A 52,746-nucleotide genomic window follows, 5' to 3' on the forward strand; every position below is an offset into this window, starting at 1 on the left:
GTTTCTCCTTTGGCACGGACTACGGCAAGACTTGCCGCATCTGGGCCGACCGCCTGACAGCGCAAAAGCGCAGGATCACCGAAATGGGGTATGGCGAGGCGTTTTTTCGCAATTGGCAGTATTATCTTGAAAGTTGCGCGGCGTCTTTTGCCATCGGGCATACCGATGTCGTTCAGGTCGAGTTGGCCCATGCTTAGGGGACTTTGTGTTTGCCTAGTGCTGTTGGTTCCTGCGCTGGGGCAGGCATCAACCATTGCAAATGCCTTACCTGATGCGGAGTTGCGAGGCGAGGCCGTGTTTCGGTTGTTCGGCTTCCCGCTCTACAAGGCACGGCTCTATACTCAAACCGGAGCGCCGCTGAACTGGGATCAGGAATTCGCGATTGAGTTGACATATATGCGCGATCTCAGCGGCAAAGACCTCTCTGAGAACACGATGCGCGAATTGGAACGCATCGGCGGCGCGATCCCGATAGGTGACCGGCTGGATCAGTGTTTTGCGGATGTGCGCCGCGGCGACCGGTTTGTTGCCGTGTCGCAGGGGCCGAACCGGATTGGGTTCTGGCTGAACGGCGCGCCGACCTGCACGTTGCGACATCCGCAGATCAAAACTCGTTTTATGGCGATTTTCCTGGGTGAGAATACACGGTCGCGCACATTTACCCGCAATCTGAAGGGCGAATGATGCTCTACCCGCGCGTCAGTCTTTATGCGCTGATGCTGGCCGCTGCCGGAATTCCGCTCTACATCCATCTTCCGCGCTTCGCATCGGTGAATCTGGGGATCGGGTTGGGTACGATCGGAACCATCCTGCTGCTGATCCGGCTGGTCGATCTGGTTCAGGATCCGTTGATCGGATGGGCCATCGATCGCTGGCCACGAGCGCAAACATTGTTTGCCGTGGCTGCAGCACTTGGGCTTGCCATCGGATTTCCCGCGCTTTTTACGCCACGCAGTGGACCGCATGTCATTGCTCAACTGGTCGGCATCCTGATCCTGCTGTTTTCTGCCTACAGCCTTGGGATGATCCTGCTCTATGGGCGCAGTGCAACCTTGGCCAAAGACCCCACACCGGATGGTTTGATGACGTTGGCCGCTTTTCGCGAGGGCGGTATGCTGGCGGGCGTCGTGATCGCGGCCATCGCGCCGACGGTGTTTTTGGCGTTGGGGGCAGAGGCGCAGGGGTACCCTGCTTTTGGCTTGTTCCTCGGTGCGCTTGCCTTGGTTACAGCCCTGGTCACGCTGCCGATCTGGCGCCGACCAGTGATTGTTGGTGATCGGCTTTCATTGTCTGGGCTAGGAGAGGCCGGGGCCCTGCGCCTCTTGCTGCTTGCCCTGATCAACAGCTTGCCAGTCGCCATTACTTCGACCCTTTTTCTGTTCTTTGTCGAAGACCGTCTGGGCCTGTCGGGAAGGGCCGGGCCGCTCTTGATCCTGTTCTTTCTCAGCGCCGGGTTAAGCGTGCCGTTCTGGACAAAGTGCAGCAAGAAGCTGGGTCCTCGGACCACCTTGATGATGGCCATGCCGCTGGCCATTCTTGGGTTCGTCGGCGCGGCATTTCTTGCGCCGGGGAATCTGGCGGGCTTTGCCGTTATCTGCGTGGTTTCGGGAGCCGCGTTGGGGGCAGATCTGGTGATCCTTCCCGCGATGTTCTCGGTGGCGCTGACCCGGGCGGGGCTGCGGGCTTCGCTAGCGTTTGGCATCTGGTCGTTCGCTGGAAAGCTTGGCCTCGCACTCGCGGCCTTTGCCGTGTTGCCGGTACTGCAGCGCAGTGGGTTCATTCCCGGTGCGCAAAACGATGCCGCCGCCTTGAGCGCGCTGAACATTTGCTATGCCGTCATACCCTGTTTCCTGAAACTCGGCGCATTTGGACTTGTTCTGGCGCTTCCGACAGAGGACCGAACTCCATGAAACTCATTCTTGCGCTGCTCCTGATTGTGCTTGCGGTTATGGTCGCCAAGACTATGCTGTTCAGCTTTCGCGCGCAGACGCCGTCTGACTATGCCAACACAGGTCCGCAGTTTGCGCTTAAGACCCACCTGTCAGGGCCGATCTTGTCTGAGGGTTTGATCTATGGGCCCAATGGCAAGGTCACCAGCCGCTTTGTCGCCCGGATGCATGGTGAATGGGATGGCGATACTGGTACCCTGTCTGAAGAGTTCACCTATTCCACTGGACGCAAGCAAAGCCGCAAGTGGTTTCTGACGCTGGGGCCGGGGGACACGTTCACCGCAACCGCAGATGACATCGTGGGTAAGGCACATGGTGTGATCTCTGGCGCGACGGTGCAAATGGAGTACAGGATCGTTTTGCCGCCAGAGGTCGGCGGGCACACGTTGACGGTAACAGACTGGCTCTACCTGAGTGAAAATGGCGTCATCATGAACCGTTCAGAGTTGCGAAAATTCGGGATCAAGGTTGCCGAACTGGTGGCGACCATGCGCCCGGATCCTGATCCCGGCTGATCCGTCGGGCAAACGGGTTGGTTTCAAGCGCGATCAAGCTTGGTTCACAGGCGATCAGTGACATCATTCTGCTCTGCAGAGCCGAGACGCATGGCGCGAATGAGGGATAGATTACCATAGGTTTCGGGCGCCCACGCGACCAGCTTTCCCGTCTTGACCCAGTTTTCCGCATAGTGATTGGGTATCGGCCCGACATGGGTGCCGGCGAGCATGAGATAGGTTGTCGACTCAATATTTCCTTGTGACATCTCGGCGTTTTCGTCGAGCAGATACAGATCAAGGCTTTCGTCGATCGGGTTGCTTAGCAAACTGTGGGAAAGATCCTTGGATCCTATCAGGCTCTGCAGAACGTTAATCTTGATATCCAGTCGGGAGAGTTCATCTGTCTGCTCGGCGGAACGGGCTGCGGCAAGATCACCTTGCTGCGCATCATTGACGGTCCCGACGGGCAGACAACTGGCACCCTGCTTCTGGATGCGGCGAATCTGAGCGGTATCGACTGCCACAATCGCAACATCGGCATAATGTTTCAGAGCCGGGCACTTTTTCCGCATCTGAACGTGGGTGAAAACATCGTTTAAGGGCTGGATATCCGCAAGGTTTCCAAGCCCGAGAGGCTGGCACGTGCAGAAGAGTTGCTAGAGGTTGTCGGGCTGTCCGGGTTTGGAGAACGGCCGGTTTCGGCATTGTCCGGTGGTCAGCGGCAACGCGATGCGATTGCCCACGTGCTGGCGATTGAGCCCGTGCAGTTCCTGATGGACGAGCCATTCAGCGCCTTGGATGCGGGCTTGCGCGAGCATTTGCAGATCGAGGTCAAGAAACTGCGACGCAGGCGCGGCGTCACCACGATTTTTGCTACCCATGACCAGAACGAGGCGATGTCGATTGCGGATCGCATCGTCATTCTGAACGAAGGCCCAATAGAGCAGGCAGGCACACCAACCGAGGTCTATGCCCGGCCAAAGGCGCAGTTTGTCGCCGAATTCGTGGGGACAAACAACATCATCACACTAGACTTCACCAAAGGTGGTGACGCGGTGCTGGACGGTATCACGCTGGGACGGCCCACGGGCGAGATGGCCAGTCTGCAAGGCCGCCACAAGGTTGCGATCCGGCCCGAATACCTGCGTCTCAAACGGGCGCTGGAGGATAGCAGTGGTTCGATCGGCACGGTCAACTTTGTGCGTCTGCTGGGGGCATCGATCGAGACTGAACTGACCGTCGAAGATGGCACCATCGTGCATACCATGGTCAGCGACCGTGCACCGGAATTCGAGGTCGGCGAGCGTGCGGAAATCAGCTTTGACCTTGATCGGGTCTGGGTGATTCCGTCATGAACTGCACCATTGTTCCATACCTCATCGGAGTGTTCCCGCTCGCCATGCTGTGGTTCTTCTTCCTCGGGCCTCTGGCCTTCATGGATGTTGTCAGCTTTTTTTGAGCGCGATCCTCTGGGCTTCTTCAACGTTGCCTTTGTCCGGGACAACTACGCCAAGTTTTACTCGTCGTTCTATTTCACCGTCTCGTTGCGCCCGCTCTGGTCGGGGTCGCTTGGGTCGCTGGTGGTTGTGCTGCTGGCCTTTCCGGCGATGTACATCATCGTCGATCTGCACCGCCGGGGGCAGCTGTTTTGAGTGATCCTGCTGTTGTCGTTGATGTGCTTGAGCGAGGTCATAATCTGCGAGAATGTGAGTGATGATGCTCGCGGCGAGCAGCTCGTCTGTGCGCTGTCGAACGTCATCCGCAACAACATTTCCGCCATCGATCAGGCGCTCGAAATTCACCGCGATCATTCCGGGTGCAATCAGCCGTGCGATGGAGATGGGCAAGGCGTGACGCGAGGCACGTGAAAATGGGCGCGATGTGGCCGATACGATTGCCGACAAGGGCAAAGCTCTGTCGTCTTCCGGGGCGCAGTGTCGGACTGCGATTGGGAAACTCGTGATGGATTTACCTTTGGTAAAGTACCCATTGACGGAACCGGGGAGCATAAAGGCAGCGACTATCGCATCTGGTTGAAGAACGAGAACATGGTGGGCTGGCTGAACAACGGGGTTCACGCCACGATCCCCGATCTGGTCTGCTTGATCGACACCGACAGTGGAGAACCTGTCACCAATCCGAATTATCGCCAAGGTCAGGCGGTTTCCGTCGTCGTCTTGCCCGCCCCGGAACCGTTCACGACCCCCAAGGGGCTCGCGGCGTTCGGTCCGCGCTATGCCGGATTGGATCAGGACTATCGCCCCGCCGTGGCCTGACACCACCGACAGCCAGCCGAAGATGCGTCATTCAATCCGTCAAGAGCCGCCCCTTGCGCTCTGCCAGCGCGGTGGTTCCGGCGATCTTGCCGATGATCTTGCCCGGCCACGCATAAGGTTGATCATGGCGGGCAAACAGGCACCCGTCGGTATGAGCCGCCACATCGACGCTGTCCCCCAACGGGTCGGTAATAGTGGCGATGACGTCACCGGCACGCACAGTGTCGCCCAGTTCCGCATTGTAGACGACGATACCGGCGACTGGCGCGATCACCTGCTGCATTCCGGTCAGTGGCGTGGCGTCGCACAAGAGCCTTGGCACCGCTCCGACCTGTCCTTCTACAAGGCCCCGTCGGATCAGAAACCGCATCAGGGCGGCGGTATCGTCACGAATGTCGGCGGCGCTGACGCTGTTGTTGGAGCGCAGTTCGACCGTCGCAGCCAGACAGGCAGGCGGAATGGATGCGTCGGGAAAACGGTCTGCAAGCGTCCACCACGGCGCGCTGCAGGCTTCGTCAAAAGGGTTGCCGCCGGAACAATCGGCCAACAGCACCGCGCGCGCGTCGATTTCGGCTGCAAGATCCTGTGCTTCGGGCCAAAGCGCAGTGCCGGTATAGAGATGTATCTGTGCTTCGTTGTCCGCATGCAGATCAAGTACGATATCCGCGTCATGGGCCAATTGCATCAGGGTATGGCGCAAAACGTCAACTTCAGAGACTGGTGTCATAGCGGCCAGCTCCTCCGCCATTGCGGTGCGGATCGTGGCGACATTGGCATCGGCGTCATCGCCGATCTTGCCCTTGATCCGATCAGCAACGCCGGGTGCCAAATCAGGGTAATCGCGGTTGAAATTGCTGGCTGCGCCGGTGTCGTACCGGCCCTGCATATATCCGAAACTGCGTTGCGCCAGACCAATCGGATTGGCAACCGGCACCACGATAATCTCGCCAAGGATGCGCCCCTGTTTGGCTTCGGTTTCCAATTGCTTAGCCAGTTCGCGCAGAACGACCATTCCCGGAAGCTCATCCGCATGCAGCCCGGCCTGAAAATAGGCCTTGGGCCGTGCGCCGGGGGTGCCAAAGCGTAGCGCGGTCACCGACCGTTGCGTTCCGGCTGCGACGCCGGGCAGGGGATAAGTCTCGCGGTTTGTGGCTGGCTTGGCAGAAGGCGGGGTTTCGGAATACGCTGTCATCAGGAACTCGGTTGGTTATGCAGGGAGGTGTTGGGTCCGGTCTGGTCACGCGAGACGATTTGGTCAAGCCCAGGATGTGGCGCTTTTTTGGGCGTTTGCACCGCATGGCGTAAACCGTCACGATGCTCGAAGCGAAATCGTCCTTTCCTATTCCAACGCGATCGCGTTACCAATTCGATCTCGGGACCCATCCAACCGCACCGGCGGACATCAATTTTGGAGCTATTTCATGCAAATCGTTGATACCTCTGTCTATGTCGGGCCGAACATCTATGCCAAGCAGCCGCTGATCCGTTTGACGGTCGACCTGCATCGCAGGGCGGGCAAACCGGTTTCCGATTATGCGGATGATTTGATTGACCCGCTGCTTACCTTTGTGCCGACGTTGGCGGATGCGGTGGCCGAGGATGGCACGCAGTTTCTCGAGCGTGCGCGCACTGAAGCGGATTGCACGCTTGGCGAACTGATGGCTCAGGTTGCATTGGCACTGCAAAACCACGCAGGTGCTCCGGCACAAACGGCTTTTTCGCGCCCTTCGTCGCATGAAGAAGAGGTCGAGGTTCTGTATGGCTATGAATCTCGGGATATCGGACTGGAAGCTGGCGACGTCGCCCGCGATCTGATTCTCGACCTGATCGCGCCGGACGATGAAACCTCGCAAGACAATATCGCCGAGATGCTCGAGGACTTCATGGATTATGTTGACCGTCGTGCCCTCGGCCCGTCGGCGCTGGCGTTGGTCAAGGCTGCCGAAGATCGGGATATCCCATGGGTGCGGCTGAATGATGCCAGCCTGATACAGGTTGGGCAGGGGCGGTTTCAAAAGCGGATCGAGGCGGCATTGTCGAGCCAGACCTCGCAGATCGCCACCGAGATCGCCTCGGACAAAGAGCTTTGTATGCGCCTTTTGGGTGATCTCGGCCTGCCGGTCCCCGATCAGCGCTATGCCCGTGATCGGGAAGATGCCGCGGACCTTGCTGACCGGATCGGGTTTCCGGTGGTTCTAAAGCCGGTGGATGGCAATCATGGTCGCGGCGTCGTGGTGAATGTTGAAACCCCCGAAGACGCGATGGCAGCCTATGATATCGCCGAAGCGGAAGGTTCCGGGGTCATCGTCGAAAGCATGATTCCGGGCGATGATCACCGGCTGCTGGTCGTTGATGGCAAGCTGGTGGCCGCCGCCAAGCGGATGCCCGGTCATGTTGTCGGTGACGGCAGCAGCACGGTTTCCGAACTGGTGGCAAAGATCAACGAGGACCCCCGTCGCGGCAAGGGCCATGAAAACATGCTGACCCTGCTTGAGCTTGACGATGCGGCGGACCGCTTGCTCGCGGAAAAAGGGTATGATCACGGATCGGTACCCGGTGATGGAGAAGTGGTTTACCTGCGCAAAACAGCCAACCTTTCGACCGGGGGCACCGCGATCGATGTGACCGACGTGATGCATCCGGACAACCGCACGATGGCCGAACGGGCCATCAGGGGCGTCGGCCTAGATATCGGTGGTGTTGATTTCCTCACGACGGATATCACCAAGAGTTACCGGGAAACCGGCGGTGCGATCTGCGAGGTCAATGCCGGCCCGGGGCTGCGCATGCACCTGTCACCGTCCGAGGGTACGTCACGGGATGTCGGTGGCGCGATCATGGATATGTTGTTTCCGGAAGGCAGCAACAGCCGCATCCCGGTGGCGGCGCTGACCGGCACCAACGGCAAGACGACGACAGCCCGCATGTTGGCGCATGTTCTGAAAATGGCCGGGCATACCGTCGGCAATACGTCGACTGACGCGGTCTATATCGATGGAACGATGACGGTGAAAGGCGACATGACAGGCCCGACGGCGGCGTCGATGGTACTGCGCGACCCGACAGTCGACATGGCGGTGCTGGAAACCGCGCGCGGCGGTATCGTGCGTGCGGGGCTGGGTTATGCGCATTGTGATGTTGGGGCGGTGTTGAACGTGACCTCTGATCACCTCGGGCTGGGCGGGGTCGAGACCGTGGATGAGTTGGCAGAGGTGAAACGGCTGGTTGTCGAGGTCGCCAAAAATGCTGCCGTGCTGAATGCCGACGATATCCAGACATTGAAGATGGCGGAACATACGCCAGCCAAACATATCTATTATGTCTCGGCGCAACCGGCGAATCCGCTCGTGCGCGAACATATCAAGCTGGGCAAACATGCGGTTGTGCTGGAGCAGGGGCTGAACGGCGATCAGATCGTGATCTATGACAACGGCCAGCAAATCCCGCTGATCTGGACGCATCTGATCCCGGCCACGCTTGAGGGCAAGGCGGTTCACAACGTTCAGAACGCCATGTTCACCACCGCGATGGCCTATGCGCTCGGGTTGACGCTGGATCAGATCCGCAATGGTTTGCGGACGTTCGACAACTCGTTTTATCAGTCGCCGGGCCGGATGAACGTCTTTGACGAACACGGGTTCCGGGTGATCCTCGACTATGGCCATAACGAAGCGGCGGTCGGCGCGATGGTGGACCTTGTTGAGCGGCTTGACCCGATGGGCAAGCGGATCGTGTGCCTGACCTGTCCGGGTGACCGGCGTGACGAGGATGTGCGTGCCATTGCCATGAAGGCGGCGGGCAAGTTCGATCACTATATCTGTCACAGTGACGACAATCCGCGCGGGCGCGAGATCGACGAGGTTCCTGAGATGCTCAAGGCAACGCTGATCGAGGCGGGCGTCAGCGAAGAACAGATTCAGGTCGTGCCGTCCGAAGAAAACTCGGTTCAGACCGGGTTGGAAATGGCGCGGCCCCATGATCTCTTGTTGATCTTCTGCGATGGCATCACCCGTTCGTGGAAACAGATCATTTACTTCCAACCCAAGGAATCCCCCAAGCCGATCCCGCCCGAGGATGTGGTTGCCGCTCAGGGGTTTGACGTGCCCGAGGGGTACAAGCTGTTCAGCGATGAACGCGGCGTTCGCATCGTTCGCGACGATTGAGGGTTCGGTGTCTGACGTGAAGCCGCCCTCAAGCACTGACGGCAAGCGGTTTGCCATAGTCGGCGGGCGGCTGGAGGATGACAACTCTGCCGTCTATGACGAAATGCACCGCATGACCGGTGGCCGTATTCTTGTGTTTCCGACGGCGTCATCCGAACCGGAGGCGGTTGGTGCCGAGACGGCCGAAGTGTTCCGCAGCCATGGCTTTGAGGTCGAAATCGCGGCGGTTTTTGGCGCGGATGCGAGCCTTGGGGCACAGGATGTCGCCATTGCCGATCAGGTCACGCGGATTGGGCACGTTTTCTTTACGGGCGGCGACCAGGCACAGATCCTTGCGGCGCTCGCACCGCAGTGCGCGGAGAGTGTGGTCTTGACCGCGATCCGCGAGGTTCATGCCGCGGGCGGCTTGCTGGCCGGATCCAGTGCCGGAGCGGCGATCATGTCGGACCCCATGCTGTTAGGAGGCACCTCGCTTGAGGCCGCTGTGCACGGGATTGCCGATGACCCGGCGGAACCCGGCCTCCTGGTCGGTCAGGGGCTTGGGTTCTTTCCCTTTGGTCTGATCGATCAGCATTTCATCAAGCGCGGTCGGCACGGGCGATTGATCGTGGCTCTTGCCGCGACAGGACAGCGTTTGGGCTTTGGCATTGACGAAAACACGGCACTGTTTGTCGAGGGCGCAACAGCCCGTGTCGTCGGTGAATATGGCGTTGTTCTGATCGACCTGGAGAATGCCGAGATCGATGACGCAGCCGGGCAGTATGACAATATCCGGGTCAGCTATCTGGACGACGGGGATACCGTTGATCTTGTATCGCGCGAGGTCAGCCCTGGATCGACAAAGCGCACAATCGCCGTCGAGGACGTCGCATATCGCGCCCCGATCCACACGCGACGTCATGTTTTTGGCGCCTATACACTTTATGATCTGACAGCCCGGTTGGTTCTGGGCGATCCAGCTACCTACACAGAGGATTGCGCCAGCGCCTTTGATCCGCGCAGTGGGACCGAGGTTTCTATCACGCTTGCCAGAACTGCCGATACGAGGCTGTGGATCGAAACATCGGACAGCGGGTTTCGCATGACCGCGCTCGGCCTCGGAATGTCGATGATTCGAAACGTTCTGAGCGCCGAAGACTGTGCCAGTCGACAACGCCTTCAGCCTCGCCGGTTCGGAGCCGAAGTGTCGCCCAAGGCGCAGATGGTGTTTCTTGGGTCTTCACCGACGCGATCCGCTCCGGAGATGTTGGCTGGTGCTTTGGAGCTTGTCGGCAAAGGGCCAGTCGGAGTGCTCGCGGCAGCCTCCGCCGAACCCAGGGATGTCGCGGAAGAACATATCAGTTTGCTCGCGTCGCAGGGCATCACGGCAACGGACCTTGGTGTCACCATCGACACCGTGGAATTTGCCGCCCAGAACACGGAATTGCTTGACCAGATCGGCAAGCTTACCGGCCTGTTGGTTTGCGGCGGGAACCAGATACGTCTGGTCGAAACACTGCTGCATCGTGGTGAGGAAAGTGCATTGTTGGGCGCAATTGCCTGTGCCCATGCACGGGGCATGCCCTTGATCGCGGCCAGCGGGGCCGCCTCGGCGATGTCCGGTTTGATGATTGCGGGTGGCTCAAGCTATGAGGCGTTGCGCTATGGTGTGGCGTCCGATGTCGGGCATCCGGGGTTGGTCATTCAGGAAGGTGTCGGGCTCTTTGGCGGCGGTATTGTCGATCAAAACCTGATTGGCGGCCAACGCCTTGGCCGATTGATCGTGGCCTGCGCCGAGGAAAGCGAACGCTATGGGATCGGCGTGTTCGAAGACAGCGCGGTAATTGCCAGTCACAATGGCGCGCGGCTGCGTGCGACGGGTCGGGATGGTTTTGTGCTGGTTGAAATCGACACGGTGGCGCTGGAACTTCAATCCGACAGTTTTGTCGCCAAGGGCATCCGGCTGACAGTGTTAAGTGCTGGCGACGAAGCCGATCTTGTCGACGGAACAATCAAGCGATGCGGACCTTCTGACAAGGCGCAGGCCATCCTTGCGCGGCTGATAGAGGATATTGCCGAAGATATCAGTGAGCTGGCTGATGGCCATGCGGTTATGCATGGTATCTCGCTACGGATGGGAGTAGCAGAGGCTGCCTCGGTCATGATTGATCTCGAATGCGCGCGCGACGAGTTTTCATAACACCATATGGTGCGTGGATCACGCCCCGCCAAACTGGGCAGACCTATAGGCAGAAATAGAAATTGCGCTCCGGCGCTGGGAGAAGCAGACTTGAACATGGCACTTCGGCTCAACAGCAGGTGGCGTTCAGAACAGCAACGCAAGGTCGGGCTCGGGCCATTGCTGATCATCGGCGGCCGGTTCGAGGATGACAACCATCGGCTGTTCAAAGCAGTTCACGATCATTCGCACGGCGATGTTCTGGTATTCGGTACTGCCTCAGGATTTCCCGAAGAGGTTGGCAACAGCATGGTTGCCGATCTTCAAAAGCGCGGAACCCGCGCGGCGTTTGCCGATCTGACGCTGGAAAACAGCCCGGCGATGGCGTTTGATTCCGGACTTGTTCAGGCAATTGGTCAGACTGGTGGAGTGTACTTTACCGGGGGTGATCAGTTGCGTATCTGGCACAGTCTTGTGCAGGACGGCGAGGATACCCCGGTGTTGCAGGCCCTTCGCGATCTTCGTGCGAGGGGTGGTCTGATCGCCGGTTCATCGGCCGGAGCGGCGATTCAATCTGACCCAATGCTGTTGGGAGGTTCATCGCTTGACTCGCTGACCATCGGGCTGGTGAATGATCCTGACACGCCGGGGCTTTCGCTCGGACCGGGGTTGGGATTCTTTGAACACGGTCTGGTCGATCAGCATTTCATCGAGCGCGCCCGCGTTGGCCGGTTGGTGGCGGGTCTTCGCCAGACCAGACAACGTTTCGGATTTGGGATAGACGAAAACACCGCAATGCTGGTGCGCGATGATCTGATCGACGTGATTGGCGAGACGGGTATGGTCGTCGCTGACATGGCCCATGCCCGGCATGACCCCGAAAGCGGCGAAACCAGCGATATCAGGCTGTCCTATCTGGATGATGGGGATCAGTTCGATCTGGTGAAAGGAAAGGCACTGCCCGGTCCGGGCAAGCGATTGTTGCGCCCCGGGCGTGCTAACGCGTTCCGCAGCCCAGCGGATATGCCCCGCGATGTTTTCGGCGCCAATGCGCTGCACGAACTGTGGCAGCGCCTCGCGCAAGGGAACCCGGCCTACTACGCCGTTGAAACGGCGCAGGTCGCTGATCCACGCAGCAGCGCGACGGTTCAGGTGTCTCTGCGGCGGCGACCTCGGGTGTCGCTGGTCTATCGGGACACGCATGGTCGGCTGTCGATGTTCAATTTCCTTTTGTCTCTGCGTGTCAGCGCCGCAGATATGGCACACGCAAAGCTTGAAATCCGACCGGAGCCGCGCTCGAAAATCCGTTCTGCAAGCGCTGGGGGTGGTACCGTCCTTGTCGGTGCCGAACCGCCAGCATCTGGGAATTCGGCAGAGGCAATATACAGACGCGGTGCGGATCCGGTGATCCGCAAGTTGTCGAATGGAAAGCCACATGAGCGGAGTCGGGCCCTGCACCTGTTAAAGCAGGCGGAAAACCTGCATCTGAGTGCGGACCTGCGCGACAGCATCACCCATCGGGTCACCCATCTTGGCCAAAGTGCTCCGGTTCGCGATGCTCTGCGTGCGCGGCTGCAGGGTGGCGCGGTGTTGTCGGCGAATGGCGAAGCCGCCGCCGCGCTTGGGCAAGAGGTTATCACCTACGGAGACGCCAATGCCGCGATCCGCTGGGGGGTGTCTTCTGATGCAGGCGGCGAGGGGCTCGTTATCGAACGCGGACTGGGTTTTGTCCCCGGAATTGTTGACCCGGAAATCGACAAGGGCACGGCCGGAATTGGCCGGTTGCTTGTAGCTTGCGCCCAGCGGGGACTTGATGGCTGGGGCTTGTATTGCGGTGCAATGCTGCGGTTTGATCTTGCGTCCGGCAACGTGACGCGATCTTCGGGCCCGCTTGCCGTCCATGTCTGGGCCGACCCGGACAAGGTGCGCTCTGCGCGGGAGCATCTCGACATCCGCGATATCCATATCGCCCCCGTCCTAGCACCAGAAGTGAATGACGACCCCGAAGCGTTGCAACGAGCCATGCTCGAACTGGCGGAAAACTTTGCCGCCGAGATAGGAGCCGAGCGCGAGAGAGGTCAAAGCGGTTTCTCGTGGATGGGTGACGAAATCCTTTTGCGGGCGCACTTGCGAGATGGCGGTGCAATCTCTCTGGACGTGTCCTGCAATCGCACCCGGCTGACCGCTGACATCCGTTAGGTTCTAGCGCAATTTATTTCTATCGGTTGGAAATATACTGACGCCTCTTAGGCTGGCCCGCTTCAACCGGCTCTTCTGGTCATCCGCGCGTGTGCGATTTTACTATAGCTTCCGTGGCCTAAGGGTCACGAAATTCCCGCACACGGTCCTTCAGGCATATCGATGCGTTAACGTATCCGCGCGATCACCGAGCCCGTTTGGAAACGGGTGTTTAATTCGCTTGGGTCGTTCACTTGTACCTTGAGGGCGGACTATTGCGCGCTTTATGTATGCATTATATTATGCAATAATACCGCAAGAATTCAAACGCGCAAGAAGCGTGGCCAAAGGGTGAGGTTCAGGAGCACGATGAAGCAGCATTTCGATATCGCAGTATTCGAAGGTGATGGGATCGGCCCTGAGATCATGAAGCCTACCTTGGAAACCCTTGCACACTTGTCGGATGCGGGGGCGTATCGTCTTGATTTCAATGTCGTTCCTGCCGGGGCCGCCCACCATGCGCAAACAGGTGAATCATTGCCCGCGGCGTCGATGACAACGGCGCGTGCGTCGGATGCGATTTTGTTGTCGGCCATGGGTTTGCCCACTGTGCGCTATGACGACGGGACAGAAATTTCACCCCAGATCGACCTGCGCAAGGCGCTAACGCTTTTCGCGGGCGTTAGGCCTGTACGTGTCCTTCCGGGGCAACTGACGCCGCTGAATATGCCGGATGACAAGGAGGTGGATTTTGTTCTGATCCGCGAGAGCACCGAGGGTTTGTTTCACACGCAGGGCCGGGGTGAAGTCACCAAAGACGAAGCGCGGGAGACTTTACTGATCACTCGTGACATATCAGAAAAGCTGTTCCGCTTTGCCTTTGGCATGGCAGACGATCGCAAGGCGCAGGGGCGCGGCAAAGGCCGTGTAACCTGTGTGGACAAGGCCAACGTCTTTCGAGCCTTTGCTTTCTTTCGCGAGATTTTTGATGCCGAAGCGGCGAAACACCCCGATCTGATCGCCGATCACGCATATGTGGATGCGACAGCCCTTTGGTTTGTGCTGAAACCCTGGGAATTTGACGTATTGGTGACGGAAAACATGTTCGGCGATATTCTGTCAGACCTTGGCGCAGGATTGATGGGCGGGTTGGGTGTTGCGCCGTCTGCCGATATCGGGCTGGATCACGCGGTGTTTCAGCCCTGCCACGGCTCTGCTCCCGATATCGCGGGACGCGGCATCGCAAACCCGATGGCCATGATACTGTCAGGCGCGATGATGCTGGACTGGTTGGGCCTGCGCCATGACGCACCGGCGTTGGTCGCGGACGGCATCCGATTGCGCGAGGCGGTCGAGACGGTGATTGCTAGAGGCGGGGCTCTCACCGCTGACCTGGGAGGGTCGGCGAGCACTCAGGATGCTGCGGATGCTGTCATGGCGCATCTGGAGATCGCATGACGGCGACTGCTCCTCTGCGCGTTGCCTGCCTTGGGGCGGGATACTTCAGCCAGTTTCAGTATGATGCATGGGCCCGTATCAAAGACGTCGCGCTTGTCGGGTCGGCAGACCTTGATCTGAGCGCCGCAGAGGCCACAGGGCTGGAAGCGTTCGATTCTCTTGACCGAATGATCGAACAGACCACACCTGATATTTTGGATATCATTCTTCCGCCAGATGGTCATGCCGCGTCAATCCGAACGGCAATTTCCGCAGGGATATCAACGGTCATTTGCCAGAAACCGTTCTGCCGTGATCTTGCCGAGGCCACCCAGATCACAGCCGAAGCGCAGACGGCAGGCGTTAATGTGATCGTGCACGAGAACTTTCGCTTCATGCCGTGGTATCGCGCAATCAAAGCTTGCATAGATGCGGGGGATATCGGCGCCGTGCTTCAGGCGACGTTCCGTCTGCGTCCTGGCGATGGACAGGGACCGCGTGCCTACCTGGATCGACAGCCCTACTTCCAATCCATGCCTCAGTTCCTGATCCACGAGACTGGGGTGCATTGGGTCGATACGTTCCGTTACCTGTTCGGGGACCCGGTCGCTGTCTATGCTGATCTGCGCCGCATCAATCCGGTGCTGGCCGGTGAAGACGCAGGCTTTGTGGTGTTTGATCACCCATCCGGTGTGCGTGCGCTGTTTGATGGCAATCGTCTGCTTGATCATAGATCGGACAACCACCGTCGCACGATGGGCGAAGCGTTGATTGAGGGCACTGAAGGTTCCCTGACGCTACTTGGTGATGGCAGTGTCGCTTTGCGTAAATTCGGTCATATGAACGCAACGCAGGTTTTGCCTCCGGATCACTGGCAGGGGTTTGGCGGTGATTGTGTTCATGCGCTACAGGCCCATGTGGTTTCCGCGTTGCTTGACGGCACAGCGCTAGAAAACACCTGTCAAGATTACCTCACTGTGATCCGTATTCGGGACGCGATATACCGATCTTCTGAAACCGGGACCAAGTTAGGGATTTGATCGCGAATGGATGGGTCTACAAAACCAATGTCAAATTCTCAAAGAGCGGTTCAGGAATTGCGTCGGTTGATTTTCTCGGGCGAGCTTGGCGCCGGCTCGGACCATCTTGAAAGCGAACTGGCCTTGCGACTGGGCATGTCCCGCACGCCGGTCCGCGAAGCGGCCCTGACACTCGCGGCGCAGGGTCTGGTCGAGATGCGCCCTCGTAAGGGGGTGCGTATATTGGCCCTGTCCCCAGATGACATGCGGGACATCTATGATGTGCTAACGGAACTCGAAAGCCTGTCCGCCGAGAACGCCGCACGTATGGGGTATTCCGAGGCAGAATTGTCGGAACTTGCGAAAGCGATCAACGACATGGATGGCGCGCTCGCGGGCGAAGACCTCGAAGCCTGGGCGATTGGCGATAATCAATTTCATTCCGAACTTGTTCGTCTCGGCAAAAACAGCCGGGTGCAAGCCATTGCTGCGATGATGGTGGATCAGGTGCGTCGTGCCCGTGCCATGACATTGCAATTTCGCCCATTGCCGCTGAAATCCAATGAAGACCACCGAGGCGTTCTCGAGGCAATTCGCGCAGGAGACGCCGACGAGGCGCGACGGATCCACTATGCGCACCGGACTCATGCCAAGGACATGTTGCTTGGCATACTAGAGAAATACCGCTTACTGCATTTGTAGCGCGCGGTACTGTTGCTTTCCGATTGAGCTAGTTTTCGCGCTGCCGCCCAACCTCGGCACGAAGGTGCTCGCTGGCAGTCAGCAGGATTTTTAAGGTGTTGCCCCGCTTGCGAAGAAACTTGCCAATCGCGTTGGGATGCGCGTCCGCCGACCGCAAGCGTATCGCAGATCGCAAAGGCAGCCAGGGCTACGATATCTGAGGTCTCCGCCCTGTCAGGCTTTGCTCCCGTCGCGCCCTTTGGTGAAATTTCTACTTTGCGGGCGGAGGGACATTTCAACTTGGTTGCAACATCTTGACGCCGCCATCCTGGGCGATGATCTCGAGACATAAAGCGGGATGTTATCCCAGCTTGCCCATAGCCGCCGTCTGGCGCGGCTTCCGCTCGATCTATCAGACAGATCGCAAGCGCCATTCGCGCCCTGCGGCCGGTGAGAGCTTCGAACGGAATGCGGACGCTCGACCGGTCAATCTTTCCTCAATGTGTGGCGGAAAAGACGCCCAAAGCGTATCTGGAAAAGTTGCTGACATGATCCATCCCCCCGATCAGGAGAAATCACAAGATCACACGCCTGGGAATCCACGCACCTCAGGCCTCCAAGGGACGATATGCGCCGCAACTCAAGAATACGCTGCAGACTGTAGCAGTGTCAGTGCATTCGCATTGGAAGACGCACCTATGCCGATCTCCGCAATCTGCGATCGAGCGAGGAACAGTTGTGCCAGCCGATCGATGTTCTCGGTGTTTGCAAACTGAGCGACTGTATCATCCCCAGTTATTGAACGGGTTTTCTCGCGGAGGACCTCTTGCTGTTGGTCAATGTCGATCTGTCCGAAGGATGTGGGTAGACCCAAGGCGGTTTCAAACATGGACCTCAGCGGTGGCAACCCCATTAGGGTAAACCACTTGGCTTCCTCGCTCATGTCCTCATCCGCGAGATTTGCCAGTTCGCGTTGTGCATAGAGTGCAATTCGCATGGTATCGTTCTGTTCGCCGACCGAGACTTCGAAAGATTGTACTTTGAAGTCTTCCACGATTTTTGCCATCTTCGGCGGGTTTGTTGTGGAACTTAATTCTCCGGGCCCAAACCCAAAGGCCTCACTCAATCGCTTGTAGCGATCATCTGTCAGTTTGTTGGCAAGGGCGTCATCGCTAGCTGTACCGTCTTCGAGGATCTTCTGGATGAAGTATCGATTATCCAAATCATCTTGAAGCCCAAAGGCCCCAAGGGCGACCGACAACAGCCGGCGATCCTTTATGAGGTCCTCAGCGGTTTCGATCGTGCCGATGGTCTCGGTAAAATACTCTATGTCGCGCGACAGTTGAGATGAGTTTGCGAAAGTATCGAATTGCGGTTCATAGGTTCGTTGCAGAAACTTCCAGCCCGCGATACCCGAACCAACGATGACAGGCTGAAAGCTCATGATGGGCGCGCCGCCATGAGCCGATCTTCGCGAGGCATGAGGCTTCTCAAGGCTTTTAGACAACGATAGTGCTGCTCGTCGATGAGTGCCTCTGTTGCCTCGGCCAGAGATGCCCTGCTGTCTGCATCCTTGAAGACCTGACTCAATTCTTCGATACGCCGCAAGAGTGCATGCCTTGCCGTTTCGGGATCGCTATCACCGGTCAGGATCAGTTGCGCGGCATAGCAAACCCGCCGAACGGGCGTCGTCGCTTCTTCGGGGTGGATTGCATCGCGCAGCCGCAGGATGTTGGCGTCCGGTGTCATGATGGACAGTCGGCTACGTCGGTCGCCGTTTTCAATGACGGCGCCGTTCACCAGCAAACGTTCCTTTGGCGCGAGTTTGAGAATGAGTCCGCTCATATTACTATGTTCCGCCGCGCAGGCCACGAAGGATGGCCGTGTTGATTTCTAGCAGTGGCTCGATCGACGCTTGCCGCGCAAGAACCTTGCTGGTGTGGTGATTGGTAAACTCCGCAAGATACAGGATCCGCGCCCTCAAATCCGCAGGCAAGGGGTTCCCCTTGTCTGCGACGTCGATGGCAAAAATGGTCCACAGTTTGCGATTGTCGCTGAGTGCCTCGACAAGTGCCGCGAATCCAGTTGCCCCCTTGGCCTCGGCAGAACGAATGCGTGTCGTGATACGGGCAATTGCCTCGTATTCCGTATTTCTTGTTGTGCGGGTTGGGGCCGATGCGGCGGAATAGGCGCGGTGCGCCTGGGACAGGGCATTCAAATCAGGACCTCACATGTCTGAGTACGTCAGAAAGGAAACCGGGGCGCGTAACGCCCCGGTCAGTTCCATGGTTCCGTTACCGGAACAGCGACAGGATGGACTGTGGTGCCTGGTTGGCAATCGACAAGGCCTGAACGCCCAACTGCTGTTGCGTCTGAAGGGCCTGCAGTCGCGCCGATGCGGCTTCCATGTCGGCATCAACAAGACTTCCGATTCCGGCCTTCATCGCGTCCATCACTTTGCCCACAAAGACATTCTGGTCAGAAATGCGCTTGGCAGAGGCACCAAGTGCCGCAGCGCCATCCACGGCAGTCTGGATATGTGCTTCAAGGGCCGTGATCGACGCGACGGCGTTGGTGGCGTCGGTTACGTCGATGTCGGACAAATCAAGGTTGGAAGTGAAATCGACCGCCGTTACCGTGATCTCGGAAACCGTGATCGCACCCGCATTGTCCCGGTCAATCGAGGACGTCACGGTCAGATCAACGCCATCGTCGTTCAGCAGGTTCATCCCATTGAATTGCGAGGCGTTGATGATCGAAGTCACCTGTGCAATCGACTCGTTTATGTCAGCGGTGAGCTTTGTGTAATCGACGTTTTCACCAGTTGCCGCGACCACCTTTTCCTTCATATCACTCAAAACATTGGTGATTTGCTCGGCACCCGCTGATGCGACGGCAACGGTTGATTCGCCCAACGACAGCGAGTCCGACACGGCCTGAAAGCCGCTTACGTCTGATTCCATCACCTTTGAGATCGCCCAGATGGCAGAGTTGTCCTTGGCCGATCCGACATCCTTGCCGGTGGAGATCTGATCCTGTGTTTTGGCCAGATCAGTATTGATGGATTTCAGGGTTTGCAGTGCAACCATCGCACTGTTGTTTGTCAGAATGCTCGACATAGCATTGTTCCTTTGGTCATTGGGCAACTTCTACCCGGTTTCATGCCACCCTTGCGGATGGCCCAAACGTCTTTCTGACTACTGCGAGGACCGTGCTTTCGGTTTCGCGCCACCTTTGTTTCAGATGCCTCATCAAGATGGGCGCTATGTCCTAAGGGAATCCTAAATCGCCAAGTGAAGATTGGTTGCATTTGCTTCAAATCGAAGTTCAGGCGCGCTTTTCGACTTTGCAGCTGGTCTTTGTGTCAAAGGTCTGCTTGTTGCCGCGTCGGTCATACGTCTCAAGGCCGGAACGCACCCGTCTCAGGTCGGCCATTCGAGTTGCTACGGCGCGTATTCCGTCAAGCGCGCTGTTCAGAAGCGCCTGATTGCGTGTCACCTTTTGATGAACCATTTTGAGAACTAGACGCTCTTCCGGGTCCAAGGCATTGATCTTGTCGATCAGCTTTTCTTTGGTCGACATCAATTCCGCGATTTGTTCCAGCTTTCCTTCGAGGAGCGCGTCACGTTCGCGATCAAGCAAGACGTCCAGTTCGTCGATCAGGTCTTGGTGGGTTTCATCCGTCATGATGCTTGTCCTTCAGTGCGTTAAAAAGCGATTCGGCCAATCCGATTCCGCCGGTTTTCGCGATTTGTTCGGCCTGAGCCCGCACCAGGAGCGAGGCATATTGGTCTTCGCCAGCACCGCCTCCCATTGTTTCGCGAGATTTTCCGAACCCGGCTGATTTCAACATCTCTGTAAGAAACGCGGCCTCCAGTTCGGTTGCTGCCTCTCGCAACGGAGAGTCGTGGACATTGGACGCCGAGTTTGCCGTCATTGGTATGGTCAGTTTCAGTGGGGTCATGGAATGCCTCGAATTGCGTGGATTTTGTTGAGAATGATGCCAAGCCAGTTAAAAAATCGGTAACTGGTTTGGTTGATGATCAGGTCATCAAGAAAGAATTCTGGTGACGCATGCAGATCAATTCCCTTCCTCTCCTGAGCTCTGGCGAAGTGCCTGATGCGCAAACTCCCACACAAGGCGGGGCGCTAAAGGTCACCACCACGGGGACCACGTTCGCATCGGCATTTGCACAGATGCTCGGAGATATTCCGGAAGATGCTGGACCGACAGAGCCAGAGGGTTCTGTAGTTGTTGCCGTAAGCGAAGAATCAGACTCGACCGAGGTTGCGGAGGGTTTTGACGAAGACGAGAATGATGCCGCACCATTGATTTTCGAAGCGAACACACCGGCTTCCAAGCCAGAAACAGAGGACAAAGAGCAAGTATTCATGTCGCTCGACCCCGCTGAACAACTTGGCGATAGCGCGCAGACAATGGATCGCTCAGACGAGCCGCAGGAGGGCGCTGTCGATGTGCATTACACTCCTCGTGGCGAGACGGCGACATCAGGGGCGCCAAAACGGGATGCGACCCTGATTGCGAGAGAGAGGGATCGGCACGCGGGCGAAGTTGGAGCAACGGCAGATTACGACGCGGTCCAAGTTCATGACGCCGTCGTTGAAACGCGCGACATATCCGGCACATCCAGCCTGCAAGGTGATGCGCTGTCATCCGGGCCTACGCAGCCCGCGACTGGGACGGATCGGACACCCGTCCTCGTTCAGGGCGCCGTCGCGGCGACGTCCTCTCTGCTGGCGGTCGGCGAAATGACATTAGCGCAAACGAACCTGACCGATCAGAATGGCGGACGTCCTCCCAATACCGAAGGCATCTTTGACGAGTTGAGTGGGGTAAGACCCGCGGCTGTTTCGGCCAAATCAATAGCGGAACAACTGACACAAGTTACGAAAGAATCGTTGCCGGGCGAGGGACGCAAAGCGGAACTGGAGGCCAAGACGCCTGCTATTACGGCATCTGAGGCCGAGTATCAGTTCGCTGCACGGGCAAGTGTCACGGCCCACTCGCACGGACCTCAACCTCAGGGGCAGACTGCCAATGTGCAAATGTCCAGTGCTACTGGTACGTCTTCAGTGTTTCGCGCGACCGAAACCCTAGATGTCGAGTCTTTCGCATCTGTAGAGGAGGCGCCCGTTTGGACCACATCCAGATCGGTCGGCACCACGGGCATTATGATGCCAGCCTCATTTGATGTTTCGATCGCGCGACCGGAAACGGTACGCAACGCTGCGGCCTATGCGGTCGAGGTTTTGACCCGTGAACCGGGAAAGGTGGTCGAAATCGCCCTGAACCCGGAAGAACTTGGCCGGGTGCGTATGGCATTATCGCAGAGCGATGCGGGGGTAACGGTCGTGATCACGTCCGAGCGGCCCGAAACTCTCGAATTGATGCGCCGCCATATCGAACAGCTTTCCCAGGAGTTCCTGAAGCTTGGTTACGAGCAAGCAAGTTTTGAGTTCGATAGCGAAGGATCGGGAGGAGATGACCGCTCGCCTAAAAGCGGTGGCGCAAGGACCGACACGACTGGCGACGCCAGCGAAACACATCACATAATGCCAGCCCGCCTGATTCAGACCGGGCTAGATCTGAGGCTCTAACAATGACCGACATAAATACATCCGTTGCAACGGCAACAGCCGCTGCGGCCCAAGGCTCCTCATCGGCAACGTCCACGGCTTCGGGAAGCGCCGGGCTGACCTCGGATTTTGAAACGTTTCTCAAGATGTTGACGGCTCAGGCCCGCTATCAGGACCCGTTGGAGCCTATCGATTCGACCGAATATGCAGCGCAGTTGGCGCAATTCTCGATGGTCGAACAACAGGTTCAGACGAATGATACGTTGACCGCGCTGTTTGCCCAGATGGATTCTTCCAACATGGCCTCTCTTGCCGGTTGGGTTGGGATGGAAATCAGGGCGGACACGCCGGTTCACTTTGACGGAAAGCCGGTTACCGTTTCTCCGGGCGTGGCACAGACGGCGGATGCGGCCTATCTGGTGGTTACCGCCGCGGATGGACGCGAAATTCAGCGTTCTGCAATCGACCTGACGGGTGATCCCGTGCAATGGGCAGGTGTCGACGAATCCGGAGCGCCGTTTGCAAACGGAGTCTATTCGTTTTCCGTAGACAGCTTCCGAAACGGTACTGAAATCACACCCGTCACAACCGAAGTCTATGGTCGGATTTCCGAGGCGCAGTTCAAGGACAATGCAGTTGTTCTAGTTCTGGAGGGTGGTCCATCTGTGGCTGCAAGTGAAGTATCGGCGCTGCGTCAGGGAGGATAGCGCGAGTGTTGGCAAAAAACCTCGGGTCAGACAAGGCGTCGACTTGTGTGACAGGGCCGTCAGTTCATATCGATTGCCGAGGTCTAATGACGCCATTGAACCCCGATGATCAGGCCGTCTATGGAATAAATTCGCGCCGACGGTCGCTCTTTGCCCGTTGCCTCGCGGTGCAGCCACGGGCATTAAGGCGCGGATGGCAAAGCAACTCGACTATCATACGATCCGCGAGATCTTTTCCCGCTTTCACGCGGCGGAACCCGAACCCAAGGGCGAGCTGGATCACGTGAATGTCTTTACGCTGGTGGTTGCCGTCGCCCTATCAGCACAGGCAACGGACGCCGGTGTGAACAAGGCCACGCGAAAACTCTTTGAGGTCGCGACCACGCCGCAGCAGATGTTGGACCTTGGTGAAGATCGCCTGATCGAGCACATCAAAACCATCGGCCTCTACCGCAACAAGGCCAAGAACGTGATGAAACTGTCGCGTATCCTAGTTGATGATTATGGTGGCGAAGTGCCAAATTCGCGTGCGGCCCTGCAATCGTTGCCCGGTGTCGGGCGTAAGACCGCGAATGTGGTGCTGAACATGTGGTGGCACTATCCGGCGCAGGCCGTTGATACCCACATCTTCCGTTTTGGCAATCGCAGCGGCGTTGCCCCGGGCAAGGATGTCGATGCGGTCGAGCGCGCAATTGAAGATAACATTCCGGTTGATTTTCAGCAGCACGCCCATCATTGGATGATCCTGCATGGGCGCTACCACTGCAAGGCGCGCAAACCACTGTGCCAGACCTGCCTGATCCGTGATCTATGCGAATACGAGGACAAGACAGTATGAGCAATTATGACCTTGTTGGCATCGGCAACGCCGTCGTCGATGTCATCACTCAATCGGACGATAGCTTTCTCGATCATATGGGTATCGAAAAAGGCATCATGCAGTTGATTGAACAGGATCGTGCCGAGATCCTTTATGGCGCCATGGACAGCCGGGTTCAGACACCGGGCGGATCGGTTGCGAATACCATTGCTGGTGCCGGCACACTGGGCCTGGAAGCTGCGTTTATCGGGCGTGTGCGTGACGATGCGCTGGGTCGGTTCTATGCGGATGCGATGAATGAAAACGGGATCGATTTCGTGAACCCGCCCGTGCCTGACGGGGAATTGCCAACCTCGCGGTCGATGATCTTTGTGTCCCCTGATGGGGAAAGATCGATGAATACCTATCTGGGCATATCCACCGGGTTGTCTTCGGTCGATGTGCCGCGCGATGTCACGGGCAATGCGCGGATCATGTTTCTCGAAGGTTACCTGTTTGACCACGACGCGGGCAAAACCGCGTTTCGCGAAGCGGCGCGTGCAACGCGTGCCGGAGGCGGCAAGACCGGCATTGCAATATCCGATCCGTTTTGCGTCGACCGTCACCGCGCCGATTTTCTGTCGCTGATACAGCACGATCTGGATTTCGTTATCGGGAACGAGGCGGAAATTCAGTCTCTCTTTGAAACGGATCACCTGAATGATGCGTTGATGATGACAGCAGCCATGTGTCCTCTGGTGGTCTGCACACGCTCGGGAGATGGCGTGACGGTCATGGAGGGCACGTCGCGGCTTGATATACCTGTCGAGCGTATCACTCCGGTTGATGCCACCGGCGCGGGCGATCAGTTTGCGGCCGGTTTCCTGTATGGCATGGCGACGGGTCGTGATCTGGAAACCTGTGCCCGGATCGGGTGCGTATGCGCGAGCGAAGTCATTTCGCATATTGGCCCGCGCCCCGAAGCCGACATGCCCGAATTGTTGCGCAACAAAGGCTTGTTGTGAAGCTTTGCTAAAGGACGGCTATCACGACATTCCCGCTGGCAAGATTGCCGCGATCGTCACGCATCTCGAAATGCGCGAACAGGTGATGATGCGGCCGCTCATCGCGCCGGAGGGGCTGACGCTTGAAACCGTGAAACAACCGGACTGTGAGTGGTATCGCGACTTGTTCATGCGCATCGGCGGGCAAGACTGGCTCTGGTTCTCGCGGTTGGAACTGGACGATGCCGCACTTGGCGCGATCCTGAATGATCCGGATGTAGAGCTGTATGCCCTGATGCAGGATGGTGTGGCGCAGGGCATGGTCGAACTCGATTTTCGTCAACCGGACGAATGTGAACTGGCGTTCTTTGGCCTTACGGCCCAAATGATCGGACAGGGTGCCGGGCGCCTCATGATGACCCATGCGATTGCGCGGGCTTGGGCCCGACCGATATCGCGCTTTCATCTGCACACCTGCACGCTGGATTCCCCGCAGGCACTTGGTTTCTATCAGCGCTTCGGCTTTGTGGCCTATCGCAGGCAAGTTGAGATCGCGGATGATCCCCGCCTTTCGGGTGGCTTGCCGCGCGATGCAGGCGCTCACGTGCCGATACTTTCGCAGGACTGACCAAAGGAACGGGCCGCGAGTCTGGACTTTGGTTTTTCCGGCTGTTTGTCTGGGCCAAGCGGTTAAGATCCGAGGAGTCAGCCAATGCAAGAGAGAACCCTAGGCAAAGATGGGCCTGTGGTGTCGGCCATCGGTATCGGCGCAATGTCGTTCGCCGATTTCTATGGCCCGACAAACGAGGCTGAATCACATGCGATCATGGATGCGGCGCTGGAGCTTGGGATTTCCCATCTGGACACGTCGAACATCTATGGCTTGGGCAAATCCGAAAACGCCATCGGCAGCTTTCTTGCGGCTCAGGGCAGCGCGATGCGCGATCGTTTCACCATCGCGACAAAGGCCGCTATCACCCGCGACAAGGACAGCGGAAAGTTGAAATTCGACAATTCCGCGGAACATCTGACGCAGGAACTGGAGGCCAGCCTGAAACGGTTGCGGACTGAGGCCGTTGATCTGTTCTATGTGCATCGCCGCGACCCCGGGATCGAGATCGAAGAAGTAACAGAAACTCTCGCCGGGCTGGTAAAGGCGGGAAAAACGCGCGCCATCGGGTTCTCCGAAATCGCGCCGTCATCGTTGCGTCGGGCAGCAGCGATCCATCCTGTCGCCGCAGTGCAATCGGAGTATTCTCTGTCTACGCGTTTTCCTGAACTGGGCCTTGTCCAGACCTGTGCCGAGTTGGGTACGACGCTGGTGGCATTCAGCCCGTTGGGGCGAGGACTGCTGACCGACAGGCCGCACAGTGCCGATGCCATTGCAGAAATATCGTTTCTCAAGACAAACCCGCGCTTTGTCGAGCCCAACCTGTCGGCAAATCTCGCCGCCACTGCTCCGTTTCGGGCGCTCGCTGCGGAAATGGGCACCTCTGCGGCCGCGCTGTCAATTGCATGGCTTCTGACGCGCGGTATGCATGTGCTGCCGATCCCCGGGACGCGCTCGGTCACACATCTCAGGGAACTGGCCGCGGGGGCCGAGCTTCAGCTGAGCGATGCCGACCTGGCCCGTATCGACGCCATATTGCCCGTTGGCTGGGCCCATGGCGACCGCTACGCTGATGCGCAGTGGGTCGGGCCGGAACGTTATTGCTGACGCGCGCTAGAGACTTGGAGTAAACGCCTTCAGGACCTGTTCATAGACCTTGCGCTTGAAGGGCACGATCGCGTCAACAAGCTGATCCACCGGCTGCCAGCGCCAGACCGTGAATTCCGGATGCTTGGTTTCGATGTTGATCTGATCATCGCGCCCGTGAAAACGCATGAGAAACCATTTCTGTTCCTGACCGCGATATCGCCCTTTCCAGATATTGGGGACAATGTCGTGCGGCAGATCATAGGGCAGCCAGTCGTCCGTCTCGGCGATGATCTGTACAAGATCGGCGGTGACTCCGGTTTCCTCCCACAGTTCCCGTAACGCGGCATCGCGGGGGCTTTCGCCTTTGTCGACGCCCCCTTGCGGCATTTGCCAGGCTTCGGCGTGGCGATCATTGCGCTGACCGACAAATACATCGCCACCGGCGTTGATCAGCATGATACCAACGCATTGGCGATAGGGAAGTTTGGCGATCTCGTCCGGGGTCATGTGCGGGCTCCTGCGATGTAATTCACTGTCTAGCGTGACGACATCCGGGCGCAAGTGTTTGACGCGGCGTTTTGCGTGACTTGCATGGCATCTGCGTTATTGCTGTACGCGAAAAGGGAGACACTCATGGCTGACTATCCGAACCTGCTGGCCCCGCTGGACCTGGGCTTTACCACTCTGAAGAACCGCGTTCTGATGGGCTCCATGCACACAGGTCTGGAGGAAACCCGCGACTGGAATCGCGTTGCAGAGTTTTATGCAGAGCGGGCGCGTGGCGATGTCGGGTTGATGGTCACCGGCGGGATCGGCCCGAACCTGGAAGGATCGGTCATGCCCGGCGCATCGATGATGACCACCCAGGACGACATCGACAACCATTCTGTCATCACCGAAAGGGTCCATGCGGCGGGCGGCAAAATCTGCATGCAGATCCTGCATGCGGGCCGCTATGCCTATGGCCCCAAATGCGTCGCGCCCAGCCCGGTCAAATCGCCGATCTCGCCGTTTCCCCCCGCTGAATTGGACGAAGAAGGGATCGAGAAACAGATCAGTGATATCGTCGAAGCCGCGCGCAAGGCCCGCGAGGCCGGATATGACGGGGTCGAAATCATGGGCTCCGAAGGGTATTTCATCAACCAGTTCCTCGTCACCCATACTAACAAGCGCACGGATCGCTGGGGCGGCTCCTATGAAAATCGGATGCGACTGGCGATCGAGATCGTACGCCGGACGCGCGAGGCCTGTGGCGCCGATTTCATCATTATCTACCGTCTTTCAATGATCGATCTCGTGCCTGATGGATCGACCTATGAAGAGGTCGTGCAACTGGCGCAGGAAATCGAAAAGGCCGGGGCGACCATCATCAATACCGGAATAGGTTGGCACGAGGCACGTATTCCGACGATTGCCACGTCCGTTCCGCGCGCGGCTTTTGCCTGGGTTACCAAGAAACTGATGGGCAAGGTCACGATCCCGGTCATCACCTCCAATCGCATCAATACCCCCGAAGTTGCCGAAGAGTTGCTGGCGACAGGCTGTGCCGACATGGTGTCGATGGCGCGCCCGATGCTGGCGGATGCGCATTTCGTGGCCAAGGCGGCGGCGGGCAGGAGCGACCAAATCGCGCCCTGCATCGCCTGCAACCAAGCCTGTCTCGATCACACATTCGGTGGCAAGCTGACCAGTTGTCTGGTCAACCCGCGTGCCTGTCACGAGACCGAGTTGGTGATTGCCAAGGCCGACGCAGTCAAATCGGTGGCCATTATCGGCGCCGGTCCGGCCGGGCTGTCCACAGCAATCACAGCTGCTGAGCGCGGCCACGACGTCACACTGTTTGATCGCGCCGACGAGGTTGGCGGACAATTGAACATGGCCAAACAGATCCCCGGCAAAGAGGAGTTCTGGGGGCTGGTTGATTGGTATCGCACGATGGTCGCTGACCTCGGGATCAAGACCGAACTGGGCCGCGAGGTAACCGCAGGCGATCTGGAGGGCTTTGACGAGATCATCATCGCTACCGGAGTTTCTCCACGCGATCCAGGCATTCCGGGGCAGGATGGGCCAAACGTGGTCAGCTATATCGACGTACTGCGCGGCAAGGTCGAGGTTGGTGGTCGTGTGGCGGTCATCGGCGCGGGGGGCATCGGGTTTGACGTATCTGAATACCTCGCGCACGAAGGCACCAGCCCAACCGAGAGCCTGCCAATATGGATGGAAGAATGGGGCGTCGCCGACCCGGCAGAGTATCGCAGCGGTCTGGCGCCTGAGGGACCAAAACCGCATCCTTCGGCGCGGCAAATCACCCTGCTTCAGCGCAAGGCCACCAAGCACGGCAAGGGATTGGGCAAGACGACCGGCTGGATTCATCGCGCAGCGCTCAAGATGAAAGGCGTGCAGTTTGTCGGGGGCGTGAATTACGAGGCGATCGATCCCGCCGGATTGCGTGTCTCCTTTGGCGAAGCGCGGGAAAACCCGACATTGATCGAGGCGGACACCATCGTGCTCTGCGCCGGGCAGTTGCCGGAACGGTCGCTGGCCGATGCGTTGATCGAACGCGGTGTCACGCCCCATGTGATCGGTGGTGCGGATGTTGCTGCAGAGCTCGACGCAAAACGCGCGATTGATCAGGGCACGCGTCTGGCCGCCGCGCTTTAGGTATCGTGCGCCACGATGCTGTCCTGTGGGGCCTCGTCGCGGTCAGTCATGCCATAGTCGCGGATGACGTGGGCCACGCGCAGGCGGTAGTCGGAGAAGACCCCGCCGCGCCCTTTGGCTTGCGCACGTCGATGCGCAGCTAGCCTGCGCCACTCCTGAACCGCTTCTTCGTCACGAAACAGCGACAGGGACAGCAACTTACCGGGGTTGGTAATGCTCTGGAACCGCTCGACCGAGATAAAGCCGTCGATCTGTTCCGCCAGCGGGCGCATTTCGGCGGCGATATCGAGATAGGTGTCTTGCATGCCGTCGGCGGGTTCGACTTCAAAGATGATTGCGATCATGTCTTGTCTCCGTGAGGGGCCGACGCCAAGGTCAGCCAAGTTCTGTCCTCACGCAACAAAAACCGCTCTTTTTGGGCAAATTCGTAATTCTCCCGCCCTAGCGGATCGGCCTTGAGGCGTTCGCGGTAGGCCTCGTATTCAGCAAGGCTAGGAATATTGTAGATACCATAGGCAAGTGTTGACGAGCCTTCGTGGGGCGCGAAATACCCTACGAGATCCGCGCCACAACGCGGGATTGCCTGCCCCCAATTGCGGGCATACTGGCGAAACTGATCGGTCTTGGTCGGGTCAATATGGTATTTGATGATGCATGTGAGCATGGATGCTTCCTCTTTCAACTGACCCTTGGATAGCCGATTGAATGCGTCATATGCTTCGACTAGTGTCGAACTATGAAAGAAGGCCCTGATTTCACCGCGATCGCGTCTCTGATTGGCGATCCTGCTCGCGCCAATATGCTGACGGCCCTGATGTCGGGCAAGGCGCTCACTGCCAGCGAACTTGCGACCGAGGCGGGTGTCAGTGCACAAACCGCCAGTTCGCATCTGCGCAAGCTGCAGGATGCCGGGTTGCTTACGCAGCTGAAACAGGGGCGGCATCGGTATTATTCGCTGTCTGGGGACAATGTCGCACAGGCGCTTGAAGGGCTGATGGGGCTTGCGGCGCGCCTGGGGCACCTGCGAACCCGAACAGGGCCGCGCGATCAGGCGCTGCGCACGGCGCGCGTCTGTTACAACCATCTTGCAGGTGAGATGGGCGTTCAGATGTTTTCCGCCATGCGTCACCAAGGACATTTCGAGTTCAGCGAAACAGGGCTGGATTTGTCCGAGGCAGGGCAGGCCTTTGTCACCACGCTTGGGATCAGCACGCAGGATATGCCGCGCAGCAAGGCGCCGATGTGCCGCGAATGTCTGGACTGGAGCGTGCGCCAGTCGCATCTTGCGGGCCGGTTAGGGCGGGCGATGCTTGCGCGGTTCGAAACGCTCGGTTGGGCGGAGCGGGTCCACGACACGCGAATAGTGCGGTTTTCGGATCGGGGATTGTCAGAGTTTAATGCGCTCTTTTGGTGATTGCCTAGTCTACCGTGATGGTGATCACGTCCGAGACAACCGGCTCGGCATGCGGAACATGCGACGCGTCCCCCAACACCAGCTGCAGTGTATGGGTGCCTGCAGGTAAATCCAGCGTGACCTCGGTCTGGCCCCCTCCAAAATGCCGGTGGTGTTCGTCCGAAGGTAGCGCGTAAATCAACTCGTCAACGCCATCTTCGCCTTGTCCCAAGGGCGGGCGGTCGATCAGCAGATGGTGATGCCCGGTCATGCCCGCCTTCGTTCCCGCCGGTGCAACCCCCATGCCCGACAGGCCAAAGATCACTGTAAAGGGCGAGGTAACCGTATCGCCATCCGAAACATTTGCGAAATAGACCTGAGCGTCAGGATTGGAATGGGTTTGTGCCTCAACCAGAACGGGCAAGGCGAGCAGTGCGACAATTGCCGTTATACGAGCGAGCTTCATGACATCACCGAATTGTTGAAAACTATCTCTAGTTGATAGCACGGTCTTGCCACAATTCCATATCAATCAGTAAGGGTTATTAAAAACAATGGCTTGGACATTTTTCTGGTGTCCGTTTTGTCCGATTTGGCCGTTTCCGCAACGAGAACGGTATGCAATGAAACCCCGATATTATCCCAAGGTCGCCGCGATCTTGCCCAGATTCAAAGAGATACCGTTTGCATAACTGATTTACTTTTTGGGGTACTGCGTATGGATCGTCTGACGGAAATGGAAGCCTTTGCCAACGTGGTGGATCAGGGTGGTTTTACGGATGCTGCCAAGAAGATGGGAATTTCGAAGTCTGCTGTGTCCAAGCATGTTTCGAGCCTTGAAGCCCGGCTGGGCGCACGCCTCCTAAACCGAACAACACGTCGGGTCAGCCCTACGGAAATCGGATTGGCCTATTATGATCGTGCCCGCCGCGTATTGAACGATGCAGGCGAAGCAGATGCGCTGGTAACGTCGATGCAATCGGCACCATCGGGTCTGTTGCGGATCAGCGTCGCAACGGATTTTGGCGTCAATCACCTGTCACCGGTCCTGTCAGAGTTCCTTTCTGACTTTCCTGACATCACGGTCAACATGGTGCTGAACAATCGCTATGTGGAACTGATTTCCGAAGGTTTCGACATGGCCGTTCGGATCGGAGAGCTTGAAGACAGTACGCTGCGAGCGCGCAAGCTGACAGAAACCACTAAGCGCATGATTGCCTCTCCGTCCTATTTCGAAAAATATGGGCGCCCGCAGAAAATTGATGACCTCAACGAGCACAAACTGCTTCATTACTCCAACCAGTCCAGCGGCAATGTCTGGCGTCTGACCGCCCCTTCGGGCGAAAAACGACAAGTTCGGACGGCGGGCTGGCTGAGCGTCAATGACGGGCAATCCTTGCTGAACGCTGCGATTTCTGGCTTGGGGATAGCCTACTTGCCCAGCTTTCTCTATTCCGAGGCGCTTCAATCCGGGCTGGTCGAGGACGCGATGCCGTCTCTGCCAATGGAGACACAGGGCATTTACGCGGTCTATCCTCCGGGTCGTTTCACCCAACCCAAAGTCCGTGCCTTTATCGACTTTTTGGTTCACGCCTTTGCCGAAAAAGGGCCGACCGACTGGTAGGTTCAGATCGCCGCCAGGTAACGCTGGCTTACTTCTGTCATGCCCTAAAGGGCAGGCAGTAGAATGGCTTCGACCCGGCGATTTGACTCGCGACCCTGTGGCGTCAAGTTCGATCCCACCGGCGCCAGATATCCCATGCCCTCGGCATCGACGCGGGATGGGTCGACGTCAAAATTGTTGACAAGCCGCTCGCGGACGGCCGATGCACGTCGTTTGGACAGCGCGATATTCGCCGCAAGCGTCCCGGTACTGTCAGTGTGGCCGACGAGCGCGATACGTTGCTCGGGATGCGTTTTCAAATAGCTGGCGAGTTGGCCGAGTGACGCATGCTGACCTGGCAGCAACCCCCCTGCGCCACTGTCAAATTCGAGATCGCGTAAAATCACATGCCCGTCGCGCTCAAGTGCCAGACCCAACTCTCCATTCGGTGCTGCCGCCACCGTGGCCGGTTTCGTTTTCCCGCCGTTCTGTTGCTGTACGGGCGACACGCGGATGGTTTGAATATAGGCGGCATTGCCGCTGCGGCTGACCAGAACACTAATGGCGTTATCGGGTTCTCGAACCGCCGAAAGAAAACGGTAGTTCCCAACATCCACGTGCATGTCCGGTGCAGGCACGATCTCTGTTTCGAAGCGAAAATCGAACCCGCCGCAACTGCGATCCTCGCATTCAAAGATCAGGTCAAAACCCATCGTCTCCAGTTGTTCGCGCAGCGGTGTCAGGAGTTGTAGCGTCGTTGCGGATGCGCCGTTGATCCGAAACGTTCGACGCGCGACCAGCCCTTCGAACCGGCGCACCGGAACGGTGCCATCGGCAAACCCGGCTATCGGCAACTCGTAGTTGTCAAGCGGGCTTATTCGCTCTGACAGCTCTCGTGCTGCTGGCGCCATCGTCAATTCCTGCGCCTGACACAGCGCAGGCATCAGCGCCAAAAGGGTGCCGAATGCTAGGCGGGTCATCATCTGAACTGTGAATGATACTCGTCGTTCGGATGCATTGCCGTGGCGCTTGCGACCCGATTGGACATGTTGAAAAATCCGGTCACATTCGCAATGTCCCAGATGTCGCGATCACTGAACCCGACGTCCCGGAGGGCCTGGCGGTCGACTTCCTCGATCGTTGCGCTTGCTGTCGTCATCTTGGCCGCGAAATCGAGCATCCCGCGCTGGCGCGCGTCGAGTGGTGCAACGCGATAGTTCATCACCAGCATCTCGCCGAGTTTCGGATCACCAGACATTTGGCGAACCGCCGCACCATGAGCGACGAGGCAATAGAAACAGTGGTTGAGCGAGGATACCACCACGGCGATCATCTCGCGCTCAAGTTTGCTCAGCCCACTGTCCGCCAACATCACGTCATTATACATGCCGGTAAAGGCGTTGAGCTTGTCGATATCAAACGCGTTGGCCTTGAGCACATTGGGGATTATTCCCAGCTTTTCGGTGCAGATATCAAAGTATTTCTGCGTCGCTTCGGGCAAGGGATCGACCATCGGCAGGTCAAGGGCGGTTGGCGGAGTTTCAGTTGTCACTTGGCTTCAGGCTCCATCTGGGAGGTGTCGGTAATGGTACTGTCCCACAGGCTGCATGCCGAGGGAAGTGTAGAGCGCATTGGCTGCCGTGTTCTCGACCGTGCACATGACCGACAGGGTTTCGGCACCTTGTTCATCGGCCCAGAACGCGGCCGCGCGCATGACCCAGCGGCCCATTCCGCTGCGCCGTTGGTGCGCGAGGATTTCAACCGCGTGCACCATCGCGACGCCGTTATGGATCGCGGCATAAGCGACCCCGGCGGGCTTGTCGTTGTGGCGGCAAAGAAAGCTCGTCTTGGGTCCGGCGGCGCGATCCATGATCGCCAGGCGGGAGGCTTTGATCCCCCCTGCGGCCCAGATTTCACGCATGATCGCCAGCGGTTCCCAGAGGGAAAAGACTGTAACGCGCGGAATCGGCTGATCCATCAACTGCGCGGGAGGGCAGACATAGATCGTGACCGGGTCCTTGATGGCATAGCCGCGCTTGGCAAGTTCCGCGTCCAGGCCCGTCTCCCCTTGGCGGACCATGAAGATGCGCGGCTGTCCCATTTCGAGCATTGCGGTCTCGGCTTGTTCAATGTCCGCGCCGTCAAAGTCAGACACCGGATCAGCCAATGTGGTTGCGGACACTCGGCTGCCGCCGCCCCGTCCCTCGCGTAGGGTCCAGACCCCGAAGTGTCGGAAATTGGCGGCAGGCCAGGTGCCGTCAATAACGTCGTACCAAGAGGGCTGTGGGGTGTTCATTAGGTGAGAGCCTTGGACAGCTGCGTCATCGCAGCATCCACCTGCGTGCCATCTTGCCCACGTATGACGATGTTTGCGCCGAAGGCACCATCTTTCTGGAACGGATAACATCCAATCGACAGGTCCGCGTACCGCTCTGCAAACTGCGACAGCGTTTCGGCAATATCGCCTTCGCCGCGAAACACCTGCAAGCTTTGGCTGAGCAGGGGCGCACCACCGGTCAGCGTTGGCAGAACGCTGGCGACCATCGCCTGGAATATCAGTGGGACGCCGGCCATGACGTGCACATTCTTGATGGTGAATCCTGGGGCGCGTGACACCGGATTGTCGATCAGGGTTGCCCCATCGGGGATTCGCGCCATGCGCAGGCGGGCGGCATTCAATTCATGCCCGGTCTGCTTGTAGTGGTCTTTCAGGATTTTCCGCGCATCGTCGCGGATATCGATCGAAGCTTCAAACGCCGCTGCGATGCAATCTGCCGTGATATCATCGTGGGTTGGCCCGATGCCGCCGCTGGTGAACACGACATCATGGGTGTCGGACAGGGCGCGCACTGCATCGATGATCGCCTCCCGATCATCGCTGACAACGCGAACTTGCTTCAGGTTGATCCCGTGCTTGGTCAGTTCACCGGCCAGAAAATGCATGTTCGCATCACGTGTCCGGCCGGACAGGATTTCATCGCCGATCACCAGCATCGCGGCGGTTGGATTTGCCATGACATGCCTCGCTTGAATGGTTTCTCTCGCAGGTATAGGCCCTTGGCCATGCGCTTTGAAACCCCTCTTGTCCCCGCTCGGCTGATCCGCCGCTACAAACGCTTTCTCGCCGATTGTCGGCTCGAGGATGGCCGCGAAATCACCGCGCATTGCGCCAACCCCGGATCGATGATGGGGCTGGCGACGCCGGGACAGAAGGTCTGGTTGGAACCAAATGACGACCCTCGTAAAAAGCTGAAATTCGGCTGGCGGCTGGTCGATCACGAAAGCGGTCATTTTACCGGCGTGGACACGTCGGTTCCAAACCGCGCCCTGCGCGCCGCCCTTGGGGCGGGGCAAGTGGCCGGGCTGACCGAATACAAGACCGTGCGCCCCGAAGTGAAGTATGGCGAGGCCAGCCGGATCGATTTCCTGTTAAGCCATCCGGGTCTCCCCGACGCCTATGTCGAGGTCAAAAGCGTGACATTGTGTCGCCAGCCGGGGCTGGCCGAGTTTCCGGATTCGGTGACCAAACGTGGCGCCAAACACCTTGAGGAACTGGCGCGGGTGGCCGATCAGGGGCATCGGGCGGTGATGCTCTACCTGATCCAGCGTACGGATTGCACAGCGTTCGATCTGGCGCGGGATATTGACCCGGGCTATGCGGCGGCTTATGACGCGGCCCGCGTCCAAGGCGTGGAAACTCTGTGCTTTGACACGCGGATCACACCCCATGGGGTCGAGTTGGGACAGCCTGTCGCAGTGGTGATTTGACGTCTACTGGCACTTTTGCGAACGAGTCATTAAGTGTATGGTAAGACAACGATTATGGAGTCAACGGTGAACAACGAACTTCGCGGCCGTCTGACCAAGGATGGCATCCGAATATACGACCCAGCGGATTTTGGCGGCATGCATGCCGCTGGCGCATTGGCTGCACGCATCCTTGATGACATCCGCGAGCATGTGTTCGTCGGGCAAACCACCGGTGCCATCGATGCAGCGATCACCAAGATGGTCGAGGACGCGGGCGCGAAATCTGCCACGATTGGGTACAAGGGGTACGAGCACGCAAGCTGTATCTCGGTCAACCACGTGGTGTGTCACGGCATTCCGGGCGACAAAAAGCTCAAGGATGGCGATATTATCAATATCGACGTCACCGTGATCGTTGATGGCTGGTTTGGCGATACCAGCCGGATGTACGTCGCGGGCAAGCTGCCGCGCAAAGCAGAGCGTTTGATTCAGGTGACCCATGATGCGCTGATGAAGGGCATCGAGATTGTCAAACCGGGTAATACCTTTGGCGATATCGGGCACGCGATCCAGACATATGTCGAAGCGCACCGGATGAGCGTCGTGCGCGACTTTTGCGGACATGGCTTGGGCCGGGTGTTTCACGCGCCGCCCAACGTGCTGCATTATGGCCGCCCCGGAACCGGCGCAAAGCTGGAAGAGGGTATGTTCTTTACCATCGAACCGATGGTCAATCTGGGCCGCCCGGAAACCAAGACGCTCGCCGATGATTGGACTGCGGTGACACGCGACAAATCCCTGTCGGCACAGTTTGAGCATTCGGTTGGTGTGACTGCGGATGGGTTCGAAATCTTCACGCTGTCGCCGTCAGGGCGCTTTCACCCGACATACGAGTCCTGATCTTAACGGGCGGTAATGTTCGGGTCGAATTTATCACCCGAATTTTGCATGAGCGTAATGTACGTATCGCCGTATTTGCGGCTGTCGATCAATTCAAACCCTTCTGGCGCTGGCATTGGCGCGTTTTCTTCCCAGACGATTAAGGCATCAGGGGCGACCCACCCCCCTTGGGTGGCTGCGGTAAGGGCGCGCTGTCCAAGGGCCTTGCCATAGGGCGGGTCGAGAAACACCAGATCGCAGGGTTCGCCGGGGCAGGGGCCAAGCCGAGCGACATCACGGCGAATGAAATCGGTGTCTGCACGACTGTCGGTCAGATCTACGTTCTTGCGAATGAGCTGCCCGGCGACACGGCCATCATCTACAAAGGTCACATGCGCCGCGCCACGTGACAACGCCTCAAGCCCTAGAGCGCCAGTGCCGGCGAAGAGGTCAAGTACCCGCGCGCCCTGCAACTCGTGCCGATGCGCAAGCACGTTGAACAGACTTTCTCGCACCCGGTCCGTTGTCGGTCGCAAGTGGGCGGCGCTGTCGCCCTTGCCGACCGACGCCAACGCCCGTCCCCGAAAACGCCCCGCAATGATCCTCACGTGCGCAGCAGCGATTTCAGATCGGTTTCGGAATCGGCGATCACCTCTGGTGCCGGTGATTTCCCGGACTCGATCAAGCGCTTGCCAATCATGTATCCGCGCGGATCATTCATTGCGTCGACGGCGAGCAACTTGTCGCCAGCGTAATACCAGAACGACACCGCGCCCTTGTCGCCTTTGCGCGTGATGACGCGGTCATACCCCACGTTCAGGCCCGCGATCTGCAGTTTCACATCGTATTGATCCGACCAGAACCACGGCTTGGGGACATAAGGGGTTGCCGCACCCAGCATGTTTTCAGCAACGCATTCGGCCTGATCTATGGCGTTTGGCACGCTTTCCAGCCGAATGCGCCCGCCAGCATGCGGAAACGATGCACAATCGCCTGCGGCCCAGATTGATGGATCAGAGGTGCGGCCCAACTCGTCAACAGCGATGCCGTTGTCTATCGTCAGCCCTGCCATTTCCGCCAGTCGCGCTGATGGTGCGATGCCAACACCGACAATTACGAAATCAAGCTCAACTTCGCTGCCATCGCTCAGCACAGCCCCCGTGACCTTGCCGTCGACGCCGATGAGGTGGTCAAGACCAATCCCCTCGCGGATATCGACGCCATGAGAGCTGTGCAGGGCGCGGAAGTAGTCGCTGGTTTCCGGCGCGGCCACCCGTTGAAGAATACGGTCTGCCATTTCAACGAGCGTGACGGCCACGCCGCTTTTGGCCGCGACCGCCGCCGCCTCAAGCCCGATATAGCCGCCACCGACGATCAGCGCGTGTGCGCCCGGTGTAACCGACGCCGACATCGCGTCGACATCCGAAAGCGTGCGTACGACATGCACGCTTTCCAGATCACCACCGATCGTGGCGGGCAACCGACGAGGCTCTGACCCGGTGGTCAGGGCCAGATGGTCGTAATGAATAACGTCGCCACCGACAGTCACTGTTTTCGTATCAGGATCAATGGAGGTCACGGTCTCGTTCAGACGCAACGTGATGTTCTGATCGGAATAAAAGCTCTCGGGCCTCAGGAAAAGGCGCGCAAGTTCCATTTCACCAAGCAGATAGGCCTTGCTCAATGGTGGTCGTTGATACGGCGGAACAGGTTCGGCGCCGATCAGGGTCACGTCACCGTCAAACCCGCTTTTGCGCAGTTTTGCCACCAGCGACGCCCCGGCCTGTCCTGCTCCGATCACAACGATATGGCTCATCTGTCTACATCGCCTCTTGCAAGTGGTTGTCCCGATGCTCACAAATCCTAAATGTGCCATAGGCGCAAACAAAATTTCAGAAAGGGACGCAGCATGACGATTTCCACCGGAGAAAAACTGCCCGACGCAACACTGGTCGCAATGGGTGCCGAGGGGCCTGAAACGGTCTCGCTCGCGGATAAGACAGCCGGACGCAAGGTCGTGATCTTTGCGGTTCCCGGTGCTTTTACGCCGACCTGTCATTCCGCCCATGTACCCAGCTTTATCCGCACCAAATCGGCGTTTGACGACAAGGGCGTCGACGAGATCATTTGCGTGTCCGTCAATGATCCATTCGTGATGAAGGCCTGGGGCGATGCAACCGGGGCAGAAGCGGCTGGCCTGACCATGTTGTCAGACCCGGAAAGCGCGTTTACCAAGGCCATCGGTATGGATTTTGACGCGCCGCCAGCCGGGTTGATCGCCCGCTCGCGCCGTTATGCGATGCTGGTTGAAGATGGCTCTGTGACCCTGTTGCAGGCCGAGGAAAACCCCGGTGTCTGCGAAGTTTCCGGGGGCGAAGGCCTGCTTGCCTCTATGTAAGAGACTGGCGGCTATCGGGTCCCAAAACTTTATGGCCGCCTAGCCTGTTGCAGTCGCGCGGGCTGGCAGTGTTTCTTCGCAAAACCGCGCGTTCACCTCTGTTCAAAGGGTGACACCATGATCAACCTGCTTCGATCAATTCCAGTTTTATTGTTACTTGCTGCCTGTGCGATGCCAGACAACCCGACTCAATCGGGCAATGGCGGAACAGAAATTCAGCTGGAAACTGGACGCAATTGCTGGGCGAACCGGTGTTTTTCCTATGACAGCGCGCGCCAGATGGTTTCGTTGCCCGGAAAGAACCCCGCCCGTGTGCCCGGCGCCGTCAACACGCAAAAAGGGTTTGTGACGGAGACCGAGTTTGCGGCAATGTTCAATGCCGCCGCGATGTCCTATGCGAATGGGGTTGGGCGCCGCTAACGCGCGTCTTTTACACGAGGCTGTCCATCTTGCGGGCCAGCTTGGCGTCCAGCGCACTTAGCCCATCAACATCATGCGTGGTCAACACCACGTTGACGGTTTTGTACACATTGCTCCACTCCGGGTGGTGATCCCACTTTTCCGCCCAGATTGCGACGCGGGTCATCCAGCCAAAGGCATCAATGAAATTCTTGAAGACAAATGCCTTTTCGATTGCATCGCGGCCTTCCACCATGGTCCAACCAGATTTGAACAGCGGATCCAGCAATGGTCCCCGTGCCTCGTCAGACAGTTTCTCGGTCATTGCTGTTCCTCCACTTGTGGCTTTCTGAACGGGCCATATTCCGTCAGCACTTCTATTTCTTCCTCAACCGCATTGCGTTCGGCCCTGAGGTAGTTGGCGATTGCCTTTGCAAAGCCGGGGTCCGCAACCCAATGCAGGCTGTGGGTCTGGGTCGGCAAATAGCCCCGTGCCAGCTTGTGTTCGCCTTGCGCGCCTGCTTCGACTCGCTTCATTCCCCAAGCGATGGCGAGGTCGATGGCCCGATAATAGCACAGTTCGAAGTGCAGGCAGGGGTGATGTTCAATGCAGCCCCAATACCGCCCGAACAGCGTATCCCGGCCGATCACGTTCAATGCGCCCGCGACCCAGCGATCGTCGCGCTGCGCCAACACTAGTGCGAGGTCGTCTCGCAGATGCTCTTGTGCAAGGTCAAAGAACTGGCGCGTCAGATAGGGCGATCCCCATTTGCGTGCCCCTGTGTTCTGATAAAACACCCAGAACGCATCCCAATGCTCGGGTTCGATCTGGTCACCGGTCAGGACATGGATGCTGCCGCCAAAGGCATTGGCCTTTGCACGTTCCTTGCGAATGTTCTTGCGTTTTCGGGAGGACAGGCTGGCGAGAAAACCATCAAAATCGTCATAGTCGTCGTTCAGCCAATGAAATTGCTGGCTTGCCCGTGACATCAGACCCATCTGCTCACCGGCTGCGGCTTCTTGCTCGGTGCAAAAGGTGACGTGCAGCGAGGACAATTGGTTGTCTGCCGTCAGTTGCACGGCCCCCTGTACCAACGCCGACTGGCCGATCTCTTCATAGCCCTGCCTTACAAGAAAGCGCCTGCCAGTCGCGGGAGTATGGGGAACTGCAATCTGAAGTTTGGGGTAATAGTCCCCGCCCGCGCGCTCGTACCCATGCGCCCAATTGTGATCAAAGATGTATTCGCCCTGCGAATGCGATTTGGCATATAGCGGCGCACAAGCGATCAGCATACCGTCCAGATAGGCGGTCAGGTATTGTGGCTGCCAGCCGGTTCCGCGCCCGACCGAGCCAGAGTCTTCGAGGGCAGACAGGAAACGGTGCGTGGTGAACGGATCAATCGGTCGCCCACCCTCGGCGGCCTCGGGGCAAGCACAACTGTCCCAATCTTCTGCCGCGATTTGCGACAGAGAGCCGATCACCTGAATCTCGATCTGTGCCTGATCCATCATTTCCTCGTGCCTGACCCTTATCTGGTCTCGTCAGGCGACCGATCAACCCGCAAGCGGTGCTTGATAGCCTTCAAAGGTCACATTGTCCGCGAACCGGCGGGCTTTTGCCTCTTCGGTGGGCGATCGTATCGTCCAGCAGAGCACGGGGATGCCCGCTGCACGCAGTTCTGCAACGCGGGGGCTGGCGAGGTCTGCCTTGTCATGGCTGATGAAACTGGCCTTGGATGTGTGAAAGTCGGGGATTGTCCGCAGTCTTTCGCAAGTCGTGACGGGCAGCGGCCATTCGACGGGATCAAAGCCGCAGGTTACCAGACCTCGGGGCAGATCGGGGGCCAGTTCCGCCATTTTGCCAACGCTGTGCGGGTTGAACGACATAACCGCAACCGGGCCGCGATAGCTATCGAGCGCTGTTGCTGTCGCCTGTTCGAGCAGGCCAACATCGGCGCCCATTCCCCCGTCCTGATCTTTGATTTCGATCAGCAGGGGAATCTGGCCCTTCACGATTTCCAGTATCTCGTGCAGGGTCGGGATGGTTTCTCCGTCGCCGTGCTTTAGCGGTACTTGGCATGCCTCGTTCGCCGTCAATCGCCTGATTGGACCGTTTTCTTCGGTCAGCCGGCCGAGATCATAGTCATGAAACACCAAGGCCTGTGCGTCAGCCGTCAGTTGCAGATCAATTTCGATGCCGTACCCTGACGCAACCGCTGCGCGGATCGCTGCGCGGCTGTTTTCGGGGCGGCCATCGGAAATATCATGCAGCGCGCGATGCGCCAGCGCCGTGTTCACGAACGCCTTGGGCAAGGGCGGTGTCATTTGACTTGAAAGATGCCTTCGATCTCGACCGCGACGCCCAATGGCAATGAGGCGGCAGAGACAGCCGAACGAGAGTGCCGTCCGGCATCACCCAACGCTTCTACAAGGAAATCGGAGGCCCCGTTCACGACCTTTGGTTGGTCGGTGAAATCAGCCGTCGAGTTGACGAATGCGGTCAGTTTGATCACCCGCACCAGCTTGTCGATATCGCCTCCGCAGGCGGCCCTTACCTGAGCCAGAAGGTTGATCGCGCATGCGCGAGCTGCGGCGGCGCCCGCGTCGAGCTCCATCGTATCACCCAGCTTGCCGACGATCAGGCCGTTGGCATCGTTCGAGATTTGACCGGAGATGTATACGATGTCGCCAATCTGAACAAAGGGCACGTAATTCGCGGCCGGTGCCGGCGCATCTGGCAATGTCACACCCAGTTCGGAAAGTTTGTCTTTGATGCTCATGTCTGATCCCCTCAGAGTCGCGGTTTCGCGCGGACGCTAGCCGGGATCGGCACCGGCGAAAAGCCCCAAGTCAGGATTCGCGGAACGCCTTGGTGAAATAGTCGGCCAGAGGTTTGACCAGGTAGGCCAGAGGCGTCCGGGCATCCGTGCGGATGAACGTTTCGACGGGCATTCCGGGTATCAGGATCGTGTCCTTGGGGAGCCTGTCCTGTTCACCGGGCTCCAGCACGATCTCGGCACGGTAGAACGATGCGCGACTGTTGGTGTCTTCGAACGCGTCTGCCGAAACCTGTGTGACCGTGCCGAACAATTCGGGCGTTTCGCGCTGATCCAGCGCCGAAAAACGGAGGGTGACCGGCTGGCCGACAAAAATCTTGTCGATGTGAATCGGCTCCACGCGGGCGGCAATGACCAACGGGCGATCTTGTGGTATGAGATAGAGAACCGGATCGGCAGAGCGGACTACCGAGCGGGGCGTCTGTACTTGCAAGTCATACACGATACCCGAAACCGGCGCGGTGATGTCCAGCCTGTTCAGCCGTTCGAGCAGGGAACGGCGCTGTTCGGCGAGTTCGAGTTCACGGTACTGAAGATCGCGCAAACGGGTGATCGCGTCTTCGCGTTGCTTGGTACCGAGCTTTAGCACCTCGATGTCGATTTCAGTGATCCGGCCCTCGGCCTGCGCTTCTGATGCAACCAGTTCGCCCAGCGTTCCTTCCAGATCGGCCGCTGTTCGTTCCAGGTTCAGAACAGTCCCTGCCTGCGCAAGTCCCCGATCGAGCAGGGATTTCTGGCTTTCGAGTTCCTTTGAAATCAGCGTGATCTGGCGTTCCAGAGAGGACTGTTGCGCCTTGATACCTTTGATCTGATCAAGAATTTGGCCACGACGCTTTTCCAGTTGCTCGGATTCGCGTGCAACCGAATCTTTGCGCGCGAGAAACAGCCGCTCTTGCCCCTCGATCAACCCGACCACATCTGGTCGCAGTGCCGCCGCTTCGATGAGCATGGGATCAAAACTGATCGTTTCCGCCGCGTCGCGCTCGGCCTCAAGCCGTCCGCGCCGGGCCATGAGTTCAAAGAGCTGCCCTTCGGCAATCAGCAAATCAGAGGTCAAAAGCTTGGAATCAAGACGGATCAGGACCGCGCCCTCGATCACGGTATCGCCCTCATCCACCAGGATCTCGGCGACAACGCCTCCATCGGGATGTTGCACGACCTGACGGTTGCGATCCACCTCAAGACGCCCGGGCGCAATGATCGCGCCCGCGATATTCGACACGACGGACCAAGTGCCAAAACCACCCACTAAGAGCAAAAGCCCAAACAGGCCAAACAGGACGGGCTTGCGGGCTGACCAGCTGTTCGTACTCATTGAACACCTCCCATCGACGACGTGTTCTTTAGCTGTTCATGGTTGGCAACCATCTCTTTGAGAACCTTATCCTTAGGGCCAAATGCCGCCCGCGCGCCATGATCCATCACGAGCAGCGTGTCACATTCCTGAATGGCGGCCGGGCGGTGCGCCATGATCAAAACCGAACCGCCTGCGGCCTTGTGGTCACGGATGGCCTGATTCAGCGCCATCGATCCTTCGTTGTCGAGGTTCGAGTTCGGTTCGTCGAGAATGACGATAACCGGGTTGCCATACAGCGCACGGGCAAGGGCGATACGTTGCATTTGCCCCCCTGAAAGCCGTCCGCCGCCTGCCGCAACGCGTGTGTCGTAGCCGTCGGGCAGATTGACGATCATGTCATGGGCTGCAGCCTTCTTGGCGGCTTCCACGACCGCTGCGCTGTCGGGCGCGCCGCTGAGGCGGGCGATGTTGGCGGCGATGGTGCCATCAAACAACTGCACCCGCTGCGGCAGATAGCCGATGTATCGCCCCAGATCGTCCGGCGCGTATTGATCCAGCGAGGCTCCGTCCAGTCGGATGGTTCCACCGGCTGGTCGCCAGACACCAGTCAGCGCACGCGCCAGCGTGGATTTTCCCGACCCTGACGACCCGATCACCCCAACCGCCTGTCCGGGTTCTACCCGAAAGCTGACCGATTTCACCGAGGCGCGCGTATCGCCGGGCGGCACGATTGTCAGCGCCTGAATATCCAGCTTGGCTTTGGGGGCGGGCAATTCGGTACGTTGGGCCTCTGGCGGTACCTTTTCCAGCAGGTCCGCGAGGCTGTCCCAGCCCTTTGAGGCTCGCTGAACCAGCGGCCATTGGCCGATCGCCAGCTCTATGGGTGCCAGCGCCCGACCCAGCAGGATAGACGCGGCAATCATGGCACCTGCCGTGACTTCGTTTTGCAGGACCAGATAGGCTCCAAGGCCCAGCATCGCCGATTGCAGGAACAGGCGCAGCGTTTTGGTCATTGACGTAAAGGTGCCGCCTACGTCATTGGCGCCAATGCTTTCGGCCAGCGACGCATCGCGTGCGGTTTTCCATCGTTCAAACGCCGCACCCCGCATGCCCATGCTCTGGATCATCTCGGCCTCGTTGCGAATCTCGTCAGACAGCATCGACGCGCGGTGCGTCGCGGAATTGGCCTGCATCAACGGCCCACGCGAGAACAATTGATTAAGCAGGGTGATCATGATGAGGAGCGCGCCACCGCCCATGGCCAGCATACCGAGCCAGGGATGAAACAAAACAATCCCGGCGAGGAACACGGGGGTCCATGGCAGGTCAAATGCGGCCATCAGAACCGGCGAGGAGATCAGCCTCTGCACGGATTCCAGATCGGCGAGACCGGTCTGTGCCGATGGGTCCGGAGCAATTGCAGAGCGGCGCACCATCGCGTCAAACACCCTATGATCGAGCATCGATTGGAATCGCGCGCCCACGCGGGCCATGATCCGCCCGCGGCTGTAATCTAGGATGCCCATGACGCCATAGAGAAATGCAACCAGCAGCGACAGGGCGACCAACGTTTCTTCGGACCGGCTGCCAAGGACACGATCATAAACCTGCAACATGTACAGCGGCCCGGTCAGCATCAGCAGGTTCGCAAAAAAGCTGAAGATTCCGACAACCCAATAAAGCGTGCGTCCCTGGCGTCGCGCATTTCGAAGTTCGTCGCGACCTGGCTTTGTCGTCATAATATAATTGCCCTGTCCTTTTGGTGCACGGATCCGCACATGGGGAGCGTGATCATGCGCAGCGCTTACATGGCCTGTTCCCAAACTGCCACAATTTCATTAAGTGAAGTTGGAGCGAGTGTGAACCATTCCTGTTTGCATTAGTGAGTTGCCCACTTGAATACTTCACACTGAAGACGGATAAATTTTCATGAACCTGCCATTGCGTGCACAGACCATTCTTGTTGCCGGTCTCTGTCTGTTGTTGACGACGGCCTGTACGGTTCGTGACCCTGACGAGCGCAACAGCGCCGTCCCGTTTGATCCCTATGAACAGAACAACCGAAAGATCCACCAATTCAACCTTGGTGTGGACAAGCTGTTTTTCCGGCCAGCATCAAAAGGTTACTCAAATTTTATCCCCGACCCGATTGAGGACAGCTTTAACAGTTTCGCCGCCAATCTGTCGGAACCGGGCGATGCTGCCAACTATGTCTTGCAAGGTGATTTCAAACAGGCAGGGGTTTCGGTCGGTCGGTTCCTGATGAACACAACGATCGGTTTCGCCGGTTTGGCGGACCCGGCCTCGGAGTTTGGCATCCCCGTGACCGAGACCGATTTTGGCGAAACCCTTGCGGTGTGGGGCGTCAAAGAGGGGGCATATGTCGAGCTTCCGTTCTTTGGCCCATCGACACAACGCGATTCGGTCGGCGTTTTTGTTGACTTTTTTACCAATCCGCTGACCTTTGCACCCACGCGCCCGATCGAAAATGTCGGGTTCTACGCCAATGCTCTGGAGCGGCTCAGCGCGCGGGGCAGGTATTCGGATACCATCGATTCGATCCTGTACGAGAGCGAAGACAGCTATGCAGTTGCACGCGTGATCTATCTACAAAATCGCCGCTTTGATCTAGAAGGTAACAATGGCGATGCCTATGTAGACCCTTATGCTACATCTGATACCGACCCATACGAGGATCCCTATGCAGACCCCTATGCTGAATAAAACACTGATCCGCCGCAGCTTTTTGGGATCGGCCGCCGCCTTTGCCGGACTCGCCGCACTTCCCATGCCTGCGCTCGCTCTGACCGAGGCGGGGGCGAGGAGCCTCGTCGATCAACTTGTTGGCGAAATCAACGGCGTGATCGCTTCGGGCAAATCGCAAAACGCGATGATACGGGATTTCGAGCGGATTTTTGTGAAATATGCTGATGTGCCGATCATGGCACGCTACGCACTTGGCAATGATGCCCGCAGCGCAAGCAAGGCGCAGTTGAACGCATTCACCAAGGCGTTTCAGGGCTATATCGCGCGCAAGTACGGCAGACGGTTCCGCGAATTCATCGGTGGCAGCGTCGAAGTGACATCCACCCGCAAGATCAAGAGCGGCTACGAGATACGCAGCCTTGCCAAATTGCGCGGCGAGTCACCGTTTGAAGTGACATTCCTGGTGTCCGACAAGTCGGGCCGCGACAAGTTCTTCAACATGTTCATCGAAGGTGTGAACCTGCTGCTGACCGAGCGTACGGAAATCGGTGCAATGCTCGACAAGCGCAAGGGCAACATCAACCAGCTGACAGCGGATCTCGCCAAACTTAGCTGATCGAACCGTTTCGTCATAGACATCGGCCATCATCTAACGCGTTGAAATCATGGATTTCAACGCGTTAGATCTTTAAGGGCTCTGTCGAAGTGTTTTAGCGGTCGTTGAAGGTTGGTGTGTTTTGATTGCCGCTGTTGTTTTGACTTCCGCCACCGCCAAAGATATCGCGCAGAACCTTGTCTACGACGCCGCCCAGACCTCCTCCTGAGTCGGTCTGGGTTGCGCCACTACCCTCCCAGTTTTCAACCGGACCGGATGGCGCGCGCATCGGCAGCGGGGTTGGCGTGAGCCCTTCATGCACACGCACCATGGTTTCGTGCCATATTTCTGCGGGCAGGCCGCCTCCGGTGACGCCGCTGAGAGGCGTGTTGTCATCATAGCCCATCCAGACCCCAGCAACATATTGCGAGGTAAAGCCGATAAACCAGGCGTCGCGTGCAGCCTGCGTGGTGCCGGTTTTGCCAGCGGCCTGCCAGTCAGGCAGTTTGGCGCGTCGGCCTGACCCTTCGGCGACCACCTTTTCCATCATCCAGATCAGTTCCTCTGCGGCCTGTGTCTGAATTACCCGTTCGCCGATCCCGCCTTCAGTTCCCATCAGGGGATCGCTTTCGCCCAAAAGCTTCAGTTCGGTCAGCCCATAGGGAGTCACGGCAGAACCGCCATTCAGAATGCCGGCATATGCGCCTGTCATTTCGATCAGCGTGCTTTCGGATGCGCCCAGTGCCAATGCAGGGCCCGCGGCTAGATCACTCTCCAGGCCAAATTGGCTGGCGACCTGCCGCACAAGCTCGCGCCCGACCTTTTCCGAAACCTTGACCGCCGGAATGTTGAGTGAATCCTTCAACGCATCGGCAAGCGTCACGCGCCCCTTGTAGTTCTTGGTGTAGTTCTTGGGACACCATTGACCGGAGCCGGGAATGTTCATGCAAAACGGTTCGTCAATCACTGTATCCAGCGGCGAGTACCCGATATCGAGCGCAGCGCCATAGACAAAGGGCTTGAACGCCGAACCGGTTTGCCTCTTGGCCTGAACCGCCCGGTTGAACGCACCCGCGACCTTGGTTTCGCGCCCACCGACAATGGCGCGCACCGCGCCATCCGCTGACATGACCACAATCGCGGCCTCTGCCTTGGAGCCTTCTCGGACCTTGTTCGCGAACACATATTGCATCGCGTCCTCCGCCGCCGCCTGTAGGCGGCGATCAAGAGTGGTGCGAATAATGACGTCTTCGGTGGTGTTGCGGGTGAAATACTCGGGTCCGGCTGACATGACCCAGTCCGCAAAGTACCCCCCGGCGCGCTCAGCCGCCGCTTCGGAAAGCTGTGCGGGATGGGCGCGCGCATCTTGCGCCTCGGCCGCGGTCAGATATCCCTGATCTTCCATCAGTCCGACAATGACCGTCGCGCGGTTTTGTGACCGCGTCAGGCTGTTGGTCGGCGCATAGCGCGTCGGAGCCACCAGAAGTCCTGCCAGCATCGCGGCCTCGGCGGGCGAGACATCGGATGCTGATCTTCCGAAATAGCGTTGGCTTGCGGCCTCGAACCCGCGCGCGCCGGCGCCCAGAAAGGCCCGGTTCATGTAGATCGTCAGGATCTCGTCCTTGGTGTATTTGACCTCCATCGCCATCGCAAAGACCGCTTCTTTGATCTTGCGTTGCAACGTTCCGCGACGGCAGTCGGCTTCGTATTCCGCCTCGGACATCCCGGTGCTCGGGTCATAGGGATCGCCAAGGCACAACAGTTTGGCAGTTTGCTGCGTAATGGTTGAGCCGCCATGGCCCGAAAGCGGACCGCGCCCTTCGCTCAGGTTGATGCGCACGGCACTTGCGACGCCCCGGGGGCTGACGCCGAAATGACGATAGAACCGCTTGTCCTCGGTCGCGATGATGGCGTTGCGAAGGTTGGGAGAAACGGATTCGGTGGTGATCACGCCGCCAAACTGGTCACCGCGCCACGCAAAGACATCGCCATTGCGGTCCAGCATGGTCACCGACCCTCGCGCGCGACCGTCAAACAATTCTGTTACATCGGGCAGCGTTGTATAGATATAGCCGACCCAGAGGCCGATGATCAGACAGACCACCGAGCCTACACGCCATGTCACCGACCAGATCAGACGCAGGATCCAGCCGATCACCCGGCGAAAGAAGCCGATGATGCCGCCTCCGCCGCTGGCCTTGCGACGGGTTGCCTTGCGCTTGCGAGGGGCCGCTTTCGCCTTTTGAGGCGTTTTTCGCGTCTTGGTCGCCGTCGGCTTTCGCGTCTTTCGCGAACCGGACGAATAGCGCTTTTCGGCCACCAATGGCGGCTTGCGAGGAGTTTTCTTGGTCATGATCAGCCCTGCCCGGCCTTTATGTTTGAAGCGACATTACATTGCCGGAGACGGTTTGTAGAGCCTTCCAGTGCCCGTGAATTGGACTTTCTGAATCGCATTATTTTTGGGCATACGCTGAATTTTGTGCAAAAATTGTGCATTTTCGCGTGTTTTTCCCTCGATCCCGACGCCCGCACCATTTGCATCGCTGCATCGCGGCGTTTTTCTCCGGGTGTCTATACGCAGGGGACCTGCAAAGGAAAGGGATAGAGGTGAAACTCATCATAGCGACAATCAAGCCGTTCAAACTGGAAGAGGTCCGCGAAGCGCTGACCGAGTCCGGTGTGCGCGGCATGATGGTGACCGAAATAAAGGGCTTTGGTTCGCAATCCGGCCATACAGAAATCTATCGCGGCGCGGAATACGCCGTGAACTTCGTGCCCAAGATCAAACTTGAACTCGTTGTCAGCGCAGCAATGGCGGATCAGGTGGTCGAGACCATCACCAAGACCGCCAAAACAGGCAAGATCGGAGACGGCAAGATTTTCGTCCTCGACGTAGAGCAGGCCATTCGCGTGCGCACAGGCGAAACCAACGAAGAAGCGCTGTGATACGGCGGCGAACAAGGGGATTTGACAAAATGACATCGATAAAGACATTTGCCACAGCAGCCGCGCTTATCGCGTTGCCGACGCTGGGGCTGGCGCAGGAGGCGGATACCACGCCGACCAATGCCGACATCGGGTTTATCCTGACCACTTTCATGTTCATCATGATGGGCGTGCTGGTGTTCTGGATGGCAGCAGGGTTCGCCATGCTCGAAGCCGGGCTGGTGCGTTCCAAGAACGTAACCATGCAGTTGACCAAGAATATGGCGCTGTTCTCGCTGGCCGCGATCTTTTACTTTCTGATCGGCTACAACCTGATGTATCCGGGCGATGGCTGGTCCATTCCGGGGATGCTTGGGGCGTTCTCGCTGACAAGCCTTGAGCCTGTTGGTCTTGCAGGTGCCGAACCTGACCTGACCTACGCATCTGTCGGATCGGACTTCTTCTTTCAGTTGATGTTCTGCGCGGCAACGGCCTCAATCGTTTCCGGCGCGTTGGCCGAGCGGATCAAGCTGTGGCCGTTCCTGATCTTTGTGGTGATCCTGACGGCGCTGATCTATCCGATCCAGGCCAGCTGGAAATGGGGCGGTGGTTTCCTTGACGAAGCTGGTTTCCTCGATTTCGCCGGTTCGACCGTGGTACACTCGGTTGGTGGCTGGGCGGCTCTGACGGGCGCTCTGATCCTCGGGCCCCGCATCGGGAAATACACCAAGGACGGCCGCGTGGTTCCGATCCCCGGTTCCAATCTGGCGCTGGCAACACTGGGTACGTTTATCCTGTGGATGGGCTGGTTCGGGTTTAACGGTGGTTCGCAGCTCTATATGGATACTGCGGGCAATGTTGCTGATATCAGCCGCATCCTCGCCAACACCAACGCTGCTGCGGCGGCGGGTGCTGTGGCCGCACTGATCCTGACTCAGCTGCTTTACAAGAAGCCTGACCTCACAATGATCCTGAACGGCGCGCTTGCCGGTCTGGTTTCGATCACTGCCGAGCCGCTGACACCCTCGTTGCTCTCGGCGACACTGATCGGTGCCGTCGGTGGTGTGATCGTGGTCTTCGCCGTACCGTTCCTTGACAAGCTCAAGATCGACGACGTGGTTGGCGCGGTTCCGGTGCACCTGTTCGCAGGTATCTGGGGTACAATCGCCGTTGTCTTCACCAACCCTGATGCCTCGCTGATCACTCAGCTCTACTCGATCCTGGTCGTAGGTGTGTTCGTGGTCGTGACGTCGGCTGTTGTCTGGCTCATCCTCAAGGCAGTCATGGGCATCCGTGTCGGCGAAGAGGAAGAGATCAACGGTCTGGACATGACCGAGCTGGGCATGGAAGCCTATCCGGAATTCTCCAAAGGCTAAGCTCGCCATAGATGGTTGAGAAAGGCCCCTGCGTTTTGCGCCGGGGCCTTTTTCGCATTCGGCGCCATGTAAGCTGCCAAAACCGAATTTGATTGGTTCACACAGGCCGCAAAGCGAAACGCCCGCCAAAACTGGCGGGCGTCGGGATCAATGGTCTTCTACGTCTGCGCGGGCATCTTGCGATACCTGTAGCAGGCTGCGTTAGCGACGCAGGCCCAGACGTTTGATCAGGTCTTGGTAACGGGCTTCGTCCTTGCGCTTGACATAGTCCAGCAGCTTGCGACGCAGAGCAACCATCTTGAGCAGGCCGCGACGACCGTGGTTGTCTTTCTTGTGTGTCTTGAAGTGCTCGGTCAGGGTCGCGATGCGCGAGCTCAGAACAGCAACCTGGACTTCGGGCGAACCGGTGTCGCCTTCCTTGGTCGCGAATTCCTTCATGACACGTGATTTTTCTTCCAGCGTAATCGACATCGGGGTCTCCTTTGCAGGGTTAAAGTGAATGGCGCAGGCCGGGATGTCGTCCAGCACAGGCCCATGGAGAAGGTCTCGAACCGGCCCGCAATTTCTACGAGTCGATCAGGGATGGGCGCGTATAGGCGCTTTTCATAGGAAAGGCAAAGGGATTCACGGGTGCGAGGTGTCAGGCGTTGCCCATCCCCAGAACCGCGCCTGCGGCGTGGTCGATGACCACGATATCCTCGGCGGTCAGCGTTGTGCCACCCATCACGCTGGCGACTTCGGCACCGTCGACCCAGATATGGCTGAGACCGGGCGTGTCCTCGTCAGCGATCACCTCAATGTCAGGCGCCGGGTTCTGTTCAAGATCCGACATCACCAGCAACTGATCCTCATCGGCATCAAAGTCCATCAGGCGCGTGGCCCCTAGATCGGTATCGCCGTCATTGGTCGCCGTTTCACTTGCGTCCAGCACAAATTGATCCGCGCCATCGCCTCCGCTCATCACGTCGCCGTGCCCTCCGATCAGAGTGTCGTTGCCGTCACCGCCGTTGAGGTAATCCTTGGTTGCGTCATCAATGTGGACGCCGTCCTGATTGAAATCGGAACCGACAATCAGATCATCCCCAAAACTGCCGAACAATGTGTCCTGGCCTTGGCCACCCGCAAGGGTGTCATCGCCCAATCCGCCATGTAATGCATCATCGCCGTCGCCGCCCGACAGCTCATCGTCGCCGTCGCCGCTCAGAATGTCCTGCCCGTCTTCACCGTGCAGGGTGTCATTGCCATCGCCACCAAACAGCGCATCATTGCCTGTCGCACCGTGCAGGATGTCATTGCCCGCGCCGCCATGGATCGCATCGTCACCGGCATACCCGTTGATCTGATCGTTCCCTGCGTCGCCTGCAAGTTGCTCGGCCCCGTCTGCACCGGCCAGAATTTGATCAATCGGAACGATATCCGCGGCAACCTCGCCCGTTGCCAGATCTTCGATCTCTGGCTGGTTGTTGTCTTCCCCATCATCTTCAGCCTCCGGGGAGAAATCCACCGCAACGGCTGCGCCACCGACGGCAAGCAGGCCCAGTAACCCAGCCAACATCATCATCAGAATGCTCCACTCAATAACCCGGCACAGTAGGCCACGCAGGAGCGGTCTGGGTCAAAGCAAAGCGGATGATGTGGGTGGCTCCTGCTCCACCGGCATCGAATGTGCCAAAGTGCAGTTATCAACGACTGCTAGGAAAGGAGCCACCCAATGACAGTAAAGACCGTAGGCCTGGATTTGGCCAAGGATGTTTTTCAAGTG

General features: G+C 58.2%; 57 protein-coding genes and 2 pseudogenes (1 of these 59 cut by a window edge). 32 read left to right on the forward strand and 27 right to left on the reverse strand.

Annotated elements, in window-relative coordinates:
* The 4 genes in view from ABJO75_RS21070 to ABJO75_RS21085 are tightly spaced (each overlapping or abutting the next) and all read left to right on the forward strand, a layout consistent with a single transcriptional unit that may run on beyond the window.
* Nucleotides 1–197 carry the 3' end of a cyclopropane-fatty-acyl-phospholipid synthase family protein gene (locus tag ABJO75_RS21070; protein ID WP_348133832.1) on the forward strand. 961 nt of this gene lie to the left of the window's left edge, so 197 of the gene's 1,158 nt are visible here — the last part of the coding sequence; its start codon lies beyond the left edge, outside the window; it ends in the stop codon at nucleotides 195–197.
* Nucleotides 190–684 carry a hypothetical protein gene (locus tag ABJO75_RS21075; RefSeq protein ID WP_348133835.1) on the forward strand — a complete coding sequence of 165 codons (495 nt, stop codon included), beginning with the start codon at nucleotides 190–192 and terminating at the stop codon, nucleotides 682–684. The genes ABJO75_RS21070 and ABJO75_RS21075 overlap by 8 nt, the downstream gene beginning before the upstream one ends.
* Nucleotides 684–1,910 (forward strand): MFS transporter, encoded by a 1,227-nt coding sequence (locus tag ABJO75_RS21080; protein WP_348133984.1) that lies wholly within the window; start codon nucleotides 684–686, stop codon nucleotides 1,908–1,910. The genes ABJO75_RS21075 and ABJO75_RS21080 overlap by 1 nt, the downstream gene beginning before the upstream one ends.
* Nucleotides 1,907–2,464 (forward strand): DUF3833 domain-containing protein, encoded by a 558-nt coding sequence (locus tag ABJO75_RS21085; protein ID WP_348133838.1) that lies wholly within the window; start codon nucleotides 1,907–1,909, stop codon nucleotides 2,462–2,464. Before ABJO75_RS21080 ends, ABJO75_RS21085 begins: the two co-directional genes overlap by 4 nt.
* Before the next feature lie 44 nt (nucleotides 2,465–2,508).
* On the opposite strand, the gene ABJO75_RS21090 is transcribed toward ABJO75_RS21085, so the two are convergent.
* Nucleotides 2,509–2,772: a hypothetical protein gene (locus ABJO75_RS21090; protein WP_348133840.1), complete on the reverse strand. Its 264-nt coding sequence runs from the start codon at nucleotides 2,770–2,772 to the stop codon at nucleotides 2,509–2,511.
* A 3-nt stretch (nucleotides 2,773–2,775) separates the two neighbouring features.
* Between ABJO75_RS21090 and ABJO75_RS21095 the strand changes: the two are divergent.
* The 5 genes and pseudogenes from ABJO75_RS21095 to ABJO75_RS21115 form a co-directional block, all read left to right on the forward strand.
* Nucleotides 2,776–3,222 (forward strand): annotated as a pseudogene (locus tag ABJO75_RS21095) (ABC transporter ATP-binding protein); the annotation flags it as partial.
* A 318-nt stretch (nucleotides 3,223–3,540) separates the two neighbouring features.
* Nucleotides 3,541–3,801, forward strand: a complete 261-nt coding sequence (locus ABJO75_RS21100) for a TOBE domain-containing protein (RefSeq protein ID WP_348133986.1) — start codon at nucleotides 3,541–3,543, stop codon at nucleotides 3,799–3,801.
* 84 nt (nucleotides 3,802–3,885) lie between these two features.
* Nucleotides 3,886–4,098, forward strand: coding sequence for a hypothetical protein (locus ABJO75_RS21105; protein WP_348133842.1), 213 nt, complete (start codon nucleotides 3,886–3,888; stop codon nucleotides 4,096–4,098).
* The gene (locus tag ABJO75_RS21110) at nucleotides 4,099–4,314 is read left to right on the forward strand and encodes a hypothetical protein (RefSeq protein ID WP_348133845.1); all 216 of its coding nucleotides are present in this window, start codon (nucleotides 4,099–4,101) and stop codon (nucleotides 4,312–4,314) included.
* Between the two features lie 54 nt (nucleotides 4,315–4,368).
* Nucleotides 4,369–4,722: pseudogene (locus ABJO75_RS21115) on the forward strand (DUF917 domain-containing protein); the annotation flags it as partial.
* Nucleotides 4,723–4,753: 31 nt separating this feature from the next.
* Here the strand turns inward: ABJO75_RS21115 and ABJO75_RS21120 are convergent.
* Nucleotides 4,754–5,914: a succinylglutamate desuccinylase/aspartoacylase family protein gene (locus ABJO75_RS21120; RefSeq protein WP_348133847.1), complete on the reverse strand. Its 1,161-nt coding sequence runs from the start codon at nucleotides 5,912–5,914 to the stop codon at nucleotides 4,754–4,756.
* Between the two features lie 229 nt (nucleotides 5,915–6,143).
* Between ABJO75_RS21120 and cphA the strand changes: the two genes are divergently transcribed.
* The 6 genes from cphA to ABJO75_RS21150 all read left to right on the forward strand — a co-directional run bounded on the left by cphA (nucleotide 6,144) and on the right by ABJO75_RS21150 (nucleotide 16,379).
* A complete protein-coding gene (cphA, locus tag ABJO75_RS21125; RefSeq protein ID WP_348133849.1) occupies nucleotides 6,144–8,885 on the forward strand; it encodes a cyanophycin synthetase in 2,742 nt (913 codons plus the stop codon).
* Nucleotides 8,886–8,892: 7 nt separating this feature from the next.
* On the forward strand, nucleotides 8,893–11,064 hold the full coding sequence (locus tag ABJO75_RS21130) for a cyanophycinase (RefSeq protein WP_348133851.1): 2,172 nt from the start codon (nucleotides 8,893–8,895) through the stop codon (nucleotides 11,062–11,064).
* Between the two features lie 96 nt (nucleotides 11,065–11,160).
* On the forward strand, nucleotides 11,161–13,242 hold the full coding sequence (locus tag ABJO75_RS21135) for a cyanophycinase (RefSeq protein WP_348133854.1): 2,082 nt from the start codon (nucleotides 11,161–11,163) through the stop codon (nucleotides 13,240–13,242).
* A 348-nt stretch (nucleotides 13,243–13,590) separates the two neighbouring features.
* Complete coding sequence (locus ABJO75_RS21140; RefSeq protein ID WP_348133857.1) at nucleotides 13,591–14,679, forward strand: isocitrate/isopropylmalate family dehydrogenase; 1,089 nt, start codon at nucleotides 13,591–13,593, stop codon at nucleotides 14,677–14,679.
* Nucleotides 14,676–15,698, forward strand: a complete 1,023-nt coding sequence (locus ABJO75_RS21145; RefSeq protein ID WP_348133859.1) for a Gfo/Idh/MocA family oxidoreductase — start codon at nucleotides 14,676–14,678, stop codon at nucleotides 15,696–15,698. The genes ABJO75_RS21140 and ABJO75_RS21145 overlap by 4 nt, the downstream gene beginning before the upstream one ends.
* A gap of 27 nt (nucleotides 15,699–15,725) precedes the next feature.
* Nucleotides 15,726–16,379 carry a GntR family transcriptional regulator gene (locus tag ABJO75_RS21150; RefSeq protein ID WP_348133862.1) on the forward strand — a complete coding sequence of 218 codons (654 nt, stop codon included), beginning with the start codon at nucleotides 15,726–15,728 and terminating at the stop codon, nucleotides 16,377–16,379.
* Between the two features lie 619 nt (nucleotides 16,380–16,998).
* Here ABJO75_RS21150 and ABJO75_RS21155 read toward each other — a convergent pair.
* The 6 genes from ABJO75_RS21155 to ABJO75_RS21180 form a co-directional block, all read right to left on the reverse strand.
* A complete protein-coding gene (locus tag ABJO75_RS21155) occupies nucleotides 16,999–17,802 on the reverse strand; it encodes a DUF1217 domain-containing protein (protein ID WP_348133865.1) in 804 nt (267 codons plus the stop codon).
* Nucleotides 17,799–18,203, reverse strand: a complete 405-nt coding sequence (gene flbT, locus ABJO75_RS21160) for a flagellar biosynthesis repressor FlbT (protein WP_348133868.1) — start codon at nucleotides 18,201–18,203, stop codon at nucleotides 17,799–17,801. The genes ABJO75_RS21155 and flbT overlap by 4 nt, the downstream gene beginning before the upstream one ends.
* Nucleotides 18,204–18,207: 4 nt before the next feature.
* Nucleotides 18,208–18,576, reverse strand: coding sequence for a flagellar biosynthesis regulator FlaF (gene flaF, locus ABJO75_RS21165; protein WP_348133871.1), 369 nt, complete (start codon nucleotides 18,574–18,576; stop codon nucleotides 18,208–18,210).
* A gap of 76 nt (nucleotides 18,577–18,652) precedes the next feature.
* A complete protein-coding gene (locus ABJO75_RS21170; protein WP_348133873.1) occupies nucleotides 18,653–19,477 on the reverse strand; it encodes a flagellin in 825 nt (274 codons plus the stop codon).
* Between the two features lie 208 nt (nucleotides 19,478–19,685).
* A complete protein-coding gene (locus ABJO75_RS21175) occupies nucleotides 19,686–20,045 on the reverse strand; it encodes a flagellar biosynthesis protein FlgN (protein WP_348133876.1) in 360 nt (119 codons plus the stop codon).
* Nucleotides 20,035–20,295: a rod-binding protein gene (locus ABJO75_RS21180; protein WP_348133988.1), complete on the reverse strand. Its 261-nt coding sequence runs from the start codon at nucleotides 20,293–20,295 to the stop codon at nucleotides 20,035–20,037. Before ABJO75_RS21180 ends, ABJO75_RS21175 begins: the two co-directional genes overlap by 11 nt.
* 137 nt (nucleotides 20,296–20,432) lie before the next feature.
* Here ABJO75_RS21180 and ABJO75_RS21185 point away from each other — a divergent pair, with 137 nt between their 5' ends.
* The 6 genes from ABJO75_RS21185 (at nucleotide 20,433) to ABJO75_RS21210 (ending at nucleotide 26,183) form a co-directional block, all read left to right on the forward strand.
* The gene (locus ABJO75_RS21185; protein WP_348133879.1) at nucleotides 20,433–21,977 is read left to right on the forward strand and encodes a flagellar hook-length control protein FliK; all 1,545 of its coding nucleotides are present in this window, start codon (nucleotides 20,433–20,435) and stop codon (nucleotides 21,975–21,977) included.
* A gap of 2 nt (nucleotides 21,978–21,979) precedes the next feature.
* A complete protein-coding gene (locus tag ABJO75_RS21190) occupies nucleotides 21,980–22,663 on the forward strand; it encodes a flagellar hook capping FlgD N-terminal domain-containing protein (protein WP_348133881.1) in 684 nt (227 codons plus the stop codon).
* Between the two features lie 193 nt (nucleotides 22,664–22,856).
* Nucleotides 22,857–23,501 carry an endonuclease III gene (nth, locus tag ABJO75_RS21195; RefSeq protein WP_348133884.1) on the forward strand — a complete coding sequence of 215 codons (645 nt, stop codon included), beginning with the start codon at nucleotides 22,857–22,859 and terminating at the stop codon, nucleotides 23,499–23,501.
* Nucleotides 23,498–24,487, forward strand: a complete 990-nt coding sequence (locus tag ABJO75_RS21200) for an adenosine kinase (protein WP_348133887.1) — start codon at nucleotides 23,498–23,500, stop codon at nucleotides 24,485–24,487. Before nth ends, ABJO75_RS21200 begins: the two co-directional genes overlap by 4 nt.
* 4 nt (nucleotides 24,488–24,491) lie before the next feature.
* A complete protein-coding gene (locus tag ABJO75_RS21205; RefSeq protein WP_348133889.1) occupies nucleotides 24,492–25,094 on the forward strand; it encodes a GNAT family N-acetyltransferase in 603 nt (200 codons plus the stop codon).
* A gap of 84 nt (nucleotides 25,095–25,178) precedes the next feature.
* Nucleotides 25,179–26,183 (forward strand): aldo/keto reductase, encoded by a 1,005-nt coding sequence (locus ABJO75_RS21210; protein WP_348133891.1) that lies wholly within the window; start codon nucleotides 25,179–25,181, stop codon nucleotides 26,181–26,183.
* Between the two features lie 6 nt (nucleotides 26,184–26,189).
* Here ABJO75_RS21210 and ABJO75_RS21215 read toward each other — a convergent pair whose 3' ends face one another.
* Nucleotides 26,190–26,672: an RNA pyrophosphohydrolase gene (locus ABJO75_RS21215; protein ID WP_348133894.1), complete on the reverse strand. Its 483-nt coding sequence runs from the start codon at nucleotides 26,670–26,672 to the stop codon at nucleotides 26,190–26,192.
* 126 nt (nucleotides 26,673–26,798) lie between these two features.
* On the opposite strand from ABJO75_RS21215, the gene ABJO75_RS21220 reads away from it, so the two are divergent.
* A complete protein-coding gene (locus ABJO75_RS21220; protein WP_348133897.1) occupies nucleotides 26,799–28,826 on the forward strand; it encodes an NADPH-dependent 2,4-dienoyl-CoA reductase in 2,028 nt (675 codons plus the stop codon).
* Here ABJO75_RS21220 and ABJO75_RS21225 read toward each other — a convergent pair.
* Entirely contained in the window at nucleotides 28,823–29,170 is a 348-nt protein-coding gene (locus tag ABJO75_RS21225; RefSeq protein WP_348133900.1) for an antibiotic biosynthesis monooxygenase, read from the reverse strand. The genes ABJO75_RS21220 and ABJO75_RS21225 overlap by 4 nt on opposite strands.
* A complete protein-coding gene (locus tag ABJO75_RS21230) occupies nucleotides 29,167–29,490 on the reverse strand; it encodes an NIPSNAP family protein (protein WP_348133902.1) in 324 nt (107 codons plus the stop codon). The genes ABJO75_RS21225 and ABJO75_RS21230 overlap by 4 nt, the downstream gene beginning before the upstream one ends.
* A 72-nt stretch (nucleotides 29,491–29,562) precedes the next feature.
* On the opposite strand from ABJO75_RS21230, the gene ABJO75_RS21235 reads away from it, so the two are divergent.
* Entirely contained in the window at nucleotides 29,563–30,240 is a 678-nt protein-coding gene (locus ABJO75_RS21235) for a winged helix-turn-helix domain-containing protein (RefSeq protein ID WP_348133905.1), read from the forward strand.
* A gap of 4 nt (nucleotides 30,241–30,244) precedes the next feature.
* Here ABJO75_RS21235 and ABJO75_RS21240 read toward each other — a convergent pair whose 3' ends face one another.
* Nucleotides 30,245–30,685 carry a DUF4399 domain-containing protein gene (locus ABJO75_RS21240; RefSeq protein WP_348133907.1) on the reverse strand — a complete coding sequence of 147 codons (441 nt, stop codon included), beginning with the start codon at nucleotides 30,683–30,685 and terminating at the stop codon, nucleotides 30,245–30,247.
* A 252-nt stretch (nucleotides 30,686–30,937) separates the two neighbouring features.
* Here ABJO75_RS21240 and ABJO75_RS21245 point away from each other — a divergent pair, with 252 nt between their 5' ends.
* Nucleotides 30,938–31,843: a LysR family transcriptional regulator gene (locus ABJO75_RS21245; RefSeq protein WP_348133910.1), complete on the forward strand. Its 906-nt coding sequence runs from the start codon at nucleotides 30,938–30,940 to the stop codon at nucleotides 31,841–31,843.
* 44 nt (nucleotides 31,844–31,887) lie between these two features.
* Here ABJO75_RS21245 and ABJO75_RS21250 read toward each other — a convergent pair whose 3' ends face one another.
* Genes ABJO75_RS21250 through ABJO75_RS21265 form a run of 4 tightly spaced genes read right to left on the reverse strand, consistent with a single transcriptional unit; the run spans nucleotide 31,888 to nucleotide 34,837 of the window.
* A complete protein-coding gene (locus ABJO75_RS21250) occupies nucleotides 31,888–32,802 on the reverse strand; it encodes an OmpA family protein (RefSeq protein WP_348133912.1) in 915 nt (304 codons plus the stop codon).
* Nucleotides 32,802–33,374: a peroxidase-related enzyme gene (locus tag ABJO75_RS21255; protein ID WP_348133914.1), complete on the reverse strand. Its 573-nt coding sequence runs from the start codon at nucleotides 33,372–33,374 to the stop codon at nucleotides 32,802–32,804. The genes ABJO75_RS21250 and ABJO75_RS21255 overlap by 1 nt, the downstream gene beginning before the upstream one ends.
* 6 nt (nucleotides 33,375–33,380) lie before the next feature.
* Nucleotides 33,381–34,118 (reverse strand): GNAT family N-acetyltransferase, encoded by a 738-nt coding sequence (locus ABJO75_RS21260; protein ID WP_348133917.1) that lies wholly within the window; start codon nucleotides 34,116–34,118, stop codon nucleotides 33,381–33,383.
* On the reverse strand, nucleotides 34,118–34,837 hold the full coding sequence (locus tag ABJO75_RS21265) for a molybdopterin-binding protein (RefSeq protein WP_348133920.1): 720 nt from the start codon (nucleotides 34,835–34,837) through the stop codon (nucleotides 34,118–34,120). The genes ABJO75_RS21260 and ABJO75_RS21265 overlap by 1 nt, the downstream gene beginning before the upstream one ends.
* A gap of 48 nt (nucleotides 34,838–34,885) precedes the next feature.
* Between ABJO75_RS21265 and sfsA the strand changes: the two genes are divergently transcribed.
* Complete coding sequence (sfsA, locus tag ABJO75_RS21270; RefSeq protein ID WP_348133923.1) at nucleotides 34,886–35,590, forward strand: DNA/RNA nuclease SfsA; 705 nt, start codon at nucleotides 34,886–34,888, stop codon at nucleotides 35,588–35,590.
* A gap of 54 nt (nucleotides 35,591–35,644) precedes the next feature.
* Nucleotides 35,645–36,472 carry a type I methionyl aminopeptidase gene (gene map / locus ABJO75_RS21275; RefSeq protein WP_348133990.1) on the forward strand — a complete coding sequence of 276 codons (828 nt, stop codon included), beginning with the start codon at nucleotides 35,645–35,647 and terminating at the stop codon, nucleotides 36,470–36,472.
* A 2-nt stretch (nucleotides 36,473–36,474) separates the two neighbouring features.
* On the opposite strand, the gene rsmD is transcribed toward map, so the two are convergent.
* Together rsmD and ABJO75_RS21285 are read right to left on the reverse strand one after the other, a co-directional pair.
* Nucleotides 36,475–37,059 (reverse strand): 16S rRNA (guanine(966)-N(2))-methyltransferase RsmD, encoded by a 585-nt coding sequence (rsmD, locus tag ABJO75_RS21280; protein ID WP_348133926.1) that lies wholly within the window; start codon nucleotides 37,057–37,059, stop codon nucleotides 36,475–36,477.
* Nucleotides 37,056–38,267: an FAD-dependent oxidoreductase gene (locus ABJO75_RS21285; RefSeq protein WP_348133929.1), complete on the reverse strand. Its 1,212-nt coding sequence runs from the start codon at nucleotides 38,265–38,267 to the stop codon at nucleotides 37,056–37,058. The genes rsmD and ABJO75_RS21285 overlap by 4 nt, the downstream gene beginning before the upstream one ends.
* Before the next feature lie 93 nt (nucleotides 38,268–38,360).
* Between ABJO75_RS21285 and ABJO75_RS21290 the strand changes: the two genes are divergently transcribed.
* Nucleotides 38,361–38,849, forward strand: coding sequence for a peroxiredoxin (locus ABJO75_RS21290; protein WP_348133931.1), 489 nt, complete (start codon nucleotides 38,361–38,363; stop codon nucleotides 38,847–38,849).
* 117 nt (nucleotides 38,850–38,966) lie between these two features.
* The gene (locus ABJO75_RS21295; RefSeq protein ID WP_348133934.1) at nucleotides 38,967–39,269 is read left to right on the forward strand and encodes a hypothetical protein; all 303 of its coding nucleotides are present in this window, start codon (nucleotides 38,967–38,969) and stop codon (nucleotides 39,267–39,269) included.
* Nucleotides 39,270–39,279: 10 nt separating this feature from the next.
* On the opposite strand, the gene ABJO75_RS21300 is transcribed toward ABJO75_RS21295, so the two are convergent.
* The 6 genes from ABJO75_RS21300 to ABJO75_RS21325 form a co-directional block, all read right to left on the reverse strand.
* On the reverse strand, nucleotides 39,280–39,573 hold the full coding sequence (locus tag ABJO75_RS21300; RefSeq protein ID WP_348133937.1) for a 4a-hydroxytetrahydrobiopterin dehydratase: 294 nt from the start codon (nucleotides 39,571–39,573) through the stop codon (nucleotides 39,280–39,282).
* The gene (locus ABJO75_RS21305) at nucleotides 39,570–40,757 is read right to left on the reverse strand and encodes a GNAT family N-acetyltransferase (RefSeq protein ID WP_348133992.1); all 1,188 of its coding nucleotides are present in this window, start codon (nucleotides 40,755–40,757) and stop codon (nucleotides 39,570–39,572) included. The genes ABJO75_RS21300 and ABJO75_RS21305 overlap by 4 nt, the downstream gene beginning before the upstream one ends.
* A gap of 45 nt (nucleotides 40,758–40,802) precedes the next feature.
* On the reverse strand, nucleotides 40,803–41,573 hold the full coding sequence (locus ABJO75_RS21310; RefSeq protein WP_348133939.1) for a glycerophosphodiester phosphodiesterase family protein: 771 nt from the start codon (nucleotides 41,571–41,573) through the stop codon (nucleotides 40,803–40,805).
* Nucleotides 41,570–42,028, reverse strand: coding sequence for a RidA family protein (locus ABJO75_RS21315; protein ID WP_348133942.1), 459 nt, complete (start codon nucleotides 42,026–42,028; stop codon nucleotides 41,570–41,572). Before ABJO75_RS21315 ends, ABJO75_RS21310 begins: the two co-directional genes overlap by 4 nt.
* Nucleotides 42,029–42,098: 70 nt before the next feature.
* Nucleotides 42,099–43,400 carry an HlyD family type I secretion periplasmic adaptor subunit gene (locus tag ABJO75_RS21320; protein WP_348133944.1) on the reverse strand — a complete coding sequence of 434 codons (1,302 nt, stop codon included), beginning with the start codon at nucleotides 43,398–43,400 and terminating at the stop codon, nucleotides 42,099–42,101.
* Nucleotides 43,397–45,121: a type I secretion system permease/ATPase gene (locus tag ABJO75_RS21325; protein WP_348133946.1), complete on the reverse strand. Its 1,725-nt coding sequence runs from the start codon at nucleotides 45,119–45,121 to the stop codon at nucleotides 43,397–43,399. Before ABJO75_RS21325 ends, ABJO75_RS21320 begins: the two co-directional genes overlap by 4 nt.
* Nucleotides 45,122–45,311: 190 nt before the next feature.
* Here ABJO75_RS21325 and ABJO75_RS21330 point away from each other — a divergent pair, with 190 nt between their 5' ends.
* Both ABJO75_RS21330 and ABJO75_RS21335 read left to right on the forward strand, forming a co-directional pair.
* Nucleotides 45,312–46,106: a VacJ family lipoprotein gene (locus ABJO75_RS21330; protein WP_348133948.1), complete on the forward strand. Its 795-nt coding sequence runs from the start codon at nucleotides 45,312–45,314 to the stop codon at nucleotides 46,104–46,106.
* Nucleotides 46,096–46,704, forward strand: a complete 609-nt coding sequence (locus tag ABJO75_RS21335; protein ID WP_348133950.1) for an ABC transporter substrate-binding protein — start codon at nucleotides 46,096–46,098, stop codon at nucleotides 46,702–46,704. The genes ABJO75_RS21330 and ABJO75_RS21335 overlap by 11 nt, the downstream gene beginning before the upstream one ends.
* Before the next feature lie 94 nt (nucleotides 46,705–46,798).
* On the opposite strand, the gene ABJO75_RS21340 is transcribed toward ABJO75_RS21335, so the two are convergent.
* Entirely contained in the window at nucleotides 46,799–49,036 is a 2,238-nt protein-coding gene (locus ABJO75_RS21340; RefSeq protein ID WP_348133951.1) for a transglycosylase domain-containing protein, read from the reverse strand.
* Nucleotides 49,037–49,290: 254 nt separating this feature from the next.
* On the opposite strand from ABJO75_RS21340, the gene ABJO75_RS21345 reads away from it, so the two are divergent.
* Both ABJO75_RS21345 and ABJO75_RS21350 read left to right on the forward strand, forming a co-directional pair.
* A complete protein-coding gene (locus ABJO75_RS21345) occupies nucleotides 49,291–49,629 on the forward strand; it encodes a P-II family nitrogen regulator (RefSeq protein ID WP_348133953.1) in 339 nt (112 codons plus the stop codon).
* 29 nt (nucleotides 49,630–49,658) lie between these two features.
* Nucleotides 49,659–50,984, forward strand: a complete 1,326-nt coding sequence (locus tag ABJO75_RS21350) for an ammonium transporter (RefSeq protein WP_348133955.1) — start codon at nucleotides 49,659–49,661, stop codon at nucleotides 50,982–50,984.
* A gap of 201 nt (nucleotides 50,985–51,185) precedes the next feature.
* Here ABJO75_RS21350 and rpsO read toward each other — a convergent pair whose 3' ends face one another.
* Nucleotides 51,186–51,455: a 30S ribosomal protein S15 gene (rpsO, locus tag ABJO75_RS21355; RefSeq protein WP_348133957.1), complete on the reverse strand. Its 270-nt coding sequence runs from the start codon at nucleotides 51,453–51,455 to the stop codon at nucleotides 51,186–51,188.
* Between the two features lie 169 nt (nucleotides 51,456–51,624).
* Nucleotides 51,625–52,545: a calcium-binding protein gene (locus ABJO75_RS21360; RefSeq protein ID WP_348133959.1), complete on the reverse strand. Its 921-nt coding sequence runs from the start codon at nucleotides 52,543–52,545 to the stop codon at nucleotides 51,625–51,627.
* Nucleotides 52,546–52,746 lie beyond the last annotated feature (201 nt).

This window comes from Sedimentitalea sp., assembly GCF_039973035.1.
In the GTDB taxonomy this organism is placed as follows: Bacteria; Pseudomonadota; Alphaproteobacteria; order Rhodobacterales; family Rhodobacteraceae; genus Sedimentitalea.

Coding starts and splice junctions, on each gene's coding strand:
- ABJO75_RS21075 (WP_348133835.1), top strand. CDS start 190: ATGCTTAGGGGACTTTGTGTTTGCCTAGTGCTGTTGGTTCCTGCGCTG.
- ABJO75_RS21080 (WP_348133984.1), top strand. CDS start 684: ATGCTCTACCCGCGCGTCAGTCTTTATGCGCTGATGCTGGCCGCTGCC.
- ABJO75_RS21085 (WP_348133838.1), top strand. CDS start 1,907: ATGAAACTCATTCTTGCGCTGCTCCTGATTGTGCTTGCGGTTATGGTC.
- ABJO75_RS21100 (WP_348133986.1), top strand. CDS start 3,541: ATGGCCAGTCTGCAAGGCCGCCACAAGGTTGCGATCCGGCCCGAATAC.
- ABJO75_RS21105 (WP_348133842.1), top strand. CDS start 3,886: ATGTTGTCAGCTTTTTTTGAGCGCGATCCTCTGGGCTTCTTCAACGTT.
- ABJO75_RS21120 (WP_348133847.1), bottom strand. CDS start 5,914: ATGACAGCGTATTCCGAAACCCCGCCTTCTGCCAAGCCAGCCACAAAC.
- cphA (WP_348133849.1), top strand. CDS start 6,144: ATGCAAATCGTTGATACCTCTGTCTATGTCGGGCCGAACATCTATGCC.
- ABJO75_RS21135 (WP_348133854.1), top strand. CDS start 11,161: ATGGCACTTCGGCTCAACAGCAGGTGGCGTTCAGAACAGCAACGCAAG.
- ABJO75_RS21140 (WP_348133857.1), top strand. CDS start 13,591: ATGAAGCAGCATTTCGATATCGCAGTATTCGAAGGTGATGGGATCGGC.
- ABJO75_RS21145 (WP_348133859.1), top strand. CDS start 14,676: ATGACGGCGACTGCTCCTCTGCGCGTTGCCTGCCTTGGGGCGGGATAC.
- ABJO75_RS21150 (WP_348133862.1), top strand. CDS start 15,726: ATGTCAAATTCTCAAAGAGCGGTTCAGGAATTGCGTCGGTTGATTTTC.
- ABJO75_RS21155 (WP_348133865.1), bottom strand. CDS start 17,802: ATGAGCTTTCAGCCTGTCATCGTTGGTTCGGGTATCGCGGGCTGGAAG.
- flbT (WP_348133868.1), bottom strand. CDS start 18,203: ATGAGCGGACTCATTCTCAAACTCGCGCCAAAGGAACGTTTGCTGGTG.
- ABJO75_RS21170 (WP_348133873.1), bottom strand. CDS start 19,477: ATGTCGAGCATTCTGACAAACAACAGTGCGATGGTTGCACTGCAAACC.
- ABJO75_RS21175 (WP_348133876.1), bottom strand. CDS start 20,045: ATGACGGATGAAACCCACCAAGACCTGATCGACGAACTGGACGTCTTG.
- ABJO75_RS21180 (WP_348133988.1), bottom strand. CDS start 20,295: ATGACGGCAAACTCGGCGTCCAATGTCCACGACTCTCCGTTGCGAGAG.
- ABJO75_RS21185 (WP_348133879.1), top strand. CDS start 20,433: ATGCAGATCAATTCCCTTCCTCTCCTGAGCTCTGGCGAAGTGCCTGAT.
- ABJO75_RS21190 (WP_348133881.1), top strand. CDS start 21,980: ATGACCGACATAAATACATCCGTTGCAACGGCAACAGCCGCTGCGGCC.
- nth (WP_348133884.1), top strand. CDS start 22,857: ATGGCAAAGCAACTCGACTATCATACGATCCGCGAGATCTTTTCCCGC.
- ABJO75_RS21200 (WP_348133887.1), top strand. CDS start 23,498: ATGAGCAATTATGACCTTGTTGGCATCGGCAACGCCGTCGTCGATGTC.
- ABJO75_RS21210 (WP_348133891.1), top strand. CDS start 25,179: ATGCAAGAGAGAACCCTAGGCAAAGATGGGCCTGTGGTGTCGGCCATC.
- ABJO75_RS21215 (WP_348133894.1), bottom strand. CDS start 26,672: ATGACCCCGGACGAGATCGCCAAACTTCCCTATCGCCAATGCGTTGGT.
- ABJO75_RS21220 (WP_348133897.1), top strand. CDS start 26,799: ATGGCTGACTATCCGAACCTGCTGGCCCCGCTGGACCTGGGCTTTACC.
- ABJO75_RS21225 (WP_348133900.1), bottom strand. CDS start 29,170: ATGATCGCAATCATCTTTGAAGTCGAACCCGCCGACGGCATGCAAGAC.
- ABJO75_RS21230 (WP_348133902.1), bottom strand. CDS start 29,490: ATGCTCACATGCATCATCAAATACCATATTGACCCGACCAAGACCGAT.
- ABJO75_RS21235 (WP_348133905.1), top strand. CDS start 29,563: ATGAAAGAAGGCCCTGATTTCACCGCGATCGCGTCTCTGATTGGCGAT.
- ABJO75_RS21240 (WP_348133907.1), bottom strand. CDS start 30,685: ATGAAGCTCGCTCGTATAACGGCAATTGTCGCACTGCTCGCCTTGCCC.
- ABJO75_RS21245 (WP_348133910.1), top strand. CDS start 30,938: ATGGATCGTCTGACGGAAATGGAAGCCTTTGCCAACGTGGTGGATCAG.
- ABJO75_RS21250 (WP_348133912.1), bottom strand. CDS start 32,802: ATGACCCGCCTAGCATTCGGCACCCTTTTGGCGCTGATGCCTGCGCTG.
- ABJO75_RS21260 (WP_348133917.1), bottom strand. CDS start 34,118: ATGAACACCCCACAGCCCTCTTGGTACGACGTTATTGACGGCACCTGG.
- ABJO75_RS21265 (WP_348133920.1), bottom strand. CDS start 34,837: ATGGCAAATCCAACCGCCGCGATGCTGGTGATCGGCGATGAAATCCTG.
- sfsA (WP_348133923.1), top strand. CDS start 34,886: ATGCGCTTTGAAACCCCTCTTGTCCCCGCTCGGCTGATCCGCCGCTAC.
- map (WP_348133990.1), top strand. CDS start 35,645: ATGGAGTCAACGGTGAACAACGAACTTCGCGGCCGTCTGACCAAGGAT.
- ABJO75_RS21285 (WP_348133929.1), bottom strand. CDS start 38,267: ATGAGCCATATCGTTGTGATCGGAGCAGGACAGGCCGGGGCGTCGCTG.
- ABJO75_RS21290 (WP_348133931.1), top strand. CDS start 38,361: ATGACGATTTCCACCGGAGAAAAACTGCCCGACGCAACACTGGTCGCA.
- ABJO75_RS21295 (WP_348133934.1), top strand. CDS start 38,967: ATGATCAACCTGCTTCGATCAATTCCAGTTTTATTGTTACTTGCTGCC.
- ABJO75_RS21300 (WP_348133937.1), bottom strand. CDS start 39,573: ATGACCGAGAAACTGTCTGACGAGGCACGGGGACCATTGCTGGATCCG.
- ABJO75_RS21305 (WP_348133992.1), bottom strand. CDS start 40,757: ATGGATCAGGCACAGATCGAGATTCAGGTGATCGGCTCTCTGTCGCAA.
- ABJO75_RS21310 (WP_348133939.1), bottom strand. CDS start 41,573: ATGACACCGCCCTTGCCCAAGGCGTTCGTGAACACGGCGCTGGCGCAT.
- ABJO75_RS21315 (WP_348133942.1), bottom strand. CDS start 42,028: ATGAGCATCAAAGACAAACTTTCCGAACTGGGTGTGACATTGCCAGAT.
- ABJO75_RS21320 (WP_348133944.1), bottom strand. CDS start 43,400: ATGAGTACGAACAGCTGGTCAGCCCGCAAGCCCGTCCTGTTTGGCCTG.
- ABJO75_RS21325 (WP_348133946.1), bottom strand. CDS start 45,121: ATGACGACAAAGCCAGGTCGCGACGAACTTCGAAATGCGCGACGCCAG.
- ABJO75_RS21330 (WP_348133948.1), top strand. CDS start 45,312: ATGAACCTGCCATTGCGTGCACAGACCATTCTTGTTGCCGGTCTCTGT.
- ABJO75_RS21335 (WP_348133950.1), top strand. CDS start 46,096: ATGCTGAATAAAACACTGATCCGCCGCAGCTTTTTGGGATCGGCCGCC.
- ABJO75_RS21340 (WP_348133951.1), bottom strand. CDS start 49,036: ATGACCAAGAAAACTCCTCGCAAGCCGCCATTGGTGGCCGAAAAGCGC.
- ABJO75_RS21350 (WP_348133955.1), top strand. CDS start 49,659: ATGACATCGATAAAGACATTTGCCACAGCAGCCGCGCTTATCGCGTTG.
- rpsO (WP_348133957.1), bottom strand. CDS start 51,455: ATGTCGATTACGCTGGAAGAAAAATCACGTGTCATGAAGGAATTCGCG.
- ABJO75_RS21360 (WP_348133959.1), bottom strand. CDS start 52,545: ATGATGATGTTGGCTGGGTTACTGGGCCTGCTTGCCGTCGGTGGCGCA.